The sequence below is a fragment of the Mycobacterium sp. genome, from assembly GCF_050700595.1.
Classification (GTDB): Bacteria; Actinomycetota; Actinomycetes; order Mycobacteriales; family Mycobacteriaceae; genus Mycobacterium.
This window is the reverse complement of the sequence record NZ_JBOHHI010000119.1, coordinates 1-45,506: the sequence shown is the minus strand read 5'-3', so window position 1 is coordinate 45,506 and position 45,506 is coordinate 1. Positions and strand designations below refer to the sequence as shown.

The following is a 45,506-nucleotide window of genomic DNA, read 5'->3' as shown; positions in this document are numbered from 1 at the left end:
CGCCATGCCACCACAGACCAAATCGAAAAATTCTCGCCTCACCGACCTGGGAATCCAGTCACCCCTTGCCACAGCAACCTCCACAAATCATCGGCACGTTGCAACGACCATATGAACACGCCCCGCGTGTCGGTGTACAAACACGCACGCTCGCTTTAGCTTTTGCGCAGGACCGCCAGGAGCCGCCGTGCGGCGGCGACGCGGCGGGCGGCCGGCCCGGTCACCGCGTCCAGCGCACATTCGGGATCCGCGGGCGGACCCATGTGCCCGCAGCCGCGCGGGCAGTCATCGATCGTCTCGGCCAGGTCGGAGAACGCCATCACCACGTCGTCGGGCTCGATATGAGCCAGCCCGAACGAGCGGATCCCCGGCGTATCGATCACCCAGCCGCTGTGATTGAGCGGCAACGCCACCGATTGCGATGAGGTGTGCCGGCCCCTGCCGATGTCGGTAACCTCGCCGACGGCCCGATCTGCTTCCGGCACAAGACGATTCACCAAAGTCGACTTGCCGACCCCGGAATGGCCCAGCAGCACTGTCACTTTCCCGGTCAGCAGGGGAGCGACGGCGTCGAGCGGATCGTCGCGACCGGCGGTGACCACGGTGAGGTCGAGGTCGGCAAACTGCTCGGCGAACGGCTCGGCCGCTGCCAGGTCGGTCTTCGTCAGGCACAGAATCGGGGTCAGTCCGCCGGCATAGGCGGCGATCAGGGTCCGGTCGACCAGGCCGGTGCGCGGCGGCGGATCGGCCAACGCGACCACGATCAGTAGCTGATCGGCGTTCGCGACGACCACCCGCTCGGTTGGATCGGTGTCATCGGCGGTGCGCCGCAACACCGTTCGGCGCAGCTTGCGCCGCACGATGCGGGCCAGGGTGTCTGGCCGGCCGGACAGGTCGCCGACCACGTCGACGCCGTCGCCGACCACGATCGGGGTACGGCCCAGTTCGCGGGCCCGCATGGCGGTCAGCCGACGATCGGGGTCGCCGTCGAGCACACAGCCCCAGCGGCCGCGGTCGACGCTCACCACCATGGCCGCCTGGGCGTCGGCGTGCTCGGGGCGGGTCTTCGTCCGGGGCCGCGAACCCCGTCCCGAGCGGACGTGGGCGTCGGACTCGTCGTAGTCGCCCGGCCTCAACCGCTGGACCCCTGGAGCATGTTCGCCCACAGCCGGGGAAACTCTGGCAGCGTTTTGGCGGTGGTGGCGATGTCGTCCACCTCGACCCCGGCCACCCGCAGGCCGACGATCGCGCCGGCCATCGCCATCCGGTGATCGGCATACGACCGCCAGGTCCCGGGCCGCAGCGGTGTCGCGGTGATCACCAATCCGTCCGGCGTTTCGCGACAGTCGCCGCCCAACCGGTTGATCTCGGTGCTCAGCGCGGCGAGCCGGTCGGTTTCGTGGCCGCGTAGATGGGCGATGCCGCTGAGCCTGGACACCGAGCCGGGAGCGGCCAGCGCCGCCAACACCGCTACCGCCGGTGTGAGCTCCCCGACGTCGCGCAGGTCGACGTCGAATCCGCGGTATGTGGTCGGTCCACGTACTTCGAGGCACGAATCCTCTTGAGTGACAGTAGAATCCAGTTGCCGCACGATGCTCAGAATGATGTCGGCGGGCTGGATGCCGGCCGCCGGCCAGTCGGTGACGCGCACCGTGCCACCGCTCACGACGGCCGCCGCCAGGAACGGGACGGCGCTGGATAGATCCGGTTCTATGGTCCAGTCCCGGGCTGCGACCGTGCCGGGCTGCACCACCCAGCGGCCGGGCGCGGAGTCGTCGACATCGACGCCGGCCTGGCGCAGCATCGCCACCGTCATCGCGATGTGCGGTGCCGACGGCAGTGCCGCACCGGTGTGCTGCACGGTCAGCCCTGCGCTGAACGACGCACCGGACAGCAACAGCCCGGAGACGAACTGCGACGACGCGGAAGCATCGAAGGCCACGGTGCCGCCGTGGACCGAACCGGTGCCGTGCACCCGGAACGGCAGGCCGTCGCCGTCGACGTCGACGCCCAGACCGCGCAGCGCGACCAGCAACGGCGCGATCGGCCGGGCGCGGGCCTGCTCGTCGCCGTCGAAGGTGACCGTCGCGGTGCCCAGCGCGGCCAGCGGTGGAACGAATCGCAGCACGGTGCCGGCCAGCCCGCAATCCACCCGGGCATTCGGGCCGGGGGCGATTTGCCCGCGCACGCTCAGCCGCGATGCCGATCCCTCCACCCGCAGACCCAGCGCGCCCAGCGCACCGATCATCAGGTCGGTATCGCGGCTGCGCAGCGCGCCGCTGATCGTCGAGACGCCGCCTGCGGCCGCCAGTGCCGAGAGCACCAACGCCCGGCTGGTTTGGGATTTCGAGCCCGGCACGGTCACCGTCGCCTTGACGGGTGATAGTGCGGTCGGTGCTGGCCAGGTGCTCACTGCTTCATACTGCCTTGTCGGCCGGTGCGTTGTTTCAACGGATCCCCGCGTGACGGGCACCATGGACAGTATGTGTGGACGATTCGCAGTCACGATCGATCCGGCCGCGCTGGCCGAGAAGATCCAGGCGATCAACGAGGCGCGCGCGACGGAGACGGCCATGCCGAACTACAACGTTGCGCCCACCGCCACGATCGCGACCGTGGTCTGCCGGCACGACGAGCCGGACGACGAACCCACCCGGCGGGTGCGGCTGATGCGCTGGGGGTTGGTGCCGCCGTGGGCCAAGGCCGGATCCGACGGCACGCCGGAGTCCAAGGGTTCACAGTTGATCAACGCCCGCGCCGACAAGATCACCACCTCGCCGGCGTTCCGGTCCAGCGCCAAATCCAAGCGTTGTCTGGTTCCGATGGACGGCTTCTACGAGTGGCGGGCCAACCCGGGGTCGGGTAAGAAGGCCCGCAAAACGCCGTTCTACATGTACCGCGAAGACGGCGAGCCGCTGTTCATGGCGGGCCTGTGGTCGGTATGGAAGCCTGCCAAGGACGCCTCCCCGCTGCTGAGTTGCACAATCGTCACCACCGATGCGGTCGGCGAGCTCGCCGAGATCCACGACCGGATGCCGCTGGCGGTGGCCGAAAGTGATTGGGACCGCTGGCTGGATCCCGACCTCCCGCCGGACCCGGAGTTGCTGGCCGGACCGCCAGACGTGCGCGGTCTCGGGATGCGGGAGATATCGATATTGGTCAATAACGTGCGCAACAACGGGCCCGAGCTCATCGAGCCGGCCGAGCAGCACCCCGAGCAGGCGACGTTGCTCTAGAGGATGCCGACGTCAAATCGAGTCGGCTACCCACTGGCCCGGCGACCACGATACCGAGGATTCCTCGACTCCAGTAGAGTATTCCTCGTGCACGCGATCGATCGTCCGGACGCGCGAGGGCGGCTGCTGGAGGTGGCGCGGCGCCGGTTCGCGGCCGACGGCGCGCTGGCCGCCACGCTCGACGATGTCCGGCGCGAGGCCAAGGTCAGCGTCGGGGCCCTGTATCACCACTTTCCGGACAAGTCGGCCCTGGCCGCAGCCGTCTACGCCGAGGTGATGGGCGAGTACCAGGCCGGATTCATCGCGATGCTGCGCGAGCACGCCACCGCCGAAGGCGGGATCCGCGGTGGGGTCGCGCATCACCTGCGCTGGGTGGCGAAGAACCGGACCGAGGCGGCACTGCTGCTGGGCGATCGGCTGGACAGTGCGGCCTTGCGTGAATCCAACCGCGAGTTCTTCGCTGCGATCCGGGACTGGTGGCGCCCGCAGCAAGGCTATGGGGCGTTGCGGCCGATGCAGCCCGGGATCACCGCGGCGCTGTGGTTCGGCCCCGCGCAGGAGTATAGCCGGTACTGGATCGCCTCCGGGGAGCAGAGAATGCCGCGCGGAATCATCAAGACATTCGCCGACGCGTCGTGGATGGCGTTGCACGCCAAAATAACTGAGGAGGAAAGCCATTGACCGCCACCGAATCCATCTACCGCAACCTGATCGCCGCGGGTGACGATCCGCAGGCTCCGCGACGGGTCCGCGTCGACCACCGCGGTGACCGTGCGGTGGTGACCCTCGACGAGCCCGACCGGCTCAATGTGCTCTCCGCCCCGCTGGTACGGCAATTACGCCACGCGCTGGAGGATCTCGCAGCCGACACCGAGGTGCGCGCAATAGTGTTGACCGGCGCCGACCCCGGCTTCAGCGCCGGCGGCGACCTGAAGATGATGCGCACGGCGACCGAGCAGCTGACCCAACCCGAAGGAGTGGCCGACGTGTGGCGCTGGATCCGCCGCGAATTCGGTGGTATCGCAAGGCTTATCGCCGGTTCGGACACCATTTTTCTGGCCGCGCTCAACGGCGCTGCCGCCGGCGTTGGCTTGGCCTGGGCGCTGAGTTGCGATCTGACCATCGCCAGCGAACGAGCGGTGATCGTGCCGGCATTCGGCCGGCTCGGGCTGATCCCCGAGGTCGGTACCAGCTGGGCGCTGACCCGCCGGCTGGGCTACCAGGGGGCGCTGGCGTACTACTTGCGTGGCGAGCACATCGACGCCCCGGCCGCCCAGCGGCTTGGGCTGGTGCAGCAGGTCGTCGCTCATGATCAACTGCTGACCGTCGCCGACGAGTGGTGCTCACGGGTGGCCGCGATGCCGGCCCACGCGGTGGCGATGACCAAGCCGCTGCTGCGCGCGGCCGCCGACGCCGGCTGGAACGACGCGCTGACGTTGGAGGAATTCGCCGAACCCATCTGCTTTACCACCGCCGCGTTTGCCGACAGCGTGCACGCACTGCTGGGTCAGGCCTGAATTGGCGCGGTCACCGCGGCGGTGAGCCGGATCAGGTCCGCCGGCGCCACCGCGACGTCCCAGCCGCGTCGGCCCGCGCTGCAGTACACCCGATCCCAGCCCAAAGCGTCGGCGTCGACGACGGTCGGCAGCGACCTGCGCTGCCCGAACGGCGAGACCGCACCAACCACATAACCGGTCGTCCGCTGCGCATCGGCCCGGTCGGCCATCGTCGTGCGCGACAGCCCCAACGCCGCGGCGGCAGCCTTCAGCGACAGCCGCGCCGGCACTGGCAGTACCGCGACGGCCAACGCGTCGGGCCCGGCGAGCACCAGTGTCTTGTAGATCTGCTCGGGCGCGATGCCGTAGGCCTCGGTCAAGACCCGGACGGCCTCGTCACCGAACGAGCGTTCGGCCGGGTCGTGGCCGAACTTCACCACCTCGTGCGGCACGCCGGCAGCCAATAGCGCGGCAAGTGCCCGCGTCGCCGGCACGCTACGGCTGCACGTACCCCGGCGGGTTGGCGGACTCCACCCAGAGGTCGACCCCGAGCTCGCCGCCCGGCGTGCAGTCGTACGCCGACAGGTCGGTCACCCCGGATTCCACCAAGACGTCCTCGCACAGCACCGAGTTGCCGGTGTATTCGGTAGCCGGCTTGTTGAGGATGACATAGGCCGCGTCGGCGTAGACCTCGGGTTTGCGGGCGCGCGCCATCGCCGCCTCGCCACCGAGCAGGTTCTGCACGGCGGCCGTGGCGACCAGGGTGCGCGGCCACAACGTGTTGGAGGCAATCCGGTCGTCGCGCAGCTCCTCGGCGATGCCCAGCGCGCACAGCGTCATGCCGAACTTGGCCATCATGTACGCCGTCGGCTTGAGCCATTTCTTTTCCAGCGAGACCGGTGGTGACAGCGTCAAGATATGCGGGTTCTCCCGGCCTTTCATGTGCGGGATGCAGGCTTGCGACACGGCGTAGGTACCGCGCACCTGGATGCCGTTCATCAGGTCGAAACGCTTCATCGGCACCTCGGTGATGGACCCGAGGTTGATCGCCGACGCGTTGTTCACGCAGATATCGATGCCGCCGAACCGTTCGACGGTCTTGGCCACCGCGTCGTTGACGGAATCCGGGTCGCGGACATCGCCGACAATCGGCAGCGCCTTCCCGCCGGCCTCCTCGAGTTCCTTGGCTGCGGTGTACACGGTCCCCGGCAGCTTGGGGTGCGGTTCGGCGGTCTTGGCGATCAACGCGACGTTCGCCCCGTCGCGTGCGGCCCGCGTGGCGATCGCGAGCCCGATTCCGCGGCTGGCCCCCGAGATGAACATGGTCTTGCCGTTCAAAGACATGGCGTCACACTAACCCGGCCCGGCCCGGGCGGGATCAGCGGCCTGAATCGGATTCTGGCCGGCCAACCGGTCACCGGAAATAGCCGCACGGTCGAAGCTGTTGATTGAGGCGATCCTGCGGTCCGCCGCGCCACATGGCGTGGACGCCGAAGTAACCCACGCAAGACACTGTCGGTCGTAGCCTTTAGATTGGGGAAGAAGGGGAGTCTGGTGTTGGCTCAGTGCCTGCAACGTCCGGTGTTGCCGGGCCTGTTTGGTAACACCGCGGCGGAAGGGACTGAGTTAACCAACATGGCCGACAGTGATGCTGCGACCGGGCACGACGCGCCCGAGCCCGCCCGGACGGAGGAGACAGACGAGCAGCTGACCGCGCGCTTCGAGCGGGACGCGATTCCGCTGCTCGATCAGCTCTACGGGGGCGCGCTGCGCATGACTCGCAATCCGGCCGACGCCGAGGATCTGCTCCAAGAGACGATGGTGAAGGCCTATGCGGGATTTCGGTCGTTCAAGCCGGGCACCAATCTCAAGGCGTGGCTGTACCGCATTTTGACCAACACCTACATCAACAGCTACCGCAAGAAGCAGCGGCAGCCGGCGCAGTACCCGACCGACGAAATCACCGATTGGCAGTTGGCGGCGACGGCCGAGCACTCCTCGACCGGCCTGCGCTCGGCGGAGGTCGAGGCGCTCGAGGCGATGCCGGACACCGAAATCAAACACGCGCTGCAGGAGCTGCCCGAAGATTTTCGGATGGCGGTGTACTACGCAGACGTCGAAGGTTTCCCGTACAAGGAGATCGCGGAGATCATGGATACCCCGATCGGGACGGTGATGTCGCGGCTGCACCGCGGCCGGCGCCAACTGCGTGGCCTTTTGGCCGACGTGGCAAAGGAGCGGGGTTTTCTCCGCGGTAACCAGGCAGCCGAGGAGGTGTCGTCGTGACCGAATTCTCTTGCGGATCGGGCTCTGGCGGCGCCGATGACGCCCGCACCAAGGCCGAGTGTGCGGAGGTGATAGCCGAGGTATGGACACTGCTTGACGGCGAATGCACCGCTGAGACGCGGCAGAAGCTGCGCCGGCACCTCGAGGAATGTCCGGGATGTCTGCGGCACTATGGACTCGAGGAGCGAATCAAGGCGTTGATCGCCACCAAATGCAAAGGGGACAAGGCCCCGGAGAGCCTACGGGAGCGATTGCGGCTGGAGATCAGCCGGACCACCATCATCCGTACTCGGATGTCTGGACCGTTCTGATTGCCCGCACGCCGGCGGTACCCCCTGCCCCGCCGGCGGCGAACCCCCACGGGCCGTCTAAGAGTTCGGACGCTTGCCGTGGTTGGCTTTACTGTGCTTGCGGTCGCGCTTTTTGCGGCCACGTTTGGCCATGAGTGATCCTCCTAGCAGCTTTACCGGCTGGTCAGTCTCTCATGCGGTCGGTGTCCTGCGGTAACCGGCTATGCCACCGTGTCGCTACCCGCCGGTGAGAGCGGAGCGGTTAGTCCCGACGACGGTGTGCTGGGGTCGCCGGGCAACGCCGGGGTTTGTCCGGGTGTTGGCAGGCCCGGTGTTTGCCCCGGCATCACCGGGGTTTGTCCCGGTGTTGGCAGGCCCGGCGTTTGTCCCGGCACTGTCACCTGCCCCGGTGTTGGCAGGCCCGGCGTTTGTCCCGGCAGTGTCACCTGCCCCGGTGTTTGTCCGGGCAGGGTCGGCGTTTGTCCCGGCGTCACAAGGCCCGGTGTTTGTCCCGGCAGGACAGAGATCTGTCCCGGCGTCACCAGGCCCGGTGTTTGTCCCGGCACCGTCGTCTGCCCTGGGGTTACCAGGCCAGGCGTTTGTCCGGGCAGCATGGGGGTTTGGCCGAGGGCTCCGACGCTGGGGTACCCCGAAGCGGGCGTCAACCCGCCCGGGTAGCCCGAAGCCGGCGTCAACCCGCCCGGGTAGCCCGAAGCCGGCGTCAACCCGCCGGTGTAGCCCGAAGCCGGCGTCAACCCGCCGGTGTAGCCCGAAGCCGGCGTCATCCCGCCGGTAGCGGCAGAAGCTGGCATCAGCAGAGAGCCGGTGCCCGGGAACACGCTCTCCAGCAGCGTGCCGAGTTGGCCGAAGAGCCCATTGGCGAGATTGACCATCGTGCTCGGGTCCATCCCCGCTGGGGCGGGAACGGGCACCGGATCGTCAACAAGAACAGGTTGCTGGGGAGCCGCCCCGGCGACCCCACTGCCAAACCCGATCGCGGCAATTGCGGCCAGTGCCAGCCCCACGCCGACGGTTGCCCGGGCCAGCGGCCCGCGACTCTTTTGGATTGCAAACATGTACGTGGACAACGGAATTACTCCTTTACTCGACGTACGGCCTGATTACCCACCAGGCACTTGTGTCACTTTGGCTACCTTGCTGCTCAATAGTCACAGCCGGAACACGACACGATCACGAAACGAACTCTATGGATTTGCTTACTATCTTCGAATTTGCTTAATCGGCGGAACCGGTCGCCGCAGCACCCCTCTCGACGCCCAGATGACAGCCGGTTGTGGTTCGATTAGGCCACAGAATTGGATAAACACCGACTGGGTGACGAACGGGGTGATGATGGCCGAGGACGTCCGCGCGGAGATCGTGGCCAGCGTGCTCGAAGTCGTGGTCAACGAGGGCGACCAGATCGGCGAGGGGGACACCCTGGTGTTGCTCGAGTCGATGAAGATGGAGATTCCGGTTCTGGCCGAGGTCGCCGGCACGGTCAGCAAGGTGAGCGTATCGGTGGGAGACGTCATCCAGGCCGGCGATCTGATCGCGGTGATCAGCTAGCCATCAACCCCAACGAACCCAGCGTCGGGAGTGGCCGATGTCGACTCTCGGTGACCTGCTCGCCGAACACACCGTTTTGCCCGGCAACGCCGTCGACCACCTGCACGCGGTGGTCGGAGAGTGGCAGCTGCTTGCCGACCTGTCGTTCGCCGATTACCTGATGTGGGTGCGCCGTGACGACGGCGCGCTGGTGTGCGTGGCCCAATGCCGGCCGAATACCGCACCGACGGTCCTGCTGAGAGATGCGGTGGACACCGTCCTTGCCGCCGATAAGGTGCCGCTGATCGCCGCCCCGTTCGAATCTGGCGCCATCGGTCGGGAAAGCATTGCGGGCCAACAGTATTCGTGGCAACAGACAGGCCTGAACGTCGAAGCGGTGCCGGTGCGGTACGGCGAGCGGGTGGTCGCGGTGCTGACCCATCAGACCGCAGTCGCCGCTACCCGCAAGTCCAGCCCGCTGGAGACCGCGTACCTGGACTGCGCAGCGAACCTGGTCCACATGCTTTCCGAAGGCACCTTCCCCAACGTGGGCGACGTGGCGATGTCGCGCTCCAGCCCTCGCGCCGGCGACGGGTTCATCCGTCTCGACGTCAACGGGGTCGTCTCCTATGCCAGCCCGAACGCGCTGTCCGCCTACCACCGGATGGGGTTGACCTCAGAATTGGCTGGCCGCAACCTCGTCGAGGTCACCCGCCCGCTGATCTCCGACCCGTTCGAGGCGCAAGAACTGGCCGCTCACGTGGGCGACTCGCTGGCCGGTGGGGCAAGCATGCGAATGGAGGTCGACGCCGACGGCGCAGCGGTGCTGCTGCGGACGCTGCCGCTGGTGGTGCACGCCTCCGCGGCCGGCGCCGCGGTGCTGATCCGAGATGTGACCGAAGTGAAGCGCCGGGATCGCGCGCTGATGTCCAAGGACGCCACCATTCGGGAAATCCATCACCGCGTGAAGAACAACCTGCAGACCGTCGCAGCGTTGCTGCGCCTACAGGCTCGCCGGACGACCAACCCGGAGGGGCGGGAGGCGCTGCTCGAGTCGGTGCGCCGGGTGTCATCGATCGCGCTGGTCCATGACGCGCTGTCGATGTCGGTGGATGAACAGGTCAACCTCGATGAGGTGATCGACCGGATTCTGCCGATCATGAACGATGTGGCGAGCGTGGAGACCCCGATCCGGGTCAACCGGGTGGGCATGCTCGGCGTGCTGGACTCCGACCGTGCGACCGCGCTGATCATGGTGATCACCGAACTGGTGCAGAACGCCATCGAGCACGCATTCGAGCCGGCGGCCGACGGTCTTCCCGCTCACCGGGGCGGGTCGGTGACGATTCGCGCCGAGCGGTCGGCGCGCTGGCTCGACGTGCTGGTTCACGATAACGGCCGCGGCTTGCCCGAGGGGTTCAGCGTCGAGAAGTCCGACCGGCTCGGCCTGCAGATCGTGCGGACGCTGGTGACCGCGGAGTTGGACGGCTCGCTGCACATGCACGACGCCGTCACCGGCGGCACCGACGTGGTGTTACGCGTCCCGATCGGTCGTCGCACCCGGGCCGCGCAGTGATGCACGCAAAACCGTGACCCCGACACTTTGTCGGGGCCACGACGTTAGGCCTGGGTCAGACTCCGGTGCGGGCCTTCGTCCGGGCGTTCCGACGCTTCAGCGCGCGTCGTTCGTCTTCACTCATTCCGCCCCACACGCCGGAATCCTGGCCGCTGTTCAACGCCCAGGACAGACAGTCGGTGGTCACCGGGCAGCGGTTACAGACCAGTTTCGCGTCGGCGATCTGGGCGAGTGCCGGGCCACTGTTTCCCACCGGGAAGAACAGCTCCGGGTCTTCGTCGCGACACACCGCCTTGTGGCGCCAGTCCATACTTTGTTACTCCTCACTATGTGCGCAGCAGGGCGCACGGCGTTTTTCTTCGGCTGTTAACGCGGGCACGAGAATTCTCTCCGCACCAGGGCACGCGATCATTCGATCGTTTCACAGGCTCAACAGATGTCAATAGCGCACGTTGGCACGTGGGCAATCTCACTATGACGTGCTGTTAGCCAAACCCTTAATGATTTGTACTAGTATGCTGGCCAATCCGCACCTTCGCCCAGCCCTTTTGGCTGGCGTTATCGCAGGTCAGAAGTAATTCTTGCGGGTGGGGCGACGACCTCGAGTGCGTCGGGAACCGCCCGGAAAGTCATCTGCTCGCGTTCGCCCAGGTAGTCACCGTCGAACTGGCTGGCAATCGGTGCGCCGGTGCAGGTGACTCGCAGGCAAGGCGCGTTGTCATCGCGCACGAGCTGCCTGGCTTTCAGTTTCGGTCGCTTTGACAGCATCTGCCGCAGCACTCGCAGCGTGGGAATGACCTTCATGCTGGTCACGCCGAAGACGCCCAGGCCCGACTCGAAGCTGCAACCCGGGTTGGTCCACACCGCTCGGTCGTTGGCGTAGGTCCACGGGCTTGAGTTGGACACGAAGACGAAATGCACCCCGGAGACCGGGTCGCGGCTGGGTAGGTGCAGCGTCAGCCTCGGATCGTGGCGGGTAGCGGCCAGCGCGGCCGGAATCGCCGTGCGGATATAGCGCGACGGGGTGACCTTGCGGCCCTTCGCGCGTTGGGCCTCGACCGCAGCGACCACTTCGGCGTCGACGCCCATCCCGGCGTTGAGCACCGCCCACCGCTCGCCACAGTCGATCAACCCGATGCGGCGCCATTCTTGCCGGTGGGCGTGCTGGTCGAGTAGGGCGATCAGCTGGTTGGTGGCGTCGACCGGATCCGGCGCGATGCCCAGCGAGCGGGCCAGCACGTTCGCCGAACCACCCGGCACGATCGCCAGCGCCGGGAGGTGCCCGGTGGGCAACGGACCCGGCGGTCCGAGCACGCCGTTGACCACGTTGCTCACGGTGCCGTCGCCGCCATGCACGACGACGAGGTCGATCCCGTCCTGCACGGCGGCCTGCGCGATTTCGCCGCCGTGACCCGGGTGGTCCGTGCGCTCGACGGTCAGCTGCAGACGGCTCTTGAGCGCGTGCGTCAGCAGATCGCGCCCCGCGGGACTGGTGGACGTCGCGTTCGGGTTGACGATCAGCACGGCGCGCATGACGCAAAAGCCTACGGGAGTGCGCGGCTGGCTCTATGGTGGCGACCCGTCCCCCTCGCCGCTCCGCGGCTGGGGGTGCCCCCAGCGCCCGGCTCCGCCGCGCTTGTGATCACCACTGGCCGCGCTTGTGATCACCACTACCCTTGCGCTGTGAGTGCCCGCCCGCCGACGACCGTGCGCGGCGCGGGCCTGATCGTCGCTGCACAGGGCGTGGCGGCTCTATTGGTGGCCGCCGTGCTGCTGGTGCGGGGCCTGGGCGGGGCCGACCAGCGGACCCTCGGTTTCGGCACCGCGGTGTGGTTCGCCCTGGTCGGCGGCGCCGTGTTGGCCGCAGGATGCGCGCTGTTCGTCGGCAAGCGCTGGGGCCGCGGGCTGGCGGTGTTCGCTGAGTTATTGCTGTTGCCGGTCGCGTGGTATCTCGCGGTCGGCTCACATCGGCCGCTGGCCGGGGTCCCGGTGGGGATCGTGGCGCTGAGCGTGCTGGCCTTGCTGTTCAGCCCGGCCGCGGTGCGTTGGGTGGCAGGCAAGTAATAAGCGCCGCTCCTCCTCATCGCTTCGCTCTGCATCGTCTTGCATCGTCGCCGGCGCGGATCAGCGTGGTCCGGCGAGCTCGCCCAGTTCGAGGCCGGATAGCTGATAGGCGGTCCAGTTCAGCACCGCCTGCGACGTCGGGTCACGGCTGAACCCCCAGCGCGGACAGAATGGTGACGAATTTCGTCGTGGTCTCGGCAACTTCGTCGTCGGGGTCGGACTCGGCGACGATACCGCCGCCGGAGTGGGCGAGCGCGTTGCGGCGGTCGGCGGATAGCTGCGCGCACCGGATAGAAACCACCCACTGGCCGTCGCCGCGCGCGTTGCACCAACCCACTGTGCCGGCATAGAAGCCGCGGTCGCCCTCCAGTCTGCGGATGAGCTGCGCGGCGGCTTCGGCCGGCGCGCCGCCGACGGCCGGGGTTGGGTGCAGTACCAACGCCAGGTCCAGTGCGGTGGTGGAATTCTCGCGCAACCGACCACTGATCGGCGTGCTCAGATGCCAGAGCGCCGCGGTGCGGCTCAGCTGCGGTGTGGACGCGATCGTCAGCTCACTGCACAACGGGCGCAAGGCGTCGCGCATCGCGTCGACAACCAACTGGTGCTCGTGACGGTTCTTGGCCGAGTCGGCGAGCGCGGCAGCGGCGGCGCCGTCGAGGTCAGGGTCGGCGACCCGTGGCGCCGACCCTGCGAACGGCTGACACGTCACCCGGTCGCCGTCGCGGGCGACCAGCAGTTCCGGGCTGGCGCCCACCAGGGCCATGCCCGCATAGCGGCTGCCGGCCGAACTCAGGTCGACGAGATAGCCGTAGGCACTCGGATCCGCTGCGATCAGCCGGCGCAGAATGACCCGCGCGTCCAACGGGGCGTCGCCGGCCAGCTGCAACGCGCGGGCCAGCACCACCTTGCGCAGCGTGCCGCCGGGTGCGGTCAGTTGATCGCGTGCCGCCCGGACTCGGGTGCGGTGCTCCTCGGGAGCCGGGAGCGCCGCGGCGACCCGCACCACCGGCAGCGGGCCGCTCGGCCAGTCGGGCAGCGCGTCGGTGAGACGAACGGCGCGCGGTGCCATCAACGCCGCAGCCTCGCTGATGTCAAATGGCAACGCGCCCACAACTATTGGTACTGCGCCCGAGCGTAACGCGGCTTGTGCGCCGGCCACGTCGCAGTACCGATTCGCAACGCCGTCGGCGATCAGAGACCCGGCTGGACCGCACAACACGAACGGTGGCTCAGGGTTCGATGCCGGCGTCACACCGACGCGACCGGACGCGAGTAGCCCAGCACAGCGAGTTGATGAATTCCGTGCTCGAAGCCGCAGACCGCGATTGAGGCGGCGACCATGCCGAATCGGCTCCCGTCGGCAAGCGGCAGCCCAAGCCAGCGGGTGATCAGCGCACGGGAGAAGTGGCCGTGGCCCACGAACAGCACATCGCGCCCGGCCATGTGGTCGAGCGCCAGCCTGACGGCGGCATCAGCCCGCTCGGTGACCTGCGCGACGGTTTCGCCGTCGGGACAGCCGTGCGTCCAGACCATCCAGCCAGGATGTGACTCTTGGATCTGCGCGGTGGTCAGGCCCTCGTAGGAGCCGTAATCCCATTCGGTGATCAATGGCGATTTCTCGTCGATGGCCAGCCCGGCGATTTCGGCGGTCGCCACCGCGCGTCGGCGCGGGCTGGTGACCACCATCGGATCCTCGAGGTGCAACTCATCGAGCGCTCGACCGGCGGCGGTGGCCTGGTCCCGGCCGGCGTCGGTGAGCTCGAGGTCCGTGCGGCTGGTGTGTTGGCCGGACTTCGACCATTCGGTCTCCCCGTGGCGCAGCAGCACCAACCGGTGGTTCTCGACGCCCATGCTGACCGATTCTGCCTGACGCGCAGCGCCATCGGCCCGCGGGCAGGCAGAGAAGGATGCCAGGATGTCACTGTGACCGCGGCGAAGATGAGGAGGAGCGGCGCTTGTGACTAACACCCGAGTGCTGGCGATAGCCAACCAGAAGGGCGGGGTGGCCAAGACGACGACGGTGGCCTCGCTGGGAGCCGCGATGGCCGATACCGGACGGCGAGTGCTTCTCGTCGATCTCGATCCGCAGGGCTGTCTGACCTTTTCGCTCGGGCAAGATCCCGACAAGCTGCCGGTTTCGGTGCATGAGGTGCTGCTCGGCGAGGTGGAGCCCAACGCCGCCCTGGTGACCACCGCGGAGGGCATGACGCTGCTGCCGGCCAACATCGATTTGGCGGGCGCGGAGGCGATGCTGCTGATGCGGGCCGGCCGCGAGTACGCGCTCAAACGCGCCCTGGACAAACTCGGCGACCAATTCGACGTGGTCCTCGTCGACTGCCCGCCGTCGCTGGGGGTGCTCACACTCAACGGGTTGACGGCCGCCGACGAGGTGATCGTGCCGCTGCAATGCGAGACGCTGGCGCACCGCGGCGTGGGCCAGTTCTTGCGCACGGTCGCCGATGTGCAGCAGATCACCAATCCGGGCCTGCGGTTACTGGGTGCGCTGCCAACGCTGTATGACCCGCGCACCACCCATACCCGCGATGTGCTGCTCGACGTCGCGGACCGCTACGACCTACCGGTGCTGGCGCCGCCCATCCCGCGGACGGTGCGTTTCGCCGAGGCCAGCGCGTCCGGGTCGTCCGTGATGGCCGCGCGCAAGAATAAGGGTGCCTCCGCCTACCGCGAGTTGGCGGACGCGCTGCTCAAGCACTGGAAGTCGGGCAAAGCACTGCCGAGCTTCACCGTCGAGATATAAGCGGGTCGCGCCGATCAACCCAGCGCGACGATGGTGCCGCCACGTTGCTCGAGCACCTGCGAACCAATCACCGCGGGGATCACCCGCGAGGCGCCCGGCGGACGGCTCACCGGCAGGTAGCGCTCGTTGGCGCCGGTGGCCGGGTCATAAACACCGATCCCGCCGGTGACCGGCACCAGTAGCCGGTCCGCCATCAGCGTCGCCGGTCCGAGTGGAACGGCCTGTTCTGCGGCGGCGATGGTGTAGCGGTAGGCCAGCGTTGCCGCGTCGAACACTATGACCGCGTCGCCGGTCCACCATGTGATCAGGTGGCCGGGCTTCGAGACCGCGCCTGACGGCGACGGCGGCCTGGGCAGCAGCATGCTCGCCACGGTGGCGCCGCCCGCGTCGAGGATGTCGACCCTGGGTTGCGGAGCCGGCAGGTACACCGCGGTGCTGGTCTCCGACACCGCCAGTACTCGGGCGTCGGATCCTGTGCCGACGCCGGGCTCGGGCACATAGCGCTGTTCGGGTTCGTCTTCTTCCTTGCTCGGGCGCAGCAATGTCAGCCGCAGATCGGCCTGCTTCGGGCACGCCTCCAACACCGACACCGCCGACGAACTGGCCGCCGCCGACGTCAGCGTGCACCCGCTGTGCAATCCCCGCGAGGACGGTTTCACCCGGGCGTCGATCTCGCCGTAGGACAGCATCCGCACCATGTCCGAGCGCCACAGCTCCACTCGGGTGTCGCCCGCCGACAACACCGTCATCCCATCCGTGGAGACGTCGACGTGCCGGTCCGCGTAGCTGCTGCGGGCGGGACCGCGTCGGCCGGTAGCTGCGTCGAGGGCGCTGACCTGGCCACAGCCTCGGTCATCGCGGTAGACCGCGACGGCGTAGCGGTAGACCCACGACACCGCGCACAGATCACTACCGCGGGCGTAGCTCCAGCGCACCTGACCGGTCACCGGATCGCGCCCGTCGACCGTTTGCCGGTTGCCGGTGACCACCGTCTCGCCGACCGCCACCGGCGCCGTGGTCGCCGGGCTCTCGGCGGTCCAAAGCTGTTTGAGAATGGTGGGCACCTCGCGCGCCGCGACCGGATTGGGCGCGGGTACCGCCGCTGGCCTGCTGCTGGCGGCCCGGGCGTCGCTGGTCAACCAGATCAGTGCCGCGACCACGGCGACCACCAGCACGATTGCGGCGGCGGCGACCAGATCGGCAGTGGTGCGGCGTTCGGGTTTGACCATTGGGCGGCGCCGGCGCCGGCTCAGTTGCTGTTGGCGGCCGCACCCGCAGCTTTGCGGGGACGGCGACGACGGCGGCGCCCGCTGTGCGTTCCGTCGCCGGATGATGCTCCGGAGGAGGTGTCCGCCGCGGCCTCGCCGTTGCCGGCAGCGCTGGCTGCCGGGTGCGCGGTTGCCGGCTTGCCGCCGCGGGTGCGGCGCCGCGGCCGGGTGCTCTTCTGCGGCTGCTGGCCATTACGTGCACTGTTGTCGGCACGTTTGGCCGCCGATCTGCGTGGTGCGCCGACGGTGCCGCGGGCCTCGGTCGGTATGCCCAGTTCGGTGTAAAGGTGCGGCGAACTGGAGTAGGTCTCGGCCAGGTCGGGGCAGCCGAGATCGAGCGCCTTGTCGATCATTGCCCAGCGGGCCAGCTCGTCCCAGTCCACCAGCGTGACCGCGATTCCGGTCCGCCCGGCACGACCGGTGCGGCCGATGCGGTGCACGTAGGTCTTCTCGTCGTCGGGGCACTGGTAGTTGATGACGTGGGTGACATCGTCGATGTCGATACCGCGCGCGGCCACGTCAGTGGCGACCAGGACGTCGATATCACCGGTGCGGAAGGATTTGAGCGCCTTCTCGCGTGCGGGCTGCCCGAGGTCGCCGTGCACCGCGCCCACCTTGAAGCCGCGTAAGGCGAGCTCGTCGGCCACCTTCTGGGCGGTGCGCTTGGTGCGGGTGAAGATCATCGTGGCGCCGCGACTGCGGGCTTGCAGCACCCGGCTGAGCAACTCGACCTTGTCCAGCGCGTGGGCGCGGTAGACAAACTGCTCGGTGGCATCGTGCACCGCTGAGGAGTGCGGCGCCTCGGCGCGGATATGGGTGGGCTGGTTCATGAAGGTGCGGGCCAGCGTAATGATCGGGTCCGGCATGGTTGCCGAGAACAGCATGGCCTGCCGGTTGTCGGGGATCTGGCCCAAGATCCGCTCAATATCGGGTAAAAAGCCCAGGTCCAGCATCTCGTCGGCTTCGTCGAGCACCAGCGCGGTCAGCCCGCCCAACTGCAGATGGCCCTGCTGGGCCAGGTCGAGCAGTCGGCCGGGCGTGCCCACGACCACATCGGCACCGGCGCGCAGCGCCTCGATCTGCGGCTCGTAGGGCCGGCCGCCGTAGATGGACACCACCGACAGCCGCCGGCCGTCGTCGGCAGTCAGGTACTTGGCGGCGGTGGCCAGGTCGCCGGATACCTGCAGACACAGCTCGCGGGTGGGCACCACGACCAGCGCCCGCGGAATGCCGCTGAGCGGCGGCTCACCGGACGTGATGCGCTGCAATAGCGGCACGCCGAATGCGAAGGTCTTGCCCATGCCGGTGCGGGCCTGGCCGATCACGTCGTCGCCGGCGAGCCCGAGGGGCAGGGTAAGTTCCTGGATGGCAAAGGGATGTTCGATGCCTTCATCGGCCAATGCGCGCACTATTTCGTCGCGGACTCCGAGTTTGGCAAACGTCAACTGGGGTGCGTGAATTAGGGGGGTCATGCGTGGGCGAATATGCCTTTCAGTTTCGGTTTCGGGTCGTTTTCGGTCAGTTCGTCGCGGTCCACGCGCGCACGAGCTGAATACCGAATACGTTGCCGATTCGCGAGACCCTGCCTCGAACCAAGGCGGGTCAACTGCGTGCACGCACATTTCACAGGCAATGACGGTAAGGCTCTACAGCCATCACCATGGGCCATCATAGCCGGTCGGTGGTCACGACCGTGGATGCGGTGGAGCTGGCCGATCGCCAGCGCGGCGGAGCCGGGCGCTGGGGGCACCCCCAGCCGCGGAGCGGCGAGGGGGACGGGTCGCCGCCAACGAGCTTTCGGTGGTGATCGCCAGCGCGGCGGAGCCGGGCGCAGCGGGTCGCCGCCAACGAGCTTAAGGTGTTGTCATGACCTCACTTTCGGGCACCGAGCAGCTGGCCGACCCACCTGAGCCCCGGCTGACGGCGGATCACCCCGGCGTCGGCGAGTTGTTCGCATTACTGGCCTACGGTGAGGTCGCCGCCTTCTATCGGCTCACCGACGAGGCGCGGATGGCACCTGACCTGCGGGGGCGTATTTCGATGGCCCGGATGGCGGCCGCCGAAATGGGACACTTTGAGCTGCTGCGCGACGCGTTGGAAAGCCGCGGTGTCGACGTGGCGCAGGCGATGTCGAGGTACACCTCCGCGCTCGACGACTACCACCGGCTGACCACACCCAGCACCTGGCTAGAGGCCTTGGTCAAGACCTATGTCGGCGATGCTTTGGCTGCTGATTTCTACCTCGAGATCGCCGATGGATTGCCCGACGAGGTGGCCGACGTGGTGCGCGCGACGCTATCGGAGACCGGTCATTCGCAGTTCGTGGTCGCCGAGGTGCGGGCCGCGGTGACCAGCAGCGCAAAACAGCGCAGCCGACTGGCGTTGTGGTCGCGTCGGCTGCTCGGCGAGGCGATCACCCAGGCTCAGTACGTGCTGGCCGACCACGACGAGCTGGTCGACCTGGTGGTATACGGTACTGACGGGTTGACGCAACTGGCCGGATTCTTCGACCGGCTGCAGCACACTCACGACGAGCGGATGACCGAACTCGGCCTGGCCTAGCCGGTCGGTCAACGGGTGCAGGTTGCGATCATCGAGTTGTTGGCCGACACGACGAGCGGCTGACCCACGGCGTCGGTGATTGCGCAGTTGAGCCGGCCGGTCAGACTAGTCGCGGTAACGGATTTCAGCTGTACACCGGGGTCTAACACAACGGCTTTGGACCAGGGCAGCGACACATTCACGTCGGTGTGCGGCATGCCCTGCGCGTCCGTGTAGAGGACACTCACCAGGTCGAAGAGCTGCTTGGTCCCGGTCACCCGGTAGACGAAGGCGCGTGGGTTCACTGCGCTCGCCGGGGCCGGGGCGGCCTCCGGCGGCGGTGTCGCTTCGGGCGTCTCGGTAGGGGCGGCGGCCCGCGGCGGCGGCGTCAGGGTGGTGACCGTCTCGGGCGGCAGTGACGAGCGGGTCGGGGGCGTGGGCCGCGGTGTGGCGATCACGGTGCGGGTGGGCGGTGCCACCGTGGCCGACGTCGACGCGCTGTCTCCGCCGTTGACGATGACGACGCTTGCGATCACCGCCAGCACGAACACAATTCCGGCGATCACTGAGACCGGACGCCAGTGGTGATCGACCGGCCGGTAGAGCGCATGCGTATCGGACCCGTACAGTGCATCGCTGTCGGGATAGATGTCGTCGTCTGGATAGTCGTAAATGTCGCTATCCAAGTGATTAATTGTGCTCATGATGTTGGTGAGGCCGATGTTATCGGTGTGACTGGTGCTCGATTCGCGTGCGGTGCGGGCGTGTTGGTCACGATTTGGCGACGGTCGGTCGCGGGTTTGGCCGTGCGCGAATGGTTGGGGCGAACCGGGTTTCGCAACCCGTCAGGGCCGTCCACTAACCTGCTTGCAAGAGAACGCTCACCAGGAAACGGCAGGAAGGGGCGGGTGTGGAGGTCAAGATCGGTGTCACAGACAGCCCGCGCGAATTGGTCTTCACCAGCGCGCAGACGCCCAGCGAGGTCGAGGAATCAGTCACCGCGGCGCTGAGCAAGGGCTCCGACGTGCTGAGTCTGACTGACGAGAAGGGCCGTCGCTTCATGATCCAGGCCGCCAAGATCGCCTACGTCGAAATCGGTGTCGCCGACACACGCCGAGTCGGCTTCGGAATCGGGACGGGCTCGGCTACGAACGAGTAAGCGGCACGTGCGACAGCCCACCCCAGGCGAACTGCACCGTGCCATCCACGGCGTCTTCCTTGGAAATCGGGCGGTCGGTGTCAAGCCAGTACCTGGCGCAGTCGACGCTGACGCCCACCAGCCCTACTGCGATCATCCGGGCCCGGTGCGGGTCCAATCCGGAGTCGGCGCTGATCAGGTCGAACACCGCGTCGATGCACGCCTCGGTGGCCACCCGAACCTGCGCGGCGACCTGGGGCTCGGTCACGTTGTCGTTCTGGAAGATCAGCCGGTAGCCCTGGCCGTCGTGCTCGATGAAGTCGAAAAACGCCTGCACTGCGGAGCGTAACCGTTGGCGGTTGTCGGTGGTGGTGCGCAGCGCCTGGCGCACGCCCGACACCAGATTCTCGACGTGCCGATGCAGCACCGCCAGATAGAGCTCCAGCTTGCTGGAAAAATGTTGGTAGAGAACGGGTTTGCTTACCCCGGCCCGCTCAGCTATTTCGTCCATACCGGCTGCGTGGTAGCCGCGGTCGACAAAAATATCGCTGGCGGCGATGAGTAGCTGGCCGCGGCGCTCGTCACGGGGCAGCCGGTTGCCGCGTCGGGTGGCAACGGTGTCCCTCCGCCCACTGCTGTCGGTCGGCTTGACCCCCGCCCGCCCGGCCGCATTGGCGAGATCGCTCATCAACTCCTCAATCCGATTGGCTGGCCACCTTTTGTCTGCGATGCCCACGCGCTGCTCGTCGCACCGACATTACTACCCACGTTGCCCCAGTGACCGTCATTGACGCCGGCAACGCCGGTGGAGCGTCGTCTCCGGCACCAACTGGCGCGCCAAGAGTCCCAGCTAGCGGCGTCTGAAGCAGACAATATGCGATCCTGGGCGAGTGGCCTACGACCCGGAGCGACTCGGGGGTGGTCGGGTACCGGTCCTCCACGACGACTGGCGAGAACCGCTGCGCGCCCAGCGGGATCCACTCGCCCCGGGCTCCGGGCGTCTGCGGTCCACCCGGGACCGGCCGCGGCGCTGGCGCAAACAGACGTGGCTGGGCCGGTTCGTGTCCACCTACGGCTGGCGTGCCTACGCGCTGCCGGTCCTCGCGGCGGTCACCGGTGTGGTCGTGTATCAGACGGCGACCGGCGCTAGCGCACCGGCCCCCGCCTCGGACGAGCCGGCTCAGGGCCCGCCGTCGATAGGCGCGGTGGGCACGGCGATCATTGATGCGCCGCCGCACGGCCTGACCGAGTTCGACGCCAATCTGCCTACCGGAGTGTTGCCGGATGGCGGGCAGTTCACCGAAGCCGGCGATAAGACCTGGCGCATCCTTCCTGGTACGACGCCGCAGGTCGGTCAGGGGACCGCCAAGGTGTTCCGCTATACCGTCGAGGTGGAAAACGGGATCGACCCCACGGTGTTCGGCGGTGATGACGCGTTCGTGCGGATGGTTGACCAGACGGTGGCGAATCCGAAGGGCTGGACGCATAACCCGCAATTCGCGTTCGTCCGCGTCGACGCAACCGATCCGGGAAATCCCGACTTCCGGATCTCGCTGAGCTCCCCGATGACCGTGCGCGAGGGATGCGGCTACGAGTTTCCGCTGGAGACCTCCTGCTATAACCCGTCGTTCGGGCCAAACACTCAGCCGCGGGTATTCATCAACGAGGCGCGGTGGGTCCGGGGCGCCGTTCCCTTCGAGGGGGACGTCGGATCCTACCGGCAGTATGTGATCAACCACGAGGTCGGACATGCCATCGGCTATCTGCGCCATGAGCCGTGCGACAAGCAGGGTGGTCTGGCGCCGGTGATGATGCAGCAGACGTTTTCCACGTCTGACAACGACGCGGCGAAGTTCGACCCGGACTGGGTCAGGGCTGACGGTAAGACCTGCCGGTTCAACCCCTGGCCGTATCCGATCGCCTAAGACTGCGGGAAGTTTCCCCGGCTGTTTGCCGTTGATCTGGGCAACTACTGTGATTGGGGAGAGTCAACCTCCCCTAAGAAGCCAATCTGAGGAGATATTCGGTGTCGACGTCGTTGCCACCGCTGGTTGAGCCGGCCGCCGGGCTCACCCGGGACGAGGTTGCCCGCTACAGCCGCCATCTCATCATTCCCGACGTGGGGGTCGATGGGCAGAAACGGCTCAAAAACGCCCGAGTGCTGGTGATCGGCGCAGGCGGCCTCGGCGCGCCTGCATTGCTGTACCTGGCTGCGGCCGGGGTCGGCACGATCGGCATCGTGGACTTCGATGTCGTCGACGAGTCGAACCTGCAGCGCCAGATCATCCACGGCGTGTCCGATATCGGGCGGTCCAAGGCACAGTCGGCGCGCGATTCGATCGTCGAGGTCAACCCCCTGGTGCAGGTGCGGCTGCATGAGGAGAGGCTGGAACCCGGCAACGCCGTCGACCTGTTCGGCCAATACGACTTGATCCTCGACGGCACGGACAACTTCGCCACCCGCTACCTGGTCAACGATGCCGCGGTGCTGGCTCACAAGCCCTACGTCTGGGGTTCGATCTTCCGATTCGAGGGCCAGGTCTCGGTGTTCTGGGAGGATGCGCCAAACGGCCGCGGCCTCAACTACCGCGACCTCTACCCGGAGCCGCCGCCGGCCGGTATGGTGCCGTCCTGCGCCGAAGGCGGGGTGCTGGGCATTTTGTGCGCCTCGATCGCATCGGTGATGGGCACCGAGGCGATCAAACTGATCACCGGAATCGGCGAGTCGTTGCTGGGCCGGTTGATGATCTACGACGCGCTGGAGATGAGCTATCGCACCATCGCGATCCGCAAGGATCCGTCGACGCCGAAGATCACCGAGCTGATCGACTACGAGCTGTTCTGCGGTGTGGTGTCCGAAGAGGCTGCCGGCGCGGCGGCCGATTCCACGATCACCCCGCGGGAGTTGCGTGAGCTGCTGGACTCCGGTGAGAAGGTCGCCCTCATCGACGTGCGTGAGCCGGTTGAGTGGGACATCAATCACATCGATGGTGCGCAGTTGATTCCGCAGTCACTGATCAACTCCGGTGAGGGATTGGCCGAACTGCCGCAGGACCGGAAGCCGGTGCTGTACTGCAAAACCGGCGTCCGCTCGGCCGAGGTGCTGGCCGCAGTAAAGAAGGCCGGCTTCGCCGATGCGGTGCATTTGCAGGGGGGAATTGTGGCGTGGGCCAGACAAATGCAGCCCGACATGGTGATGTACTAACGCGTCTGCCCAGCTAACGGCGATTAGGCTGGTCGTGTGACTGTCGAGCCGCCGCCCGGGCATGTATTGACGGCGTTCGGTTTGAGCGGTGTGACGCCCGTGCCGTTGGAAGGCAGCTGGGAAGGCGGCTGGCGCTGCGGGGAAGTCGTGCTGTCGATGGTGGCCGATCATGCCCGCGCCGCTTGGTCCGCCCGGGTGCGCGAGACGCTTTTCATCGATGGGGTCCGGCTGGCCCGGCCGGTCCGCTCGACCGACGGTCGTTACGTCGTTTCCGGCTGGCGAGCAGACACTTTCGTTGCCGGCGCTCCAGAGCCCCGACATGACGAAGTCGTCTCGACGGCCGTGCGGTTGCATGAAGCCACCAGCAAACTAGAGCGGCCCCGCTTCCTTACTCAGGGCCCCGCAGCGCCGTGGGCCGATGTCGACGTTTTCATCGCCGCGGAGCGGGCCGCGTGGGAGGACCGGCCGCTGCAGTCGGTGCCGCCTGCGGTGCGGACCCCTCCGCCGCCGGCCGACGGGCAGCAGTCGATCGAGCTGATCAATCAACTTGCCGGTCTGCGGCGACGAACCAAGAGCCCCAACCAGCTGGTCCACGGTGACCTCTACGGCACGGTGCTTTTCGCGGGTACCGCGGCACCGGGAATCACTGACATCACCCCGTACTGGCGGCCGGCGTCTTGGGCCGCCGGCGTAGTCGTCGTCGACGCCTTGTCATGGGGCGAGGCCGACGAGGGGCTCATCGAGCGCTGGAGCGCACTGCCGGAGTGGCCACAAATGTTGTTGCGGGCGTTGATGTTCCGGCTGGCCGTCCATGCCATTCACCCGCGGTCTACCGCAGCGGCTTTCCCGGGGCTGGCCCGCACGGCCGCGCTGGTGCGGCTGGTGCTTTAGAAGGCACAGCGGACCTCGCGCAGCTTCACACGGCCGCCCACCGCCAGAACCCCTTCGGCGCGGAGCAATTCCAGCTGCCGGGTGGCCAGATGCGGTGCGGGCCGACCGGACGCGGTGATCACCCGGTGCCACGGTAGATCCGAGGAGTCGGTGCGCATGATCCACCCGACTATCCGCGGGCTGGAAAGCCCTGCGGCATCCGCGATGTCACCGTAGGTTGCCACCCGGCCGAGCGGAATACCGGCGACCAGCGCTCGCACCCGTTCGACCTGTTCGCCAGTCACCGGCGCCACGATCAGGCCATCCGCTTGCGGATCAGCGCGGCGACCTCGGTTGGTCTGGCCTGTGCCACCATGTGCTCGCAATCGAAATCCACCAGCTCGAAGTCGGATCCCAGCCGCTCGCGCAGGCCCACGATCAGCTCTTCACCGACATATGGCGGCGACGTCCACGCCGCCCGGACCAAAGTCGTTTTGATTCCCTTCGGCGGCAATATGATTGCGCGGGCCATCTCACTCCAGTAGGACATCATCGCCGGCAAGCTGATCCGCCAGCCGCACCGCCCGCCCGGCAGCGCGACGAGGTGCTCGTCCAGTTCGGCGTCGAGCACGGCGGGCTCGACATCCGCCCACGCGCCCGTCGCCTTCTCGGCGCGGGCCTGCGCGGGGTCCGGGTAGTCGGGTGAGGCCAACATCGCGTCGGCGATCTCGCGCATCCACCTACCGTCCAACCCGATCGCCGGGTCGAGCAGCACCAGTGCGGCCACCCGTTCGGGTTGCGCGGCGGCCAGGTGCAGTGCAACCGCGCCGCCGAACGAATGCCCGGCCACGACCACCGGGCCATCGGCTTGATCTCCGAGCAGGCCGGCCAGCGCGGCCACGTTGGCGTCGATGGTCCACGGCGCCGCCCACGACGACCTGCCGTGCCCGAGCAGATCGGGTGCCGCGACGCTGACCTCGGGAAGGTGGCCGTTAGCCAGTCGCTCCCAGCGCTGCCCATGGCCGGTCAACCCGTGGATCGCCAGCAACCGCACCGGGCCTCGCGGTCCGTAACGATGCACGTGCAGGTTGCTCACGCGTCGATCGTGTCAGACCCCCGTGGTGTTATGCCCCCATGGCATATCGGTGGGGCCCCGAGGTAAGTACGGTGCTGGATCCCGGGGGGCGCGGCCGGCTGCTAATAGTGGGCGGGCCGGGGACCGGTAAGAGCAGTCTGCTGGTTGACGCCGCGGCCGCTCGCATCGCGGCCGGTGTCGACCCGCAGTCGGTGATGTTGCTTACCGGGTCGGGCCGGATCGGGATCTGTGCGCGCACCGCGTTGACGACGCAGTTGTTGCGCTCGCAGGCGAGTGATGGGCGGTCCCCCGCAAGCGGGTGGGGTCCCCGCGGAGCTGGGGAGTGCCCCCAGTCGGTGATCCGCGAGCCGCTGGTGCGCACCGTGCACAGCTACGCGTTCGCGGTGCTGCGGCAGGCCGCGCAGCGCGCCGGCGGCCCGCCACCCCGGCTGGTCACCAGCGCCGAACAAGACGGGATCATCGCCGAACTGCTGGCCGGTGACATCGAAGACGGCCGCGCGGCGGCGACAACGTGGCCGGCGCAGCTGCGGCCCGCGATGGGCACCGCCGGCTTCGTCGGCGAACTGCGGGATCTGTTGGCCCGCTGCGCCGAACGCGGCGTGGACTCCCACGAACTGCAGCGGCTGGGCCGGGCATGCGGCCGCCCGGAATGGGTGGCGGTTGGCCAGTTCGCCCGCCAGTACGAGCAGGTGATGCTGTTGCGTGCGGCCGTCGGCACCGCGGCTCCGCAGGCGACGACGCCGGCGATAGGGGCCGCCGAACTGGTCGGGGCAGCCCTGGAGGCCCTTGCCACCGACCCGGAACTGTTGGCCGCCGAGCGTGCCCGGATTCGGGTGTTGCTGGTCGACGACGCCCAACAACTCGACCCGCAGGCCGCCCGCCTGGTACGGGTGCTGGCCGCCGGCGCCGATCTGACCCTGGTTGCCGGGGATCCCGGCCAGGCGGTGTTCGGCTTCCGCGGCGCCGAGCCGGCGGCACTGCTGGGCGACGATTCGCCGTCGGTGACGCTGACCGCATCGCACCGCTGCGCTCCGGCAATAGCGCGCGCGGTGTCCGGCATCGCGAGCCGGCTTGCCGGCGGTACCCAGATCACCGGCGATGCAGTCGAGGACGGATCGGTGACGGTACGTCTGGCGGCCTCCGCGCATGCGGAGGCCGCATTGATCGCCGATGCATTGCGGCGCGCGCACCTGATCGACGGGCTGCCCTGGTCGCAGATGGCGGTCATCGTCAGGTCGGTGCCACGCGTCGCCGCCGGGTTCAGGCACGCCCTGGCGCGCGCCGGTGTACCGGTGGCGGTGCCGGGCCCCGGGGGGTCGCTGGCCGAGCAGCCCGCGGCGCAGGCGCTGCTGACCGTGCTGGCCGCCACGGCCGACGGCCTGGACGGCGAGCGGGCATTGGCGCTGCTGACCGGGCCGATCGGCCGGGTCGACCCGGTTTCGCTGCGTCAGTTGCGCCGAACGCTGCGCCATCGCGCCGGCGCCGACGACCCGCCGCGCGAGCTCACCGACCGTCTGGTGGGCGCCCTGTCCGGCGGGGGATTGTCCGGGCTTCCCGCCACGCAGGCCCGTCCGTTGCGACGGGTCCGGGCGGTGTTGGGCGCCGCTACCCGGTGCCACCGGCAGGGCCAAGATCCGCGCTACCCGCTGTGGGCGGCGTGGCAGCGTTCGGGTCTGCAACGCCGCTGGCTGACGGCGTGTGAGCGGGGTGGCGCGGCCGGTGCCCAGGCCGGTCGCGACCTCGATGCGGTGACGGCGCTGTTCGACGTCACCGACCACTACGTGTCCCATACGGCCGGGGCGTCGCTGCGCGGGCTTATCGAACACGTCGGCGCGCTGCAACTGTCCGTCGTCGGACCCGAACCGGCGGTGTCGGCCCAGCAGGTGCGCGTGCTCAGCCCGCACGCCGCGCTCGGGGAGGAGTGGGACCTGGTCGTCATCGCCGGCCTGCAGGAGGGGCTGTGGCCCAACACCATTCCCCGAGGCGGAGTGCTGGGCACCCAGCGGCTGCTCGATGTGCTCGACGGGATCACCGATAACGCTTCGCTGCGGGCGCCGCTGCTCGCCGAGGAGCGACGGTTGCTGGTAGCGGCGATGGGCCGGGCTCGCCGGCAATTGTTGGTGACCGCTGTTGACGGGGAAGCCGGCGAGGACAGTGTCAGAGGCGAGACCGTGCTGCCGTCGCTCTTCTTTTCCGAGATCGCTCAATGGGTCACCCACGCGGAGCCCGACCTACGGCCGGTCGTTGCGCCGCGGTTGTTGTCGGCGCCCGCGGTGGTGGGCCGGCTGCGCTCGGTGGTGTGTGCGTCGCCGGGCACAGTGAGCGATGCGTTGCGTGCCCGCGCGGCAACACAACTGGCCCGGCTGGCCCGGGCCGGGGTACCCGGCGCCGATCCGGCCGGGTGGTACGGCATGACGCCGGTCAGCACCGTGGAGCCGTTGCGAAGCGGTGCCGATCAGGTGGTCACCTTGACGCCGTCCAGCCTGCAGGTGCTGACCGACTGCCCGCTGCGCTGGTTGGCTGAGCGCCACGGCGGAACCGACCCGCGGGATCTGCGCGCCACCATCGGTTCGGTGCTGCACGCGCTGATCGCGGAGCTGGCGGGCAGCGGGTCGGCGCTGGTGGCCGCGCTGGACCGGGCGTGGGAGCGGCTGCCGTTCGAGTCTCGCTGGTTTGCGGCCAACGAGTTGGCCCGCCACCGCGGCATGCTGCAGCGGTTCCTTGAGTGGCGGGCCCGGACGCGCAGCGAGCTGACCGAGGTCGGCGTCGAGGTTGAGGTCGACGGGGTTCTCGAGGGGCCGCGCGTTCGGCTGCGCGGTCGCGTGGACCGCCTCGAGCGCGACGGCGCGGGTCGATTGGTGATCGTCGACGTCAAGACCGGGAAGACGCCGGTAAGCAAGGACGACGCGCAACGGCATGCCCAGTTGGCGACCTACCAACTGGCGGTCGCCGAAGGTCTATTGCCGCACGGCGACGAGCCCGGCGGTGCCCGGCTGGTGTATTTGGGCCGGGCCGGATCCGGCGGCGCCACCGAACGTGAGCAAGACCCGTTGACGCCGGCCGCGCGCGACGAGTGGCGCGACCTCGTGCGGCAGGCGGCCGCCGCGACCGCCGGGCCGCAGTTCGTCGCCCGGGTCAACGACGGCTGCACGCACTGCCCGGTACGGCCGGCCTGCCCGGCCCACACCGAGGGATCGCGATGACCCCGCGCTACAGCCCTGCCGAATTAGCTTGCACTCTTGGGCTTTTCGAACCGACCGCGGAACAGGCCGCGGTGATCGCCGCGCCGCCGGGGCCCCTGGTGGTGATCGCGGGTGCCGGTGCCGGGAAAACCGAGACGATGGCCGCGCGGGTGGTGTGGCTGGTCGCCAACGGCTACGCCGAACCCGGCCAGGTGCTGGGGTTGACGTTCACCCGCAAGGCCGCCGGGCAGCTGCTGCGCCGGGTCCGCTCCCGGCTGGCCCGGCTGGCCGGCGCCGGCCTGGTCCCCGGCATCGATGAGCTCGCCGGGGCTCCGGTGGTGGGCACGTATCACGCGTTCGCCGGCCGGCTGCTGCGCGATCACGGTCTGCGCTTGGCCGTCGAGCCGGACACCCGGCTGCTGTCCGAGACCGAGCGGTGGCAGCTGGCCTTCGACGTGGTCAACGGATACGGCGGCGCGCTGCACACCGACAAAAACCCGGCCGCGGTCACCGCGATGGTGCTGCGGCTATCGGGACAGCTCGCCGAGCACCTCGTCGACACCGCACAGCTGCGCGACACCCATGTCGAGCTGGAACGGCTGGTACACACCCTGCCGGCCGGCCGCTATCAGCGCGATCGCGGGCCCAGCCAGTGGCTGCTGCGGCTGCTGGCCACCCAGACCGAGCGGGCCGAACTGGTGCCGCTGATCGACGCCCTGCATGAGCGGATGCGGGCCGAGAAGGTGATGGACTTCGGCATGCAGATGGCTTCGACGGCCCGGCTGGCGACGGAATTTCCGGAGGTCGGCGCGCAGCTGCGGAGCGCCTTTCGGGTGGTGTTGCTCGACGAATACCAGGACACCGGACACGCCCAGCGGATCGTGTTGTCGTCGCTGTTCGGCGGCGGTGTCGACGACCGGTTGGCGTTGACCGCCGTCGGCGACCCGATTCAGTCGATCTACGGTTGGCGGGGCGCGTCGGCCACCAACCTGCCACGGTTCACCACCGATTTCCCGCGGGCCGACGGCAGCCCCGCACCGGTGCTGGAGCTGCGCACCAGCTGGCGTAATCCGCCGCGGGCCCTGCGGATCGCCAACGCGGTGTCGGCCGACGCGCGACGACGGTCGGTGGCGGTGCGAGCGCTGCGGTCGCGCCCGGACGCTTCGCCGGGCACGGTGCGCTGCGCGCTGCTGGCCGACGTGCGGGCCGAACGGGAATGGATCGCCGGCCACCTGCAGCAGCAGTATCGACGGGCCCGCGCCGACGGTGTCGCGCCGCCCACCGCCGCGGTGCTGGTGCGGCGCAATGCCGACGCCGCACCGATGGCCGAGGCGTTGCGCGCGCGCGACATCCCGGTGGAGGTGGTCGGGCTGGCCGGGCTGCTGTCGATCCCGGAGGTCGCCGACGTGGTGGCGATGCTGCGGCTGGTCGCCGACCCGACCGGCGGCGCGGCCGCGATGCGGGTGCTCACCGGCCCGCGCTGGCGGCTGGGCGGTCGCGACATCGCCGCGCTGTGGCGGCGCGCGGTTGCCCTCGACCGCGGGCCGCATCGCTCTGAACTCGACCTCGATGCCGAGACCGCGGGCCTGGCCGACGCCATGGACGATCCGGGTCCGGCGAGTGAATATTCGAAGGCCGGCTATCGGCGCATAGTCGCGCTCGGCGAGGAGCTGACCGCGCTGCGCGGCCACCTCGGCCATCCGCTGCCCGATCTGGTTGCCGAGGTGCGCTGGATACTGGGCATCGACTGCGAGGTGCTTGCGGCGCAAGCGCTCTCGTCGGGCGCGACGGGCACCGAGCACCTCGACACCTTCGCCGACGTGGTCAGCGGCTACGCCGATCGAGCCGCCGCCGCACCGCATCTGTCGCCGCCGTCGGTCGCCGGTCTGCTGGCCTACCTGGATGCAGCGGCTGTCGTCGAGAGCGGGTTGCCGCCCGCGCAGATCGCCGTCGCTTCGGACCGGGTCCAGGTGCTCACCGTGCACGCCGCCAAGGGATTGGAGTGGCAGGTGGTGGCCGTGCCGCACCTGTCGGCCGGGGTATTCCCGTCGACAGCATCGGCGCGTACCTGGCTGACCGACGCCGCCGACCTGCCGCCACTGCTGCGTGGTGACCGCGCGTCGGCGGGCGCGCACGGTGTGCCGGAGTTGGACATCTCGGACGTCACTGATCGAAAGCAACTGTCGGACAAGATCTCTGCGCACCGCCACCAGCTCGAGCAGCGACGCCTCGATGAGGAGCGACGGTTGCTGTACGTGGCCATCACCCGCGCCGAGGACACTCTGCTGCTGTCCGGTTACCACTGGGGCGCCACCGGCATCAAGCCGCGTGGTCCGTCGGATTTCCTATCCGAGCTCAAGGACATCATCGACCGGTCAACAGACGTCGGCGACGCCAGCGGCGTCATCGAACACTGGGCGCCGGCACCAGCAGACGGGGAACGAAACCCGTTGCATGACAGTGTTATCGAGGCGGTCTGGCCCGTGGACCCGCTGGGCACGCGGCGCGCCGACGTGGAGCGGGGGGCAGAGCTGGTCACCGCGGCGATGTCGGCACCGAAGCCGACTACACCGGCCGAAGACGATTGGGCTGCCGATGTGGACGCCCTGCTGGCCGAACGCGCCCGCGGTGCGCTGCCGCCGACACCCACGCTGCCCAGCCTGCTTTCGGTAAGCGGCCTGGTCGAGGTGGCGCGCGACCCGGCCGGTGCGGTCGCGCGGTTGACACGCCGGCTGCCGACGGGTCCCGAGCCACACGCCGCACTGGGCAACGCCTTTCACGACTGGGTCCAGCGGTTCTACGGCGCCGAGCGGTTGTTCGACCTTGCGGATCTGCCCGGCGCGGCAGACGCCGACGCCGTGCAGGTCGACGCCGAGCAGCTTGCTGCGCTGCAGGCGGCGTTCCTGGCGTCACCATGGGCCACCCGCGCGCCGGTCGCCGTCGAGGTGCCTTTCGAGATGGTTATCGGGGACACCGTGCTGCGAGGGCGGATCGACGCGATATTCGCCGAGCCGGACGGTGGCGCCACGGTGGTGGACTGGAAGACCGGCGAGCCGCCGCACGGCCCGGAAGCAGCCCGTCAGGCTGCCATCCAGCTCGGCGTGTACCGGCTGGCCTGGGCCGCGCTGTCCGGCTGCCCGGAATCGTTGGTGCGCACCGCATTCCACTATGTGTGTAGCGGCGTCACAGTCGTTCCGGATGTGCTTCCGGAGCCCGACGACCTGGCCGCCCTGCTCGCTGGTTAGGTGTTGCGCCTGACCTTGAGCGCGGCGGCGACCATCGGGATCTGCAACGGCAACCGGGCGATCGCGACCAGGCGCATCGGCCAGGGTTTGTTCCACCACAGCCGCACCATGTTGATGTTCCCCGGGAAGACCGCGACGAACAGCGCGGCGGCAACCAGCGCACCGAAGCGACGGGTTCGTGGCACCAGCAGCAGCGTGCCTGTTGCGATCTCCGCGGCGCCCGATACATAGGTGTAGGTGCGCGGATTTCCGGGCAGTTCGGCGGGCACGATCGTGTCGAATGGCTTAGGCGCCAGAAAATGGGTAATGCCCGTTCCGATGAGCATCAGTGTCAGCCAGTATGCGGGGACCTGGCTGCCGTCACGGTGAGCTATAGGTGCGGTGGCAGTCATGGTTACATTGTGTCGTGTGCGGGGTCGAGCCGGTGACGAATCGCCGTGGCCAGAGCTAGCTGGCGGCGGTTGAGCGACCCTGACGAGACGCTGACCACCGAGCCCAGCTACGCGCTTGTCGGTGTGCTGCGCATCCCGGGAAGCCAATCCAGCCCCGTTCGTGTCATCTCGCGCCGGGTGCTCCTTGCCGTGGGGGCGTTGTTCGCAGCCACCGTGATCGTCTACGTCGATCGCGGCGGCTATCGCGATGCGAACAACGCCCACCCGCTGACCTTCGTGGATTGCCTGTACTACTCGGCGGTGTCGCTGTCGACGACCGGGTACGGCGACATCACCCCCTACACCCAAACCACCCGCATGATCAACGTGCTGATCATCACGCCGTTGCGGGTCGCGTTCCTGATCGTGCTGGTCGGTACGACCCTCGAGGTGCTCACCGAGACGTCCCGGCAGGCACTGAAGATCCAGCGTTGGAGGAACAGAGTGCGCAACCACACCGTGGTCATCGGGTATGGCACCCAGGGCAAGACGGCGGTCGCCGCGATGCTGTCCGACGAGGTCCCGGCCGGCGACATCGTCGTGGTCGACACCGACCAAAGCGTTCTCGACCACGCCAGCGCTGCAGGGCTGGTGACGGTGCACGGGGACGCCACCAAGTCCGATGTACTGCGGTTGGCCGGGGCCCAGCATGCGGCCTCGATCATCGTGGCCACCAGCCGCGACGACACCGCGGTGCTGGTCACCCTGACTGCCCGGGAAATCGCACCCAACGCCAAGATCGTGGCGTCCATCCGGGAGGCCGAAAACCAGCATCTGCTACGGCAATCAGGCGCGAACTCGGTGGTGGTGTCGTCGGAGACCGCCGGCCGGCTGCTCGGCATCGCCACCACCACGCCCAGCGTGGTGGAGATGATCGAAGACCTGCTGACACCGGCGGCAGGGTTTGCCATCGCCGAGCGCGAGGTGGAGCCGACCGAGGTGGGCGGCTCGCCGCGGCACCTGAGCGACATCGTGCTCGGCGTGGTTCGCGACGGACGCCTGTTGCGTGTCGACGCGCCCGAAGTCGACGCGATCGAGGTTGGCGACCGGCTTCTGTTCGTCCGCAATGTGGGGAAATGACGTTGGATTTCCAGTTGCAAAGCATTCCGCTGCTGTCGCGTATCGGCGCGGATCGGGCCGATCAGTTGCGCACCGACGTCGAGGCGGCCGCCGCCGGCTGGGCGGACGCGGCCCTACTGCGGGTCGACTCGCGCAATCAGGTGCTGGTGGCCGGCGGCCGGGTGGTGCTGGGCGCGGCCAGTGCGCTGGCCGACAAACCGCCGCCGGATGCGGTGTTTCTGGGCCGTATCGACGGTGCTCGGCATGTGTGGGCGGTGCGCGGTCCGCTGCAAGAGCCCGACGATCCCGACCTGCACGCCGAGGTGGCGGATCTTCGCCGGTCGGGTCCGTTGTTCGACGACAGCAGCGCGCAGTTGGTGTCATCGGCCATGGCGCTGCTGAATTGGCATGACAGAGCCCGGTTTTCCGCCACGGACGGCTCGCCGACCAAGCCGGCCCGGAGCGGTTGGTCGCGGGTCGATCCGCTGACCGGTCACGAGGAGTTCCCGCGGATCGACCCGGCGGTGATCTGCCTGGTCCACGATGGCGGCGAGCGCGCGGTGCTGGCCCGCCAGACGGTGTGGCCGCAGCGGTTGTTCTCGCTGCTGGCCGGTTTCGTCGAGGCCGGCGAGTCGTTCGAAGCCTGCGTGGCCCGCGAGGTCCGCGAGGAAATCAGCCTGGCGGTGCGCGACGTTCGCTACCTGGGCAGCCAGCCGTGGCCGTTCCCGCGCTCGCTGATGGTCGGCTTCCACGCGGTCGCCGATCCGGATCAGGAGTTCTCGTTCAACGACGGGGAGATCGCCGAGGCGGCGTGGTTCACCCGCGATGAGGTGCGCGCCGCACTGGCAGCCGGCGATTGGGGAAGTCCGTCGGAGTCGAAACTGCTGCTGCCAGGGTCGGTTTCGATTGCCCGGGTGATCATCGAATCCTGGGCGGCCGCAGGCTGAGGCTCACCGCAAGCTATCCGGCCAGCTCCGCCAGTTTGGCCTTGACTTCGCGGGCGGCCGGGTTGGTCAGCGTCGACCCGTCCGCGAATTTCACCGTCGGAACGGTCTTGTTGCCGCCGTTGACCGAGCCGACGAATTCCGCGGCCGCGGCGTCTTTCTCGATGTTGATCTCGTCGTAGGAGATTCCGGTGGCCTTCAGCATCGCCTTGAGGCGGTAGCAGTAGCCACACCAGGGCGTCGTGTACATGGTCAGCGAAGCACTCATACGCCGTTAAACATAACCGAGGTAATCGGTATTGCCCCGGCGTGGCGTTGCCCCGGCTCTGTCAGCACTCACTGCCAAGATGGACGCCATGCCGGTGATCGCGGACGCCCTGACTGCCGGGCTCGATGACGAGCAGCGCGAGGCGGTGCTGGCGCCCCGCGGGCCGGTCTGCGTGCTGGCCGGGGCCGGTACCGGTAAGACCCGCACCATCACGCACCGCATCGCCCAGCTCGTGACCGCCGGCCACGTCGCCGCCGGTCAGGTGCTGGCGGTGACGTTCACCCAGCGCGCGGCCGGCGAAATGCGGTCCCGGCTGCGCGCACTGGGCGCCGCGGCGGGCAGCGGTGTGGGGGGTGTGCAGGCAATGACCTTTCACGCCGCCGCGCACCGTCAGCTGCGCTACTTCTGGCCGCGGGTGGTCGGTGACACCGGCTGGCAGGTCTTGGACAGCAAGTTCGCCGTGGTCGCCCGCGCCGCCAACAGCGCCGGGCTGAAGCCGAGCACCGAAGACGTACGCGATCTGGCCGGTGAGATCGAGTGGGCCAAGGCGTCGCTGATCTCCCCGGAGCAGTACCCGGACGCGGTAGCCGCGGCCGGCCGCGACGTTCCATTGGACGCCGGGCAGATCGCCGCCGTGTACACCGGCTACGAGACCCTCAAGGCCCGCCACGACGGCGGCGCCCTGCTCGACTTCGACGACCTGCTGTTGCACACCGCTGCCGCGATCGAAAACGACACCGGCATCGCCGAGGAATTCCGCGGCCGGTATCGCTGCTTCGTCGTCGACGAATACCAGGACGTCACCCCGCTGCAGCAGCGGGTGCTGTCAGCGTGGCTGGGCGAGCGGGACGACCTGACCGTCGTCGGCGACGCCAACCAGACCATCTACTCGTTCACCGGCGCGTCCCCGCGCTATCTGCTGGACTTCTCCCGGCGGTTCCCGGACGCCACGATGGTGCGGTTGGAGCGCGACTACCGCTCCACGCCGCAGGTGGTCTCACTGGCCAACCGGGTGATCGCCGCCGCCCGCGGCCGGGTGCCCGGCAGCAAGCTGCACCTGGTCGGTCAGCGGGCTCCGGGCCCGGCGCCGTCATTTCAGCAGCATCCCGACGAAGTCGCCGAGGCCGCCGCGGTGGCCAAGTCGATCTCGCGGCTCGTCGAGGCCGGTACCGCGCCGGCCGAGATCGCGGTGCTTTACCGGGTCAACGCGCAGTCCGAGGTGTATGAGGAGGCATTGACCGAAGCCGGTATCCCATATCAGGTCCGCGGCGGCGAGGGATTCTTCAGCCGCCAGGAGATCCGGCAGGCGCTGCTGGTGTTGCAGCGGGCGGCCGGACGCGAAGGAGTCGACGGTGCACTGCCCGACGGCGGCGACCCGCTGCCCGACGAAGTGCGCGGGCTGCTCGAACCACTCGGGTTGACAGCCCAACCGCCGCCAGGCATCCGGGCCCGCGACCGTTGGGAGGCGCTGACCGCGCTGGCCGAGCTGGTCGACGAGGAGGTGGCGCACCGCCCGGCGCTGGATCTTCCCGGTCTGGTGGCCGAGCTTCGGATGCGTGCCGACGCCCGCCACCCGCCGGTGGTGCAGGGCGTCACCCTGGCCTCGCTGCACGCCGCCAAGGGGCTGGAGTGGGATGCGGTGTTTTTGGTCGGACTGGCCGACGGCACGCTGCCGATCTCGCACGCGTTGGCGCACGGCCCCACCAGCGAGCCCGTCGAGGAGGAGCGCCGGCTGCTCTACGTCGGTATCACCAGGGCCCGGGTGCATTTGATGCTCAGCTGGGCCTTGTCGCGAACCCCCGGTGGCCGGCAGAGCCGCAAGCCGTCGCGGTTCCTGGCAGGGATCGCCCCGCAGACACAGCCCGATCCCGCCCCGAGCCGGCCGCGACGTAGCCGCCGCACGGCGCAGCGGTGCCGGATCTGTAACAACCTGCTGACGTCTCCGGCGGCCATCATGCTGCGCCGATGCGAGACCTGTGCCGCCGACATCGACGACGAGTTGCTGCTGCGGCTCAAGGACTGGCGACTGCGCACGGCCAAGGAACTGAACGTCCCGGCTTATGTGGTCTTCACCGACAACACGCTGATCGCGATCGCCGAGATGCTGCCCTCCGACGACGCCGCGTTGGTCGCGATCCCCGGCATCGGCGCCCGCAAGCTCGAGCAGTTCGGTCCGGATGTGCTGGACCTGGTCCGCAACCGGGAAAGGCGCAGCTCAGAAAATCGCTTGTGAAGCCCGGCTGCTACCGTTTAACCTCGAAGCCGCAGTTTTGCGGGCAGCGCCCGGAAAGGAGGGAGCCACGATGATCACCATGCACGCGTTCGGTGTAGGCCCGGCCTCCGTCGGCTCTCACCATGCCGCCCATGCGGCGGCTGCCGCCGCCGCAGCCGGTGCGTCCGTGGATCGGGGTTCGCCCTAGGTTCTTGAAGTAATAGCCCCCGATGGCCACGGACCCGACGTCACAGGGATCCGTGGCCATAGCTTTTCCAGTCGGCAGCCCGCCACCTGGTCCGGATCCCGCAAAGACCGCCACGGCCAGGAAGCAGGTGAACAGGACATGTCGACTCTGGAGTTGCCGTGTAATCGCGATCCCGATCTGTGGTTCGCCGAAAGCCCGGCCGACCTGGAGCGCGCCAAAGCGTTGTGCGCCGACTGCCCGATCCGCCGGGAATGCCTGGCGGAGGCGTTGGAACGCGGAGAACCGTGGGGCGTGTGGGGCGGCGAGATCCTGCACCGCGGCTCGGTCCTCGGCAGCAAGCGCCCGCGCGGGCGTCCGCGCAAGGATGTCATCGCTGCTTGACGCGTTCAGACCACCGCCGTGTCCGGTTCGGCGAAGCCGGGGATCAACTCCTCCGACAGCGCCCTGGTCGGAACGTGCGCGTCCAACTGACACATGATCGCGACTCCCGACGCGATCACCCTCAGCGGCATCGCCAGCTTTGGCGGTAGATCCATTTGGCGCGCCGTTCTGATCTGCGCGACCGACCGGTCCATCTGGCCGAGGGTCATCCGTTGCAGCCATTTACGCGTGTAATGGAAGACCTCGACCTCGACCGGTTCGACGTACTGGCGCAACATGTCGTCGATATCGCGGACGGAGACCTGCTCGCCCTTCTGGATGAACCCGGCCCGCTCCATAGTCGGCAGCAGCAGGTCGTAGTTGCGTTCGCGGGCCAGCCGGATTGTCATCCCCAGCTCGACGGGGAAACCGCCGGGCAGTGGTGCGACCGCGCCGAAGTCGATGACACCCATCCGGCCATCGGGCAGCAACATGAAGTTTCCCGGGTGGGCGTCGCCGTGCATCATCTCCAGCCGGCGCGGGGCGTCGAAGGTCAGCTCGGCCAGCCGGGTACCCATCAGGTCACGTTGCTCGACGGTTCCGTTGCGGATGATCTCCGCCATCGGGATTCCCTCGATCCACTCCTGGATCACGACCTTGGGGGCGCTGGCCACGATGTGAGGCACCACGAAATGCGGGTCGTTCTGATAGGCCTTGGCGAACGCTCGCTGGTTGTCGGCCTCCAGCCGGTAGTCGAGCTCCATCTCGGTGCGCGAGATCAGCTCGTCGACGATTCCCTTGACATCCACGCCGGGTGCGAGCTGTTTGACCACCCCGACCATGCGCCGCAAGGTCTTCAGGTCGCCCCGCAACGCTTCGTCGGCGCCCGGGTACTGGATCTTGACGGCGACCTCGCGCCCATCCGACCACACCGCCTTGTGCACCTGGCCGATGCTGGCCGAGGCCCTGGGGTTGTCGTCGAAAGAGTTGAACCGATCCCGCCATTTGGTGCCGAGCTGGGCATCGAGCACCCGGTGCACCTTGTGCGCCGGCAGCGGCGGAGCATCCTTCTGCAGCTTCGTCAGCGCTTCGCGGTAGGGCTCGCCGAACTCCTCGGGGATGGCGGCTTCCATTACCGAGAGCGCCTGGCCGGCCTTCATCGCGCCACCCTTGAGCTCGCCCAGGACGGTGAAGAGTTGATGGGCGGCCTTCTCCATCAGCTCGGCGTTGACTTCGTCCTGGGACTTGCCGGTCAGGCGTTTGCCGAACCCGAGCGCTGTCCGGCCGGCGATGCCGACCGACAGCCCGGCCAGCTTCGCGTTGCGGGCCGCGCGCCCGCGTTTGATGTCTGTCACAGAACCATCATCCATGACGGCAAGCTGAACGCCCGCATCGATCTGGCAACAAGTGTTTTCAGCATGAACACAGTGGATGCCTGGCCCAGTGCCGCGCCACGATCGAACCGGCATGGATGTCGAACTCCAGGGTGGCGTTCAACGCGGGGGGCGGTTCGGGGTCAGGTGTGGGGGAGCCGAGCACGGCCCCGATCACCCGGTGGACTTGACTGAGCGCCAGCGCCGTCGTCGCCAGCAGTGTTGCCCGGTCCGCGGTGCCGACGGTGTCGCGCAGCTGCGCGGCGACCGCCGGCCACGCCGCGTCGCGGTCCCTGCGGTGCAGGTCCGCGCAGCCCAGACAACTGGTGACACCGGGAATGACCAACGGGCCGACCAGCCCGGCGCCGTCGCGCACCCGCACCGAAAGGTGCGGGACGCGCTGGCTGTGCAGGTCGCGCACCATCCGAGGGTCGGCAACCAGGTAGTCCGACAAGACCACGAGGTCGACAGCGGTCACCACGGCATGTGGCTGGCTGCTTCGCTTGATTCGGGCGCCCGAGCAGCGCAGCGCCTCGGCGAGCAGATCCGACAGCGGTCCGCGGCCGTGGATCCGCACCGAGGCCGACCGGCCGCGCGGTCGCCCGCATTCGGTCACCACCCCGGCGCCGACCAATTGCGCGACCAGGCTTGTCAGACCGCCAGCGTCGGTCAAGCCGCGGTCGAGGGCGCGGCGCTGCAACTCCGATAGCGGGGTCGGTGACCACATGGACCGCAAGAGCGTGGCCAGCTCGGCGGCGGCCAGGCCACCGGGTGGCCGGACCAGCACCGCCCGCCGAGGATCCCAGCCCACCTGCACCGCGCCGTCGGGCCGCAGCAAGACCGGCAGCGCCGGATCCAGCGCATAGGTAGACAGCACGGCCGATGACACCGCTGAACTGTGTCACGCCGGAGGCGATGGCCTCGGTCCGTTATCCACAGAGCCGCCCTCGCCGGGGTCGTTGCGCTTCTCGAACTCGGCGATCGCCTCATCGATTCCGCTGGTGTCGCCACCGATGACCCGGTCGATGAACGCAGCCGGGTCGTCGAGATCGGCGGACTCCGGCAGCAGATCGGGGTGCTGCCACACCGCGTCGCGGGCGTCGGGCCCCGCGGCCTGGGTCAGCCGCTCCCACAGCACGGCGGCTTCCCGCAACTTGCGTGGCCGCAGCTCCAAACCGACCAGCGTGGCGAACGTCTGCTCGGCGGGTCCGCCGGTGGCCCGGCGTCGGCGCAACGTCTCGCTCAGTGCGGCGGTCCCGGGGATGCGGTCGCCCAGCGCCGCGGTCACCACCGTCTGCACCCAGCCTTCGATCAACGCGAGCAGTGTCTCAAGCCGTTCGAGTGCCTGGGTCTGTTCCGGTGTCGCCTTGGGCTCGAATACGCCCTGGTGCAGCAGCTCTTCCACGGCGGTCGGATCGGTCAGTGACGCGGGGTTGAAATCGCGTGCCAGCTCCTCGATTCCGGCCATATCGATCTTCATGCCCCTGGCGTAGGCCTCGACGGCGCCGAGCAGCTGACTGGCCAGCCACGGCACGTGGCTGAACAGCCGGTGATGGGCCGCCTCCCGGGCCGCCAGGAATGTCACGATCTCGCTGCGCGGCTGCTCGAGCCCGGCGGCGAAGGATTCCACGGCGTCGGGCAGCAGCGCCGCTATGCCTTTGGGTCCCAACGGCAAACCGACGTCCGTCGACGTCAGCACTTCGCGGGATAACCGGCCCAGCGCCTGGCCGAGCTGCGAGCCAAACGCCATACCGCCCATCTGCGACATCATCGATAGCAGCGGACCGGCCATGTTCTTGGCCTCGTCGGGCAGCGCCGCCTCCCATACGGTCGCGATCTGCTGGGCCATCGGATCGCACAGCCGCTTCCAGGTCTGCAGGGTGCCCTCGACCCAGTCGATCGGAGTCCAGGCGACGGCGTTGGTGGTACCGGCCGGCAACGAGGTCACCCCGTCCAGCCACGTTTCGGCCAGGTGTACCGCGTCGGAGATCGCGGAGCTGGTGGCGGCCGCGATCGGCGCCACGAACCCGATCGAACTCGACGCCACCTGGCGGGCGAGCTCGTAGTTCACCGGACCGGACGACTTGCCGGTGGCCATGACGTTGCCGGCGCCGCTGAACATCTGCCCGAGCCGGGTGAAGATCTGACCCAGGTCGGCCATGTCGAAATCACCGCCCGGGCCGGACGCGCCGAAGGGGTCGGTTGGTCCCGAGCCGGCGTCGGGATCGTTTTTCCCGCGCTTGTCGCGATCGGGGTCGTCTCCGCCGGAGAAGCCGAAAGGCAGGTCAGCCATGAGCTCAACCGTACCCACCGGTGATGCAGGTGGGGGCTGGCGCGGTCACGCTCTCAGTGAACGGGGCCCGACGCCCGGTGAGGATGCCCGCCGTTCGACGGCGTGAGCTGCGGCCGGGCCATCTCGCCCGTTTAGGGTAGGCCGGGTGAACAGACGGATTCTGACGCTGATGGTGGCGCTGGTGCCGGTCGTGGTGTTCGGTGTGCTGCTCGCGGTGGTGACGGTGCCGTATGTGTCGCTGGGGCCGGGTCCGACGTTCGACACGCTTGGCGAGGTCGACGGCAAGCAGGTGGTCGACATCCAGGGCACCCAGACGCATCCGACCACGGGTCACCTGAACATGACGACGGTGTCCCAGCGCGACGGTCTGACGCTGGGTGAGGCTTTGACGCTGTGGCTTTCCGGGCAGGAACAGCTGATGCCGCGCGACCTGGTCTACCCGCCGGGCCAGTCGCGGGACGAAGTCGACAAGGCCAACAACGCCGAGTTCACCCGGTCGGAGGACAACGCCGAGTACGCAGCGCTCGGGTACCTGAAGTACCCGCGGGCGGCCACCGTCATGGAAGTGCAGAATCCCAGCCCCTCGACGGGCCAGCTACAGGCCGGCGACGTGCTGGATGCGATCGATGGAACGCCGGCGGCCGACGCGGAACAGTTCACCTCTTTGCTGAAGAACACCAAACCCGGTCAGCAAGTGGTGATCGGTTACCGTCGTGATAACGAGCCGGGAACAGCACGAATTTCGTTGGGACACAATAAAGACCGTAGCTACGGCTTTATGGGGGTAATGGTTTCCGACCAGCCCGTCGCGCCCTTCCGTATTGATTTCAACCTCGCCAACGTGGGCGGCCCCTCGGCGGGGCTGATGTTCAGCTTGGCCGTCATCGACAAGCTCACCACCGGCGACCTGGCCGGCTCGAAGTTCGTCGCAGGGACAGGCACCATCAAACCCGACGGCAGGGTGGGGCCGATCGGCGGCATCGTCCACAAGATGATCGCCGCCCAGTCGGCCGGTGCGACGGTGTTTCTGGTCCCCGCGAAGAACTGCTACGAGGCGAGCTCGGACAAAATGCCGGGATTGCAGCTGGTCAAGGTCGATGACCTGGGCCAGGCGGTTGATGCGCTGCACACTGTGACGTCGGGCGGCCAGCCGCCGAGCTGTTAAGCCCGGCGAGGCGGGCAGGCGGACCCAGCGGATGCGTACAGTTGTGACCGTCGAGACAACCCCTAAAAGTAGGAAAGCCCACTGTCAACATCGAGCAGGGAGCGTAACTGGTGGGAATGCGGCCCGCGGCAAGAATGCCGAAGCTGACTCGGCGCAGCCGGATCTTGATTGCGATCGCCTTGGCGGTGATTGTGCTGCTGCTGGTCGGACCCCGCTTGATCGATGGGTACGTCGACTGGCTGTGGTTCGGCGAACTGGGCTACCGGTCGGTATTTACCACTGTGTTGTTCACCCGCTTGGTGGTCTTCCTGGTGGTGGGGCTGGTGTTGGGCGGCATCGTGTTCGGCGGACTGGCGCTGGCCTATCGGAACCGGCCGGTGTTCGTCCCGAGCAACGGCAACGATCCGGTGGCGCGGTACCGCACCGTGGTGATGTCGCGATTGCGGCTGATCGGCATCGGCATCCCGGCGATGATCGGCCTGCTGGCCGGCGTTATCGCGCAGACCTACTGGGTACGGGTTCAGCTGTTCCTGCATGGCGGTGACTTCGGGATCGACGACCCGCAATTCGGTCGGGACCTCGGCTTCTACGCTTTCGATCTACCGTTTTACCGGCTGGTGCTCAGCTACCTGTTTGTGGCGCTGTTTCTTGCGTTCGTGGCGAACTTGTTGGCGCACTACGTGTTCGGCGGCATCCGACTGTCCGGACGTACCGGCGCGCTGAGCCGCCCGGCACGTATTCAGTTGATCAGCCTGGTGGGCGTCTTGGTGCTGCTCAAGGCGGTCGCCTACTGGCTGGACCGCTTTGAGCTGCTTTCGCACACCCGCGCGGGTAAGCCGTTCACCGGCGCCGGGTACACCGATATCAACGCGGTGTTGCCCGCCAAGCTGATTTTGCTGGCCATCGCACTGATATGTGCGGGTGCTGTGTTCTCTGCGGTCGTCCTGCGGGACTTGCGGATTCCGGCGATCGGTCTGGTGCTGCTGCTGCTGTCGTCCTTGATCGTCGGTGCCGGCTGGCCGCTGATCATCGAGCAGATCAGCGTCAAACCCAATGCCGCGCAGAAGGAAAGCGAGTACATCGGCCGAAGCATCACCGCGACCCGGCAAGCCTACGGCCTGACCGAAGACGTTGTGAGCTACCGCAACTACAGCGGCGACGGTCGGGCAACCGCCCAGCAGGTCGCCGCCGACCGCGCCACGACGTCGAACATCCGGCTGCTCGATCCCACGATCGTCAGCCCGGCGTTCACCCAGTTCCAGCAGGGCAAGAACTTCTATTACTTCCCCGACCAGCTGTCCATCGACCGCTACCTCGACCGCGACGGGAACCTGCGCGACTACGTCGTCGCGGCCCGTGAACTCAACCCGGACCGGCTGATCGACAACCAACGTGACTGGATCAACCGGCATTCGGTATACACGCACGGCAACGGATTCATCGCTTCACCGGCCAACACCGTACGCGGAATCGCCAACGACCCCAACCAAAACGGTGGCTACCCGGAATTTCTGGTCAACGTCGTCGGCGCCAACGGCAGCGTGGTGTCCGACGGTCCGGCACAGCTCGACCAGCCCCGGATCTACTACGGGCCGGTGATCTCGGACACGCTTGCCGACTACGCGATCGTCGGACGCAACGGCGCGGACCGCGAATACGACTACGAAACCAACACCGAAACGAAGAACTACACCTACACCGGTAGCGGCGGTGTGCCTGTCGGCAGCTGGATGTCGCGCAGTGTGTTCGCTGCGAGGTTCGCTGAGCGGAACTTCTTGTTCTCCAACGTGATCGGGTCCAACAGCAAGCTTCTGTTCAACCGAGACCCGGCACAGCGGGTCGAGGCGGTGGCGCCCTGGCTGACCACCGACAGCGCGGTGTACCCCGCGATCGTCAACAAGCGGGTGGTGTGGATCATCGACGCCTACACCACGCTGGACAACTACCCGTATTCCGAACTGACCTCGTTGTCGTCGGCCACCGCCGACTCCAACGAGGTGGCGTTCAACCGGCTGGCCCCCGACAAACAAGTCTCCTATATCCGCAACTCGGTGAAGGCCACCGTCGACGCCTACGACGGAACGGTCGCGCTGTATGCCCAGGACGAGCAGGACCCGGTGCTCAAAGCGTGGATGAAGGTCTTCCCGGGCACCGTGAAGCCGAAGGGTGACATCACGCCCGAATTGGCCGCGCACTTGCGCTATCCGGAGGACCTGTTCAAGGTGCAGCGGATGCTGCTGGCCAAATATCACGTCAACGACCCGGTGACGTTCTTCTCCACGTCGGATTTCTGGGACGTGCCGTTGGACCCGAACCCGACTGCGAGCAGCTACCAGCCGCCGTATTACATCGTCGCGAAAAACATTCTCAAGGGCGATAATTCGGCGTCGTTCCAGTTGATCAGCGCGATGAACCGATTCAAGCGCGACTACCTGGCCGCCTACATCAGCGCCAGCGCCGATCCGGCGACCTACGGAAAGATCACGGTGCTGACCATCCCCGGGCAGGTCAACGGGCCGAAGCTGGCCAACAATGCGATCACCACCGACACCGCGGTGTCGCAGGATCTCGGTGTGATCGGGCGCGACAACCAGAACCGGATCAAGTGGGGCAATCTGCTCACGCTGCCGGTGGCGCAGGGCGGGCTGCTCTACGTCGAACCCGTGTATGCCTCTCCGGGTGCCAGCGATGCGGCCTCGTCGTACCCGCGGCTGATCCGGGTGGCGATGATGTACAACGACAAGATCGGGTACGGCCCCACCGTGGGCGACGCGCTCACCGGGCTGTTCGGGCCCGGCGCCGGCGCCACCGCAGCCGAGATCGCGCCCACCGACTCCGGTGCACCGGCCAGTCCGCCGCCGGGAAGCTCGTCGCCGGCCGATTCGGCGCCGACGGTCGCATCCCCGCCGGCTGCCGCCGCCGTCCCGCCGTCGCCGAACGGGGCAACGTCGTTATCCCCCGCGAAGGCCGCTGCGCTCAAGGAGATCCAGACCGCGATCGGCTCGCTGCGCGACGCGCAGAAGAAGGGCGACTTCGCCGACTATGGAGCCGCGCTGCAGCGGCTCGACGACGCGATCACCAAGTTCAACAGCGCCAAGTAGCTGTTCCCCGCGAGCGTGCGCGTCCCCGGCCGCCGGCTTGTCTGCCGGGTTTGCGCACGTTCGCCGAGCAACCTAGCGGCTCAGCCCGCGATTTGGCGGGCACCGCCGGCGTTCGGTAGCCTTACGTTTACCCGTCGCGGGGTGGAGCAGCTCGGTAGCTCGCTGGGCTCATAACCCAGAGGTCGCAGGTTCGAATCCTGTCCCCGCTACCAGGTAAAACGGCCTTCGGAGAATTCTCCGGGGGCCGTTTTCATGCCCATTGGGAACACTTTTGGGAACATTAGCGCCGCTAA

43 protein-coding genes and 1 tRNA gene are annotated in these 45,506 nt (G+C 68.0%); 23 read left to right on the top strand and 21 right to left on the bottom strand.

What is annotated here, in order from left to right:
* Positions 1-155: 155 nt before the first annotated feature.
* Positions 156-1,136: a ribosome small subunit-dependent GTPase A gene (gene rsgA / locus ACRDTL_RS11800; protein ID WP_431506891.1), complete on the bottom strand. Its 981-nt coding sequence runs from the start codon at positions 1,134-1,136 to the stop codon at positions 156-158.
* Entirely contained in the window at positions 1,133-2,413 is a 1,281-nt protein-coding gene (gene aroA / locus ACRDTL_RS11795; protein ID WP_431506890.1) for a 3-phosphoshikimate 1-carboxyvinyltransferase, read from the bottom strand. Before aroA ends, rsgA begins: the two co-directional genes overlap by 4 nt.
* Positions 2,414-2,483: 70 nt before the next feature.
* On the opposite strand from aroA, the gene ACRDTL_RS11790 reads away from it, so the two are divergent.
* The 3 genes from ACRDTL_RS11790 (at position 2,484) to ACRDTL_RS11780 (ending at position 4,753) form a co-directional block, all read left to right on the top strand.
* On the top strand, positions 2,484-3,236 hold the full coding sequence (locus ACRDTL_RS11790; RefSeq protein WP_431506889.1) for an SOS response-associated peptidase: 753 nt from the start codon (positions 2,484-2,486) through the stop codon (positions 3,234-3,236).
* Positions 3,237-3,323: 87 nt separating this feature from the next.
* The gene (locus tag ACRDTL_RS11785; RefSeq protein ID WP_431506888.1) at positions 3,324-3,917 is read left to right on the top strand and encodes a TetR/AcrR family transcriptional regulator; all 594 of its coding nucleotides are present in this window, start codon (positions 3,324-3,326) and stop codon (positions 3,915-3,917) included.
* Positions 3,914-4,753, top strand: a complete 840-nt coding sequence (locus ACRDTL_RS11780; protein WP_431506887.1) for an enoyl-CoA hydratase/isomerase family protein — start codon at positions 3,914-3,916, stop codon at positions 4,751-4,753. Before ACRDTL_RS11785 ends, ACRDTL_RS11780 begins: the two co-directional genes overlap by 4 nt.
* Here the strand turns inward: ACRDTL_RS11780 and ACRDTL_RS11775 are convergent.
* Together ACRDTL_RS11775 and ACRDTL_RS11770 are read right to left on the bottom strand one after the other, a co-directional pair.
* On the bottom strand, positions 4,744-5,226 hold the full coding sequence (locus tag ACRDTL_RS11775; RefSeq protein ID WP_431506886.1) for a YbaK/EbsC family protein: 483 nt from the start codon (positions 5,224-5,226) through the stop codon (positions 4,744-4,746). The two genes, ACRDTL_RS11780 and ACRDTL_RS11775, sit on opposite strands and share 10 nt — an antisense overlap.
* 1 nt (position 5,227) lies before the next feature.
* Positions 5,228-6,076 carry an SDR family oxidoreductase gene (locus ACRDTL_RS11770; protein WP_431506885.1) on the bottom strand — a complete coding sequence of 283 codons (849 nt, stop codon included), beginning with the start codon at positions 6,074-6,076 and terminating at the stop codon, positions 5,228-5,230.
* 291 nt (positions 6,077-6,367) lie between these two features.
* Here ACRDTL_RS11770 and ACRDTL_RS11765 point away from each other — a divergent pair, with 291 nt between their 5' ends.
* Both ACRDTL_RS11765 and rsrA read left to right on the top strand, forming a co-directional pair.
* The gene (locus ACRDTL_RS11765; RefSeq protein ID WP_431506884.1) at positions 6,368-7,018 is read left to right on the top strand and encodes a sigma-70 family RNA polymerase sigma factor; all 651 of its coding nucleotides are present in this window, start codon (positions 6,368-6,370) and stop codon (positions 7,016-7,018) included.
* On the top strand, positions 7,015-7,329 hold the full coding sequence (gene rsrA, locus ACRDTL_RS11760; RefSeq protein WP_431506883.1) for a mycothiol system anti-sigma-R factor: 315 nt from the start codon (positions 7,015-7,017) through the stop codon (positions 7,327-7,329). The genes ACRDTL_RS11765 and rsrA overlap by 4 nt, the downstream gene beginning before the upstream one ends.
* Before the next feature lie 57 nt (positions 7,330-7,386).
* Here rsrA and ACRDTL_RS11755 read toward each other — a convergent pair whose 3' ends face one another.
* Both ACRDTL_RS11755 and ACRDTL_RS11750 read right to left on the bottom strand, forming a co-directional pair.
* Positions 7,387-7,461, bottom strand: a complete 75-nt coding sequence (locus tag ACRDTL_RS11755) for a 50S ribosomal protein bL37 (RefSeq protein ID WP_085976515.1) — start codon at positions 7,459-7,461, stop codon at positions 7,387-7,389.
* 68 nt (positions 7,462-7,529) lie between these two features.
* A complete protein-coding gene (locus ACRDTL_RS11750; protein ID WP_431506882.1) occupies positions 7,530-8,396 on the bottom strand; it encodes a hypothetical protein in 867 nt (288 codons plus the stop codon).
* 265 nt (positions 8,397-8,661) lie between these two features.
* Between ACRDTL_RS11750 and ACRDTL_RS11745 the strand changes: the two genes are divergently transcribed.
* Positions 8,662-8,877 carry a biotin/lipoyl-binding carrier protein gene (locus ACRDTL_RS11745; protein ID WP_014208824.1) on the top strand — a complete coding sequence of 72 codons (216 nt, stop codon included), beginning with the start codon at positions 8,662-8,664 and terminating at the stop codon, positions 8,875-8,877.
* A gap of 37 nt (positions 8,878-8,914) precedes the next feature.
* Complete coding sequence (locus tag ACRDTL_RS11740; RefSeq protein ID WP_431506881.1) at positions 8,915-10,432, top strand: sensor histidine kinase; 1,518 nt, start codon at positions 8,915-8,917, stop codon at positions 10,430-10,432.
* A gap of 55 nt (positions 10,433-10,487) precedes the next feature.
* Here ACRDTL_RS11740 and whiB1 read toward each other — a convergent pair whose 3' ends face one another.
* Positions 10,488-10,742: a transcriptional regulator WhiB1 gene (gene whiB1 / locus ACRDTL_RS11735; protein WP_431506880.1), complete on the bottom strand. Its 255-nt coding sequence runs from the start codon at positions 10,740-10,742 to the stop codon at positions 10,488-10,490.
* Positions 10,743-10,990: 248 nt separating this feature from the next.
* Positions 10,991-11,965, bottom strand: a complete 975-nt coding sequence (locus ACRDTL_RS11730; RefSeq protein ID WP_431506879.1) for a diacylglycerol/lipid kinase family protein — start codon at positions 11,963-11,965, stop codon at positions 10,991-10,993.
* 150 nt (positions 11,966-12,115) lie between these two features.
* On the opposite strand from ACRDTL_RS11730, the gene ACRDTL_RS11725 reads away from it, so the two are divergent.
* Positions 12,116-12,496: a hypothetical protein gene (locus ACRDTL_RS11725; RefSeq protein ID WP_431506878.1), complete on the top strand. Its 381-nt coding sequence runs from the start codon at positions 12,116-12,118 to the stop codon at positions 12,494-12,496.
* Positions 12,497-12,638: 142 nt separating this feature from the next.
* Here ACRDTL_RS11725 and ACRDTL_RS11720 read toward each other — a convergent pair whose 3' ends face one another.
* Both ACRDTL_RS11720 and ACRDTL_RS11715 read right to left on the bottom strand, forming a co-directional pair.
* Complete coding sequence (locus tag ACRDTL_RS11720; RefSeq protein WP_431506877.1) at positions 12,639-13,748, bottom strand: isochorismate synthase; 1,110 nt, start codon at positions 13,746-13,748, stop codon at positions 12,639-12,641.
* On the bottom strand, positions 13,745-14,347 hold the full coding sequence (locus tag ACRDTL_RS11715; RefSeq protein ID WP_431506876.1) for an acid phosphatase: 603 nt from the start codon (positions 14,345-14,347) through the stop codon (positions 13,745-13,747). The genes ACRDTL_RS11720 and ACRDTL_RS11715 overlap by 4 nt, the downstream gene beginning before the upstream one ends.
* Before the next feature lie 106 nt (positions 14,348-14,453).
* On the opposite strand from ACRDTL_RS11715, the gene ACRDTL_RS11710 reads away from it, so the two are divergent.
* On the top strand, positions 14,454-15,254 hold the full coding sequence (locus ACRDTL_RS11710; protein ID WP_431506875.1) for a ParA family protein: 801 nt from the start codon (positions 14,454-14,456) through the stop codon (positions 15,252-15,254).
* A gap of 14 nt (positions 15,255-15,268) precedes the next feature.
* Here ACRDTL_RS11710 and ACRDTL_RS11705 read toward each other — a convergent pair whose 3' ends face one another.
* Both ACRDTL_RS11705 and ACRDTL_RS11700 read right to left on the bottom strand, forming a co-directional pair.
* Complete coding sequence (locus tag ACRDTL_RS11705; RefSeq protein ID WP_431506874.1) at positions 15,269-16,483, bottom strand: Rv3212 family protein; 1,215 nt, start codon at positions 16,481-16,483, stop codon at positions 15,269-15,271.
* Positions 16,484-16,503: 20 nt separating this feature from the next.
* Entirely contained in the window at positions 16,504-17,994 is a 1,491-nt protein-coding gene (locus ACRDTL_RS11700) for a DEAD/DEAH box helicase (protein ID WP_431506873.1), read from the bottom strand.
* Positions 17,995-18,388: 394 nt separating this feature from the next.
* On the opposite strand from ACRDTL_RS11700, the gene ACRDTL_RS11695 reads away from it, so the two are divergent.
* Entirely contained in the window at positions 18,389-19,084 is a 696-nt protein-coding gene (locus ACRDTL_RS11695; RefSeq protein WP_431506872.1) for a ferritin-like fold-containing protein, read from the top strand.
* A gap of 8 nt (positions 19,085-19,092) precedes the next feature.
* Here the strand turns inward: ACRDTL_RS11695 and ACRDTL_RS11690 are convergent, their stop codons facing one another.
* Positions 19,093-19,749 (bottom strand): MmpS family transport accessory protein, encoded by a 657-nt coding sequence (locus ACRDTL_RS11690; RefSeq protein ID WP_431506871.1) that lies wholly within the window; start codon positions 19,747-19,749, stop codon positions 19,093-19,095.
* Between the two features lie 224 nt (positions 19,750-19,973).
* Between ACRDTL_RS11690 and ACRDTL_RS11685 the strand changes: the two genes are divergently transcribed.
* Positions 19,974-20,222 carry a DUF3107 domain-containing protein gene (locus tag ACRDTL_RS11685; RefSeq protein ID WP_431506870.1) on the top strand — a complete coding sequence of 83 codons (249 nt, stop codon included), beginning with the start codon at positions 19,974-19,976 and terminating at the stop codon, positions 20,220-20,222.
* Here ACRDTL_RS11685 and ACRDTL_RS11680 read toward each other — a convergent pair.
* A complete protein-coding gene (locus ACRDTL_RS11680) occupies positions 20,209-20,889 on the bottom strand; it encodes a TetR/AcrR family transcriptional regulator (protein ID WP_431506869.1) in 681 nt (226 codons plus the stop codon). The two genes, ACRDTL_RS11685 and ACRDTL_RS11680, sit on opposite strands and share 14 nt — an antisense overlap.
* Before the next feature lie 202 nt (positions 20,890-21,091).
* On the opposite strand from ACRDTL_RS11680, the gene ACRDTL_RS11675 reads away from it, so the two are divergent.
* From ACRDTL_RS11675 to ACRDTL_RS11665, 3 genes are all read left to right on the top strand, one after another.
* The gene (locus ACRDTL_RS11675) at positions 21,092-22,126 is read left to right on the top strand and encodes a DUF3152 domain-containing protein (protein WP_431506868.1); all 1,035 of its coding nucleotides are present in this window, start codon (positions 21,092-21,094) and stop codon (positions 22,124-22,126) included.
* A 101-nt stretch (positions 22,127-22,227) separates the two neighbouring features.
* The gene (gene moeZ, locus ACRDTL_RS11670; protein ID WP_431506867.1) at positions 22,228-23,406 is read left to right on the top strand and encodes an adenylyltransferase/sulfurtransferase MoeZ; all 1,179 of its coding nucleotides are present in this window, start codon (positions 22,228-22,230) and stop codon (positions 23,404-23,406) included.
* A gap of 36 nt (positions 23,407-23,442) precedes the next feature.
* Entirely contained in the window at positions 23,443-24,297 is an 855-nt protein-coding gene (locus ACRDTL_RS11665; protein ID WP_431506866.1) for a TIGR02569 family protein, read from the top strand.
* Here ACRDTL_RS11665 and ACRDTL_RS11660 read toward each other — a convergent pair.
* Both ACRDTL_RS11660 and ACRDTL_RS11655 read right to left on the bottom strand, forming a co-directional pair.
* Positions 24,294-24,590: an MGMT family protein gene (locus tag ACRDTL_RS11660; RefSeq protein WP_431506865.1), complete on the bottom strand. Its 297-nt coding sequence runs from the start codon at positions 24,588-24,590 to the stop codon at positions 24,294-24,296. The genes ACRDTL_RS11665 and ACRDTL_RS11660 overlap by 4 nt on opposite strands.
* Positions 24,591-24,592: 2 nt before the next feature.
* The gene (locus ACRDTL_RS11655; RefSeq protein ID WP_431506864.1) at positions 24,593-25,372 is read right to left on the bottom strand and encodes an alpha/beta hydrolase; all 780 of its coding nucleotides are present in this window, start codon (positions 25,370-25,372) and stop codon (positions 24,593-24,595) included.
* 38 nt (positions 25,373-25,410) lie between these two features.
* On the opposite strand from ACRDTL_RS11655, the gene ACRDTL_RS11650 reads away from it, so the two are divergent.
* Positions 25,411-28,575, top strand: coding sequence for an ATP-dependent helicase (locus ACRDTL_RS11650; protein ID WP_431506863.1), 3,165 nt, complete (start codon positions 25,411-25,413; stop codon positions 28,573-28,575).
* The gene (locus ACRDTL_RS11645) at positions 28,572-31,799 is read left to right on the top strand and encodes an ATP-dependent helicase (RefSeq protein WP_431506862.1); all 3,228 of its coding nucleotides are present in this window, start codon (positions 28,572-28,574) and stop codon (positions 31,797-31,799) included. The genes ACRDTL_RS11650 and ACRDTL_RS11645 overlap by 4 nt, the downstream gene beginning before the upstream one ends.
* Here ACRDTL_RS11645 and ACRDTL_RS11640 read toward each other — a convergent pair.
* Positions 31,796-32,191, bottom strand: a complete 396-nt coding sequence (locus tag ACRDTL_RS11640) for a DoxX family protein (protein ID WP_431506861.1) — start codon at positions 32,189-32,191, stop codon at positions 31,796-31,798. The two genes, ACRDTL_RS11645 and ACRDTL_RS11640, sit on opposite strands and share 4 nt — an antisense overlap.
* A gap of 45 nt (positions 32,192-32,236) precedes the next feature.
* Between ACRDTL_RS11640 and ACRDTL_RS11635 the strand changes: the two genes are divergently transcribed.
* On the top strand, positions 32,237-33,310 hold the full coding sequence (locus ACRDTL_RS11635) for a potassium channel family protein (protein ID WP_431506860.1): 1,074 nt from the start codon (positions 32,237-32,239) through the stop codon (positions 33,308-33,310).
* Positions 33,307-34,236: an NAD(+) diphosphatase gene (gene nudC / locus ACRDTL_RS11630; RefSeq protein ID WP_431506859.1), complete on the top strand. Its 930-nt coding sequence runs from the start codon at positions 33,307-33,309 to the stop codon at positions 34,234-34,236. Before ACRDTL_RS11635 ends, nudC begins: the two co-directional genes overlap by 4 nt.
* 13 nt (positions 34,237-34,249) lie before the next feature.
* Here the strand turns inward: nudC and mrx1 are convergent, their stop codons facing one another.
* The gene (gene mrx1 / locus ACRDTL_RS11625) at positions 34,250-34,501 is read right to left on the bottom strand and encodes a mycoredoxin Mrx1 (protein ID WP_431506858.1); all 252 of its coding nucleotides are present in this window, start codon (positions 34,499-34,501) and stop codon (positions 34,250-34,252) included.
* 88 nt (positions 34,502-34,589) lie between these two features.
* Between mrx1 and ACRDTL_RS11620 the strand changes: the two genes are divergently transcribed.
* Positions 34,590-36,734 carry an ATP-dependent DNA helicase UvrD2 gene (locus ACRDTL_RS11620; RefSeq protein WP_431506857.1) on the top strand — a complete coding sequence of 715 codons (2,145 nt, stop codon included), beginning with the start codon at positions 34,590-34,592 and terminating at the stop codon, positions 36,732-36,734.
* A gap of 325 nt (positions 36,735-37,059) precedes the next feature.
* Entirely contained in the window at positions 37,060-37,302 is a 243-nt protein-coding gene (locus tag ACRDTL_RS11615) for a WhiB family transcriptional regulator (protein WP_431506856.1), read from the top strand.
* 5 nt (positions 37,303-37,307) lie between these two features.
* On the opposite strand, the gene ACRDTL_RS11610 is transcribed toward ACRDTL_RS11615, so the two are convergent.
* The 3 genes from ACRDTL_RS11610 to ACRDTL_RS11600 are packed head-to-tail and all read right to left on the bottom strand — an operon-like array spanning position 37,308 to position 40,965.
* Positions 37,308-38,651 carry a macrolide-binding ATPase MABP-1 gene (locus tag ACRDTL_RS11610; RefSeq protein ID WP_431506855.1) on the bottom strand — a complete coding sequence of 448 codons (1,344 nt, stop codon included), beginning with the start codon at positions 38,649-38,651 and terminating at the stop codon, positions 37,308-37,310.
* 43 nt (positions 38,652-38,694) lie between these two features.
* Positions 38,695-39,543, bottom strand: coding sequence for a cyclodehydratase (locus tag ACRDTL_RS11605; RefSeq protein WP_431506854.1), 849 nt, complete (start codon positions 39,541-39,543; stop codon positions 38,695-38,697).
* 12 nt (positions 39,544-39,555) lie between these two features.
* The gene (locus tag ACRDTL_RS11600; RefSeq protein ID WP_431506853.1) at positions 39,556-40,965 is read right to left on the bottom strand and encodes a zinc-dependent metalloprotease; all 1,410 of its coding nucleotides are present in this window, start codon (positions 40,963-40,965) and stop codon (positions 39,556-39,558) included.
* 127 nt (positions 40,966-41,092) lie between these two features.
* Here ACRDTL_RS11600 and ACRDTL_RS11595 point away from each other — a divergent pair, with 127 nt between their 5' ends.
* The 3 genes from ACRDTL_RS11595 (at position 41,093) to ACRDTL_RS11585 (ending at position 45,425) form a co-directional block, all read left to right on the top strand.
* Positions 41,093-42,112 (top strand): YlbL family protein, encoded by a 1,020-nt coding sequence (locus tag ACRDTL_RS11595; RefSeq protein ID WP_431506852.1) that lies wholly within the window; start codon positions 41,093-41,095, stop codon positions 42,110-42,112.
* Between the two features lie 110 nt (positions 42,113-42,222).
* Positions 42,223-45,213, top strand: coding sequence for a UPF0182 family protein (locus tag ACRDTL_RS11590; RefSeq protein ID WP_431506851.1), 2,991 nt, complete (start codon positions 42,223-42,225; stop codon positions 45,211-45,213).
* Between the two features lie 135 nt (positions 45,214-45,348).
* Positions 45,349-45,425 (top strand) — tRNA-Met (locus ACRDTL_RS11585).
* Positions 45,426-45,506 lie beyond the last annotated feature (81 nt).

Bases quoted from the DNA above. Each gene is read 5' to 3' on its own strand.
- ACRDTL_RS11790 (WP_431506889.1), top strand. From the start codon at position 2,484: ATGTGTGGACGATTCGCAGTCACGATCGATCCGGCCGCGCTGGCCGAG.
- ACRDTL_RS11770 (WP_431506885.1), bottom strand. From the start codon at position 6,076: ATGTCTTTGAACGGCAAGACCATGTTCATCTCGGGGGCCAGCCGCGGA.
- ACRDTL_RS11765 (WP_431506884.1), top strand. From the start codon at position 6,368: ATGGCCGACAGTGATGCTGCGACCGGGCACGACGCGCCCGAGCCCGCC.
- ACRDTL_RS11745 (WP_014208824.1), top strand. From the start codon at position 8,662: ATGGCCGAGGACGTCCGCGCGGAGATCGTGGCCAGCGTGCTCGAAGTC.
- ACRDTL_RS11740 (WP_431506881.1), top strand. From the start codon at position 8,915: ATGTCGACTCTCGGTGACCTGCTCGCCGAACACACCGTTTTGCCCGGC.
- whiB1 (WP_431506880.1), bottom strand. From the start codon at position 10,742: ATGGACTGGCGCCACAAGGCGGTGTGTCGCGACGAAGACCCGGAGCTG.
- ACRDTL_RS11730 (WP_431506879.1), bottom strand. From the start codon at position 11,965: ATGCGCGCCGTGCTGATCGTCAACCCGAACGCGACGTCCACCAGTCCC.
- ACRDTL_RS11715 (WP_431506876.1), bottom strand. From the start codon at position 14,347: ATGGGCGTCGAGAACCACCGGTTGGTGCTGCTGCGCCACGGGGAGACC.
- ACRDTL_RS11705 (WP_431506874.1), bottom strand. From the start codon at position 16,483: ATGGTCAAACCCGAACGCCGCACCACTGCCGATCTGGTCGCCGCCGCC.
- ACRDTL_RS11700 (WP_431506873.1), bottom strand. From the start codon at position 17,994: ATGACCCCCCTAATTCACGCACCCCAGTTGACGTTTGCCAAACTCGGA.
- ACRDTL_RS11695 (WP_431506872.1), top strand. From the start codon at position 18,389: ATGACCTCACTTTCGGGCACCGAGCAGCTGGCCGACCCACCTGAGCCC.
- ACRDTL_RS11680 (WP_431506869.1), bottom strand. From the start codon at position 20,889: ATGAGCGATCTCGCCAATGCGGCCGGGCGGGCGGGGGTCAAGCCGACC.
- ACRDTL_RS11650 (WP_431506863.1), top strand. From the start codon at position 25,411: ATGGCATATCGGTGGGGCCCCGAGGTAAGTACGGTGCTGGATCCCGGG.
- ACRDTL_RS11645 (WP_431506862.1), top strand. From the start codon at position 28,572: ATGACCCCGCGCTACAGCCCTGCCGAATTAGCTTGCACTCTTGGGCTT.
- ACRDTL_RS11640 (WP_431506861.1), bottom strand. From the start codon at position 32,191: ATGACTGCCACCGCACCTATAGCTCACCGTGACGGCAGCCAGGTCCCC.
- nudC (WP_431506859.1), top strand. From the start codon at position 33,307: ATGACGTTGGATTTCCAGTTGCAAAGCATTCCGCTGCTGTCGCGTATC.
- mrx1 (WP_431506858.1), bottom strand. From the start codon at position 34,501: ATGAGTGCTTCGCTGACCATGTACACGACGCCCTGGTGTGGCTACTGC.
- ACRDTL_RS11620 (WP_431506857.1), top strand. From the start codon at position 34,590: ATGCCGGTGATCGCGGACGCCCTGACTGCCGGGCTCGATGACGAGCAG.
- ACRDTL_RS11615 (WP_431506856.1), top strand. From the start codon at position 37,060: ATGTCGACTCTGGAGTTGCCGTGTAATCGCGATCCCGATCTGTGGTTC.
- ACRDTL_RS11610 (WP_431506855.1), bottom strand. From the start codon at position 38,651: ATGGATGATGGTTCTGTGACAGACATCAAACGCGGGCGCGCGGCCCGC.